Below are 55582 nucleotides of genomic sequence, written 5' to 3'. Positions count from 1 at the left end.
TCCCGCGCGTCGAGGTCGTCGTGGCCCATGCGGGTCGCGATCGTGTACGGGCCGGAGAACGCCCACTCCATCGGGACCTGCTGGTCGAGGAGCATCCCGACGAGCGCGGCGAGCGGCGACCGCCCGAGGAGCGCGTCGGCCTCCGGCTGCTGGGCGAGATGGATCTCGGGACTCATGGGACCAGCATCACGCGGGCGCGTGCGGCCCGCCCGGTGGGTTCACCCCTTCGCGAAGCGGTCGAGGGCCGCCCGGACCAGTTCCCCGGTCTCCCCGCCGCCGAGGTGTCCGGCCTGCTCCACCACGTGCAGCTCGGCGTCCGGCCAGGCGCGGGCCAGCTCCCAGGCGGTGGTCAGCGGCCCGCCCATGTCGAGCCGGCCGTGGATCAGGACCCCGGGGATGCCGGCGAGCCGGTGCGCGTCGCGGATCAGGGCGCCCTCCTCCAGGAAGGCGCCGTGCGCGAAGTAGTGCGAGCAGATCCGGACGAAGCCGAGCCGGGTGTCGTCGACGCGGTCGGTGTACGGGGTGCCCATGCCCTCCATGGACAGCACGGCGTCCTCCCAGGCGCACCAGTCCGCCGCCGCCTTCTCCCGTACGGCCCGGTCGGGATGGTCCATGAGGGCCGCGTACGCGCCGACCAGGTCCTCCGCGTGGTCCGCGCCCGCCCGGAAGCGCTCGTGGGCCTCGGGGAAGAAGCGGCCGACGCCCTCGTACAGCCAGGCGGTCTCGGAGCGGCGGGTGGTCGTGACGGCCGCGATCACGATCTCCGACACGCGTTCCGGGTGCGCCTGGGCGTAGGCCAGGATCAGGGTCGAGCCCCAGGAGCCGCCGTACAGCAGCCACTGCTCGATCCCCAGGTGCTCGCGCAGCCGCTCCATGTCGGCCACCAGGTGCGCGGTGGTGTTCACGGACATGTCGGCGGCCGGGTCGCTCGCGTGCGGGGTGGAGCGCCCGCAGCCGCGCTGGTCGAAGAGGACGATCCGGTACGCCTCGGGGTCGAACCGGCGCCGGGCGTGCGGCGAGGACCCGGAGCCCGGCCCGCCGTGCACGACGAGCGCGGGCTTGCCGTCCGGGTTCCCGGAGACCTCCCAGTGGACACGGTTTCCGTCGCCCACGTCGAGCAGGCCCTGGTCGTACGGTGCGGTCACGGGATGCATCCGGCCGACGCTACCGGCCGGGACCGTCCTGCTGCGCGCCGTTTCCCCGCACCCGTACGGTCGGGTCCTCGCACCACTCCAGGACGGAGGGCCACTCCCCGTACCCCGAGTCGGGGTTGAGGTGCTCGCCGTCCGGCACGAGGTCCAGGTCGAGGCCGAGCGGGATGCCGTAGTGCAGGTCGGCGCCCTCGGGGCAGTACGGGTCCCCCTCCCCGTACACGAGGCGCGCCTTGAGCCCGGACTCCGTGAGGTCGAGGCCCTCGGCGAAGGCGGCGATCTCGGGGATCGAGGCGGTGACCCCGGGCGAGGGCGGCGCGACCAGGAGGACCCGGTCGGCGTCGGGCCGGCGCCGCCCGGCGCGCAGCCACAGCAGCACCGACAGGCTGTGCGCGAGGACCACGAACTCGCCCTCGGCGGGGCGCTCCCCGTGCTCCTCCAGGGCGTCGAGCCACGCGTCGAGGACGGGCGCGTCCGGATCGGGCAGCTGGGGGTAGCGGACCTCGTGGCCGCGCTCGCGCAGCCGCTCGGCGAGCCAGTGCTGCCAGTGGGCGGGCGGGCGGCGGTTCTCGAAGCCGTGCAGGATCAGATACGTGGTCATGGCGAGATCCTGCGCCGCCGGAGGCCCCGGGTCCACCACCATCCGTACCGTGGTCCCCGGGGCCCGTCGGGGTCCCGCCTAGTCCCGCAGGGTCAGCAGCGCCCGGATGCCGGCCTTGAGCCGGTCCGCCGGCAGTTCCTGCTCGACCGTCAGGTGGTGCATCACGTCCGGGGAGAACGGCGCGAGCGCCAGGTGCGCGAGGAGCGTGCTGTCGCTGCCCGGCTTGAGCTGCCCGATGAGCAGGGCCATGTGCGTGTGCATGACCCGGTAGGCGCCGCTGTGGTAGCGGGCCCGCGGCGCGGCGGAGTGCGCCGCGAGCAGCAGCGCGCGCTGCGCGGCGACCCGGTCGACGAGCCCGTCGAGGAAGGCGTCGAGGCGTTCGGCGGCCGGGGCGCCGGGGCCCAGCGGGGGAGGGCCGCTCATGTACGCCTCCTGGAAGCGGCGCTCGCGGTCGTCGAGGAGCGCCCACAGGAGCTGGGAGACGTCGCCGAAGCGGCGGTAGACGGTGCCGACGCCTATGCCGCTGGCGTGCGCGACCTGGTTCATGGTGACCGCGTCGGGGCCCTGTTCGGCGACGATGCGGGCGGCGGCGTCGAGGATCCTGCGCCGGTTGCGCGCCGCGTCGGCGCGCTCGGGGGCCGGGGTGCCGAGGGTGGGGAGCAGGCTGAGTTCCTGCGCCGCCGCGCTGTCTCCGGCCCGCGGGTTCTCCGTGCTCATCTGTCGACTCCTGTTCGCTGAGCCCCGTTCCCCCGTCGGTCGCTTTCTGATGCGAGCATACCTGTTCCCCTTGCAAAGCGGATAGCAATCCGCTTAACCTCTGGGTGTGGAAGCGGAAAGTGATCCGCTTCACTCGTCCAGTCCGGCTGAGGAGAGTCCACCATGTCCGTCAAGGTCGCCGTCATCTACTACTCGGCCACGGGGTCCGTCCACCAGCTCGCCCAGGCCGTCGCCGAGGGCGCGGAGAAGGCGGGCGCCGAGGTCCGCGTGCGCCGGGTGCCCGAGCTCGCCCCGGACGCCGCGATCGACGCGAACCCGGCCTGGCGCGCCCACGTGGACGCCACCGGTGACGTGGAGGTCGCCACGCTGGAGGACCTGGAGTGGGCGGACGCGTACGCGCTCGGCTCCCCGACCCGCTTCGGCAACGTGGCCGCGCAGCTCAAGCAGTACGTGGACACGACGGGCGGGCTCTGGCAGCGCGGCGTCATGGCGGACAAGCCGGCGACCGCCTTCACCAGCGCGCACAACGTCCACGGCGGCAACGAGTCGACGCTGCTCGCGCTCTACAACACCTTCCACCACTGGGGCTCGGTCATCGTCTCGCCCGGCTTCACCGACCCGGCGGTCTACGCGGCCGGCGGCAACCCCTACGGCACGGCCCACCCGGGGGCGAACGGCGCGCCCGGCGAGGACGTCCTGGAGGCCGCCCGCTACCAGGGCCGGCGCCTGACCCGCATCGCGAAGCGCCTGAAGGGCCTCGCGGACGACTGACGGCGATACGGGAAGCACCCCCGGGGCGGCGGCCCCGGGGGTGCTTCCCGTTGTGCGGCGTGCCGCCGCTACGCCAGCGAGAGGAAGAGCTTCTCCAGCCTGGCCCGCATCTTCTCGGGGTCCTCGCCGTTCTTCCGGCCGCCCTCGATGTCGGTCAGGCACTGCTGGAGGCCGGTCGCGATGATCGCGAACCCGGCCCGGTCGAGGGCGCGGGACGCGGCGGCCAGCTGGGTCACGACCTCCTCGCAGTCACGCCCCTCCTCGATCATCCGGATCACGCCGGAGATCTGGCCCTGGGCCCGGCGCAGCCGGTTCAGGACCGACTTGAGCTCGGCGCCCGCGAGATCGAGTTCCACTGCCACTCCTCCATGGATACCCCAGGGGGTAATTTACTCCCCGGCGCGGGGTTCCGTCGAAGACCAAGGATGACACCTGTCAGGGCGTGTAGCGGCGGAGGAACATCTCCACGCCGTCGACGACGAGCCGCTCGCCCAGCTCCTCGGTGAGCTCCGTCCCGTACTGCTCGAAGACCATCTGCGGGAAGACGAGCAGCGCGTACAGCTGGAGGACCGCGACCTCCAGGTCCGGGATCGCGAGCCGGCCCCGGTCGGCGAGCGCGCGCAGGGCGTCCGCGACGGCGGGGTGGTGTCCGGCCGGGCCGTGCGCCCTCCAGGCGCGGCCGAGCTCGGGGAAGCGGTGGAGTTCGGTGGCGACGAGGGTGCGCAGGGCGCGGCCCTCCTCGTCCTCGCGCACGGCCCGCGCCCAGGCGCGCCCGGCCTCGGTGAGGGCGGCGCGCAGGTCCTCGGCGTCGGGGAGCCGGGAGAGGTCGGGGCCTTCGGCGTCCCCGTGCAACGGTTCGTCCAGGGCGCCGGCGACGACGGCGGTGAAGAGGGCTTCCTTGCTGCCGAAGTGGTTGTAGACGGTCACCTTGGAGACGCCCGCCTCGGCGGCGATGGCGTCCATGCCGACGCCGAAGCCCTCGCGGAGGAAGAGGTCGCGGGCGGCCCGCACGACGGCCTGCCGCTTGCGGGCGGCGCGGGGGCCGGTGGGGGCGGGCTTGGGGTCCATGCCGGGAGCGTACCAAGGGAACTGTACCGTTGAGTTCAACTGTACTGTGCCGTACAGTTCAGTTATGCCTGCCGACACCGCCCCCGCAGACCTCCGTCCACGCCGCTGGACGGCCCTCGCGCTGATCTGCGCGGCCCAGTTCATGCTGATCCTCGACGTCACCGTCGTGAACGTCGCCCTGCCCGCCGTCGCCGCCGACCTGGACCTCGGACGCACCGCGCTGACCTGGGTCGTCGCCGCGTACACCCTCTGCTTCGGCGGCCTGATGCTCCTCGGCGGACGCCTCGCCGACGCCGTCGGCGCCCGCCGGACCCTCCTCACCGGACTCGCCCTCTTCACCGCCGCGTCCCTGGCCTGCGGCCTCGCGCCGAACGCCGAGATCCTGCTCGCCGGCCGGGCGGCCCAGGGCATCGGCGCCGCCCTCCTCTCCCCGGCGGCCCTCGCCCTCGTCACGACCACGTTCCACGGCCCGGAACGGGCCAGGGCCCTCGGCGTCTGGGCCGCGATCGGCGGCACCGGCTCCGCCGTCGGCGTCCTCCTCGGCGGCGCCCTCACGGCCGGCCCGGGCTGGCCCTGGATCTTCCACGTGAACGTCCCGACCGGCCTGGCGCTGCTCGCCATCCTCCCGAGGCTCCTCCCCGTGGACACCCGCACCGGCCGCACCGGACACCTCGACGTCCCCGGCGCCCTCCTCGTCACCGCCGCCACCGGCGCCCTCGTCCACGGCCTCGTCCGCGCGGGCGACGACGGCTGGACCTCACCCGTGACCCTGCTGTCCCTCCTCGCCGCGATCGCGCTGTACGGGACGTTCGCGGCGACGGAACGCCGGACCCGCACCCCCCTGATGGACCTGAGGATGCTCACCCGCCGCCCGGTCGTCGCCGGCTCCCTCCTCATGCTGGTGGCGACGGCTCTCCTGATCGCGTTCTTCTTCCTGGGCTCGCTGCGGCTCCAGCGCGTCGACGGCCTGGACGCCTTCCGCACCGGGCTCCTCTTCCTCCCGGTCGCGCTCACCACGGCGATCGGCGCCCACCTCGGCTCCCGCCTGGTCACCACCGCCGGCCCGCGCGCCTGCGCCGCCGGCGGCATGGCCCTCGCGGCCGCGGGCTGCCTGCCCCTCGCCCTCCTGACGCCCACCGCCGACCCCTGGACGACCCTCCTGCCGTCCCTGGCGACGGCGGCCCTCGGCCTCGGTGCGGTCTTCGTCACGGCGACCACGACGGCCCTCGGCCTCATCCCCGCCCACGAGGCGGGCCTCGCCTCGGGCATCGTCAACACCTTCCACGAACTGGGCGGCACCCTCGGCGTGGCCCTCGCCTCCACCCTCGCCCTGGGCGCCTCCACGACGGGCTACACGACCGCCTTCACCCTCTGCGCCCTCACGGCCGCCGGCACGGCCTTGGCGGCCCCCCTCCTCACCCCCCGAGGCAGGCCCCACCACCCGAGCGGGGCCCACGGGCTGCACTGACGTGCGGGGGGCTCAGCCCGGTGTCCCGGCCGGCGTGACGGCGGCCCGCGCCCGGGGTGCCCGCCGCTGCTCGAACTGGCCCATGTGGGTGACCACGGACCCGTAGAAGCGGTCGACCGCCTCGTCGATGCTGCGAATGAAGCCCGACTCCGTGCTGCCCCGGCTGTTGCCCATGCCCTTGAAGAGCGAGAGCCGGAAACCGGTGATCACCGCACCGTCCTTGGGCAGCAGGTCGCCCGGCTCGGGACGGAGGCGCTCCAGCGTTCCCCGCGGCCCGCTCCGACCCTCGAGCAGCGTCTCCACATGGAGGTCGGCGGGAGCCTCGTCCAAGGCCCTCAGGAGGCGCTTCGCGACGGAGAGGGGGTACGCGCCGTCCGGGGAGGGCACGTCGATGGACGTGCGGATCTTTCCGGTACGCAGGTCCGCCGTGATCGACAGGATGCTCTGCGCGCCGTCGACGCGCAGCTCCGCCGCGAGCTTGCCCTCCTCGCAGAGACGGTCGGCGAGCGCCGTACGCCGGGACTTGGGGTCCGTGCCGCGGCTGGCCCGCTGCACGGGCAGGGTCTTCTGGCCGAGTTCGCCGCCCAGCCGCAGACAGACCTGGCGGATCAGGCGCTCCCAGTTCTCCACGACCTCCACCGCGCGGGGATCGCCCTGACAGAGCGTCTCCGCGTCGATTCCGTTGCGTACGGGCACCCACGACGGCCCCATGTTCTGGAAGCCGTGACAGCCGGAGTTCTCGTGCTGGAGGTAGTGGAGCAACTCCTGGAGCAGCCAGGCGTGCGCGGCGTTTCCCACGCCCTCGTGCCTGATCAGCATCTGGGCCTGGTGGGCCACCTCGGCCCACGAGAGGTGCCAGAGCGAGACCTTGTGCTTGCGCCTGCCGTCCGTCTTGACCTCGACGAGCGGACTGCCTTCGAGAGCCACGTCGTTGGACAAGGTGATGACGGCCTCGTACCCGCGTCTGGCGGCGATGTCCATGTAGTTCTGGACCTGCTCGGACTTCAGCGGATTGCCGTTGGTCTTGGTCTCCACGAGGGCCGTCCAGAGCTTCCCCGCCCGCTCCGTCCGAATCACCCCGTCCGGTCGCTTCGGGCTGTCTCCGTGGGGGAGCGAGACCTCGGTGAATGTCTGCATGCGGCCGGCGGGCGCTCCGAAGCCGGCGGTGAGGCGTCGCCCGAACTCGGGCACCTCCGCCATCACCGAGAGCAGGACGGACGTCGCACGCACCTCGCGCTCCCGGTCGCTCTTGTACGAGGGAACGGGGAAGAGACGCGCCGGCTTCCAGGTGTCGTTCTCCGCCAGGGACTTCTTCGCGGCCTTCGGGAGGGTGACCTTCTTCTTGGCCGTCCGGGCGGCCCGGCGTCGGGCCGGTTCAGGCGTCTCCTCTGTCGTGGTGGAGGCAGGAGCGGCGACGGACTGGGAGCCCGTGTGGTCCGGGCCGGGCTGCGGGGGGATCGCGGCGGTGCCGACGGCCTCAGGTGCGGAAGGCACGGGGAGGGGAATGGAGCCGGCCGCCTCGGCTTCGGCGAAGCCGGGAGAGACGCCGGTCGCGGCTTCGCCGCGCTCCGCACCGAGCTCCCGGTCGTCCGCGTCGTCGTGGACCTCCTGCTGGTCCTCGGTCTCGTCTCCCTCGTCGACGGCGATGCCAAAGTCGGTGGCGAGTCCGGCGAGTCCGGTCTCGTATCCCTGGCCGACGGCACGGAACTTCCACTCGTCGTTCCGCCGGTAGAGCTCACCGAAGATGAACGCCGTCTCGACGGTGGCGTCCTCGATGGAGAAGCCGAGCAGCGCCTCGCCCGAGCGATCGGTGACCGTCATGCGCAGGTCGTTCAGCTCGCCGAAGCAGTTGCCGCCGTACTGGCTCGCTGCCACGACGATCCTGGCGACGTCCTCGGGGATCGCCGTGAGGTCCAGACTGATCCGGTCCTCGCTGCCGTTCTCCGTCGGGACTTTGCCGAGCAGCTGCACGCTGCCGTCCTCGGCGGAGGGGTGGTTGTAGAAGTAGAAGTCGGTATCGCCGCGCACCTTGCCGCTGCCGTCGACGAGCAGCACGGAGACGTCCGCGTCACCGTCGCCCGTCGCACTGCTCCAGCTGAGACCCACGACGACCGCGCCGCTGTCTTCGCTGAGGGTGGCCAGCCCGATGTTGGCCCCCTTGGACATCTCGTGCATGCGTCCCCCCGGACCCTCGCGATGTGATGTGCGCCCCAAGGGGGAACCGTAGCGTCCGCAACGTGAGGTCGGGGAGGAAATGTGAAAGCCGGACGAACTCCAGGGGTGAAGCCCCGAACGGCTGTGTGGCCATGGTCGGGGCTTCACCGCCAGGCTTCGTGCTCGAAGTTCTGCGCCCGGGCGGAGGTCAGTCCTGGCTCGGGCCGCCCTCGTCGATCGGGCGGATGACCACCGGGTACTCCGGGGAGCCCGGGGGGACCGGGCAGCGGGCGACCTGGGCGGCGATCTCCGTGACCCGCTCCAGGGAGTCGCAGTCGAGGACCCAGAAGCCCGCGAGGACCTCCTTCGTCTCGGCGTACGGGCCGTCGGTGACGACCGGCTCGCCCTGGGCGTCCACCGTGACGAAGCGGGCCGCGGACGGGGCGGCCAGGCCCTGGGCGTCGACCATCTCGCCGCGCGCCGACACCTCCTCGTTGATCGCGTTCATGTGGTCGAACATGGCCTTGAGCTGCGTCTTGTCCCAGGCGGGGCTCTGCGCCGAGCCGCGGCCCACCATCGCCTCGTAGTCGACCTGCGTCCCCTGGACCATCACCAGGTACTTCATGACGTCCTCCTCGTTCGTTCTCGCTGTCACGTCCTCTCGCAGCACAGTCGGAGCCGGGCCGGTGTTCTCGACACCGCGCGGACAGGAACCGGGAAAACGGGAGAAACCACTCCACCGCCCCATCATTCCGGTGTGAACGCATTCACCTTCTCCGCCGCCTACATCACCTTCTTCTCCGTCGTCGGCCCCCCGAAGGTGCTCCTCGCCTTCGCCGGCCTCGCCCAGGCCCACGACGTCCGCCAGCTGCGGACCATCGCCCTGCTCTCCTCCGGCGCGGCCGTCCTCGTCGGCCTCGTCACCGGCATCACGTCCCCCTGGCTGCTCGACCTCTTCCACATCAGCACCCCCGCCCTCCAGCTCGCGGGCGGGGTCATCTTCTTCATCTACGCCGTCGGACTCGTCCTCGGCCTCCACCTGGGCTCCGACACCGCCCACGACGACGCCCCCGACCTGGTCAGCGGGGTGCGCGAGCTGCTCATGCCGTACGTCGTGAGCCCGCTCGCCATGACCGCCGTACTCATCGAGGCGTCCGAACGGGACTCCGTCAGCTGGCGCTCGACGGTGGTCGGCGCGTACGTGGCCGTCATCGCGCTCGACCTGGTCTGCGTCCTCGTCCTCGCCCCGATCCTGCGCCGCACCCACCACGCCACGATCGAGCTCCTCGGCCGCCTCCTGGGCCTGCTGCTCGCCGCCGTCGGCGTCGACCTCGTCCTCGACGGCCTCTACGACCTGGGCGTCCCGGGCCTGGAGGCCCGTCATTGACCCGCGGCGAGCTCCGGGTGCCTTGCGGCCCGTCATCGTCCCGTGGCGAGCTCCCGTGCCTGGGGGCCCGTCATCGTCCCGTGGCGAGCCCCCGTGCCTTGCGGCCCGTCATCGACCCGTGGCGAGCTCCCGTGCCTGGGGCCCCGTCATCCTCCCGCGGCGAGCTCCCGCTCCAGCGGTGTCCGGAAGCGGGGCGTCACCCGGACGTCCCCCACCCACCCCGCGAGCCGCTCCGCCTCCGCCGCGATCGCCCGCTCCGCCTCCGCGCCCACGTCGGCGAGGAGCCGGTGGGAGATCCCGCCGTCCGGGCCCTGGGCCCAGCCGCCGACGATCCGGCCGTTCCACCACACGGTCGGCCCGATGTTCCCGCTGCGGTCGAACAGCGCCGCCCGATGCTCCTGGTCCAGATACCAGTCACGGCCCTGCCACCCCATCGCCGTCGGGTCGAGCGCGGGCAGCAGCGCCGCCCACGGCTCCGGCTCCGGCACGGGCCCGAGGTCCTCCGGCAGGACGAACCCCGTCCCCGCCTCCACCGTCACCGACCGCGCCCCGACCGCCGCGAGCGCCCTCCGCACGTCCGTGACCTTCCACCCCGTCCACCACGTCAGGTCCGCCTCGGTCGCGGGACCGCACACCCCCAGCCACCGCCCGAGCAGCTCCGCCCGCGCCTCGGCCGGATCCCGTACGGGGTGGGCCTCGGCGAGCGCCCAGCGGAAGCGGCTCGACGTCCACGAGCCCTGCGGCCGACCCCGTACGATCCGGCCCTCCATGCCGAGCACCCGCAGCACCCGGCTCGCGACGGACTGCACGCCCTCCTGACGCGTGCCCGGCCCGTACACGTACTCCGACCTCAACCTCGGTACGGCCGCGCCGAGTTCCGTCCCCGTCGCCTCGCCCCGGGCGCCCAGCTCGGCGAGGACCAGTCGCTCCGTCTCCGCGAGCCAGGCCCCGTCGAAGTCGCTGCCGGCCGCCAAGTGCCTGAGGAGCACGGTGCGTTCGCGGACCGCGGCCGGCTCGGTCGTCGAGGCCTGGACGGCGGCGGCCAGCGAGGACGGGAAGACGAAGACCGTGTGCCGCATCCCGTGCATCCGGACCAGCGCCCCGTCCTCGTACAGCGCCCGCTCCACCGCCCCGACCGGCTCGACACCCCCGGCCAGCCGGGCGGCCACCGCGAGGAACACGCTCGCCGGATCCGTCGCGTGCAGCGCCACGAGCGCGCCCCCGACCTCCTCCGCCGACCCCGCACGCCGGCTCCCCGCCAGCCGGTGCCGCACCCCGAGCCGGGCCCGGCGCTCCGCCGCGTCGATCACTCTCGTCTCACCCATGGGGCCAAGCATCGCCTCAGGCGGCGGCCGGGCCGAGGAAATCCGCCACCGTCTTCACGAACTCGTCCTCCCTCTCGAAGAACATCACGTGCCCGGCGTCGATCTCCGCGTACGAGCTGCCGCCGATCGACGCGGCCAGCTCCCGGCTGTGCTCCACCGGCACGGTCGCGTCCTGCGTACCGCCCACCACCAGCGTCTCCGCCGTGATCCGGGGCAGCAGTCCGCGGATGTCGACCGTGAGGTCGAGCTCGACGTGCCGCAGGGTGCCGGGCGTGGGCGGCATGTTCGGGACGAGCGCCTCCACGCCCTCGCGGCCTATCGAGTTGAGGAAGCCCCGGCTGAACCCGGTCATCGTCACGAACCGGCCGAAGCCCGCCGGGTCGTTCTCGCCCAGCCGCTTCCACAGCGTGAACATGTTCCGCAGGTACTCGTCGCCCTCGGTGTGCGCCCACCCCGCGACCAGCACCAGCCGGTGGACCAGGTCGGGGCGCAGGGCCGCGGCGGCCGCGGACACCACCGACCCCATCGAGAAGCCGAGCAGGTCGACCGGGCCGAGGCCCGCGTCCTCGATCACCGCGACGACCTGCGCGGCGAGCGTCTCGACGGTCAGCGCGCCGCCGTCGTCGGCGGTCCGGTCCGCCCCGGACAGGTCCAGGGTGATCACCCGGCGGTCACCGGTGAAGCGGGGCGCGGTCTGCCCCCAGTTGACGGCGGCGCCGCCGGAACCGGTGCCGTGGACGAGGAGGAGGGCGGGGCCGGTGCCCGAGCCCTTGACGTCGTAGTGGACGTGGGCGGTGCCGACGGTGACGGTGGCCATGATCTGCTCCTGGGGAACGAGGGGTGAGCCCCACCGGAGTTCCCTGCGGAACCGCCCGGTGGCTGACACCGATGACCCTGCCGCCCGCCGGAAGCCCCCGGGAGAGCCCTCCTGACCCTGGGACCGGCGATCCCTGGATACGGCGCCCCGCACCCGGCACCATGATCGGCATGACGATCGACCGCCGTGAACTCGCCGACTTCCTGCGCCGCTCCCGCGAGCGGGTCCGCCCCCAGGACGCGGGCCTCCCGGCGGGGCCCCGCCGCCGCACCCCCGGACTGCGCCGCGAGGAGGTCGCCCAGCTCGCCGGCATGTCCGCCGACTACTACATCCGCCTGGAGCAGGCCCGCGGCCCGCAGCCCTCGCCGCAGATGCTCGCCGCGCTCGCCCGGGCCCTGCGCCTCGACACCGACGAGCGCGACCACCTCCACCTCCTCGCCGGCCACCGCCCGCCCGCCGGCGTCACGGCCGGCGACCACGTCGCCCCCGGCCTGCTCCACCTGCTCGACCAGCTGGACACGACCCCCGCGCAGGTCCTGAGCGACCTGGGGGACGTCCTCGCGCAGAACGCGATGGCGCAGTCCCTGCTCGGCGGGGTGTGCACGGTGTCGGAGCACGGGCGGAACGTGGCCTGGCGCTGGTTCGCGGACGCGGCGGCCCGCACGGCCTACCCGGTCGATGAGCACGCCTACTACAGCCGTCTCCACGTCGCCGACCTGCGCGCCGCCGTCGCCCGCCGCTCCGGCGACCCGGCCGCCACCCGGCTCGTGGAGCGGCTGCGCGGGGCGAGCGAGGAGTTCACGGAGCTGTGGGAGCGGCACGAGGTGGCGGTCCGCCGGCACAGCCGGATGCGGGTCGCGCACCCCGTGATCGGCCCGGTCGACCTGGACTGCCAGGTGCTGCTCGCCCCGGAGGGCGAACAGCGCCTCGTCCTCTACACCCCGCCGCCGGGCACGGACGCGGGGGAGCGGCTGGCACTGCTCCGGGTGGTGGGCACGGAGCAGTTCGCGTGACCGTCCATCGGTGACGGGGACCGGTCCCGGTGTCCGCCGGTGCTACCCCGCCGCCCGCTCGCCGAGCGGGCGGCGCCGCAGCGCCGGGTCGGTGAGGACGCGGGGCCGCCAGGCGCCGTCCGGCTGGTAGAGGTTGGTCCCGGGCGGCACGATCGCGTCGATGCGGTCGAGGACTTCGTCGGTGAGGACGACCGGAGCGCCCTTGAGGAGCCCGTCGAGCTGTTCCCTCGTGCGGGGCCCGATGATCACGGACGTGACGGCCGGGTGCGCGGCGGCGAAGGCGATCGCCAGCTCGGGCAGGGAGCACCCGATCTCCTCGGCGAGCGCGACGAACTCCTCTACGGCGTCGAGCTTGGCGGCGTTCACGGGCAGCGAGGGGTCGAAGCGGTGCGGGGTGAGCGCGGGCCGTCCGCTGGTCAGGTCGATGGCCCGGCCCTTGCGGTACTTGCCGGTGAGGAAGCCGGAGGCGAGCGGACTCCAGGTGAGCACCCCCATCCCGTACTTCTGCGCGGTGGGCAGGACGTTCGCCTCGATGCCGCGGGCGAGGAGCGAGTACGGCGGCTGCTCGGACCGGAAGCGGCGCAGCCCGCGCCGCTCGGCGACGGCGTGCGCCTCGACGATGTCCTCGGGGGGGAAGGTGGAGCAGCCGAAGGCGCGGATCTTCCCCTGGGTGACCAGGTCGCCGAGGACGTCGAGGGTCTCCTCGATGTCGGTCCGGTGATCGGGCCGGTGCACCTGGTAGAGGTCGATCCAGTCCGTCCCGAGCCGCTTGAGGCTGTTCTCGACGGCGAGCGTGATCCAACGCCGGGAGGTTCCGCCCCGGTTGGGGCCTTCGCCGCCGACGGGGAAGTACACCTTGGTGGCGAGGACGGTCGCCTCGCGGCGCCGCGGGTCGCGCAGCGCCTTGCCGACGATCTCCTCGGACTCGCCGGCCGAGTACATGTCGGCCGTGTCGACGAAGTTGATGCCCTGGTCGAGGGCGGCATGGATGATCCGTACGGACTCCTGGTGGTCGGGGTTGCCGACCGCCCCGAACATCATGGTGCCGAGGCAGTAGGTGCTGACGTCGATCCCGGTCCCGCCGAGTACCCGATAGCGCATGCGCGCACTCTAGGAAGTGGAGTGCACTCCAAGGCAAGGGCTTTGGAGCCCTTCCCGCCGGACGAAGTCGAGAATCGCCGTGCCGAGCACCTCGGGCCGCTCCAGGTGCACGTCGTGCCCGGCGCCGGGCAGGCTCAGGCCGTGCAGCGCGGGCCGCAGCCGGACCATCTCGGCGTACTCGTCCCGGCTGATGATCCCGCCCTGCCCGAGGACGACGAGCGCGGGGCAGTCGACGGCCGCCCACTCGTCCCAGAAGGCCCGCCGGGAGTTCTCGTCGAGGGAGCGCTCCATGACGTCGGGGTCGAAGCGGGGCAGGAGACCGCCGTCGCGTTCCTCCAGGCCGTCGGCCCAGCCCTCCCCGACGGCGCGCTTCCCGTCGCCCAGGTAGGCGACGGCCGCCTCCCGCGTGGGGAACGGCACCGGCCACGCCCGCAGCCAGCCCCCGATCTGCTGCGCGAGGCCGGGCTCGGCGCCACCGGGCCCGGCCTCGACGAGGACGAGCCCGCGCGGCAGCCGGGGATGGGCGGCGGCGGTGAGGAGCGCGGTGTGCCCGCCGAGCGACTGTCCGATCAACAGGGGCCGTACGAGCCCGAGTTCCCGGACCACGGCGACGACGTCGGCGACGTACGCGGCACGGGAGACGTCGGCGGGCCGCCGCTCGCTGGCGCCGTGTCCGCGCTGGTCGAGGGCGACGACCCGGTGGCCGGCGTCGCGCAGCAGCCGGGCGGTGGCGTCCCATTCGCCGGAGTGCCCGGCGAGCCCGTGCAGGAGGAGCGTGTCGGGACCGGAACCGCCCCAGTCGCGGCAGGAGAGCCGTACACCGTCACGCACGAGGGTGCGCTCGGCCCAAGGGCCGGTCGGAGAATCGGAGGTCACGGGCTCGTCCTTCCTGACGGAACTCACGGATGCAGCAGTTGGTCGGCGACGGCGGTGCGGGCGTAGAGGACGGAGCGGCCGCTGCGGTGGGCGGTGACGAGGCCGGCGTTGCGGAGGGCGACGAGGTGCTGGGAGACGCCGGCGGCGGACATGCCGCAGTGCGTGGCGAGCTGGGTGGTGGAGGCGGGGGTGTCGAGCTCGGTGAGGAGCAGGGTGCGGGAGCGGCCGAGGACGGCGGCGACGGCGTCCGTGGCGTCGGCGGTACGGGGCTCCCACACGCTCCCGAAACCGCGCGCCGGGTAGGCGAGTTGGGGCGGATCGGGGTGGACGGAGCGGGTGAGGACCTGGGGCCAGGCGAAGACGGACGGCACGAGGAGCAGCCCGGAGCCGGCCTGGTCGCGGGTGAGGGCGCAGTGCCGCCGGACCAGGCGCAGGGTGCCGTCGTCCCAGCGCACGGTCTCGTGGAGCTCGCTCAGGACCCGCGCGGAGCCGTGCTCGGCGACCTGCCGGGCCCGGTGGAAGACATCGGCCTCCAGGACCTTCTGGATGCGGGCCCAGTAGGGAGCGAGGGCGAGTTCCCAGTACGTCTCGATCTCGTCGGCGACCTTGGGGAGGACGGCCTCGGGGTCCTCGCGCAGCACCCGGAGCCGGGCCGCGTCGGCACCGTTCCCCTCCAGGGCGTCGAGATCGTCCCGTACGTCCCCGGCGGGGGCGCGGCGGATGGCGTCGAGCTCGGCTCCGAGGGAGGGGAAGGGCCCGGCGGGGGTGGGGTTGAGGAAGTCGGCGAGGTAGCCGCGGGCGGGGATCAGGGCGGCGAGCCAGCCGCGGTCGAGTCCGGCGCGGACGAGCCGGGGCCGGACCTGGGAGGCCCAGCGCCCGTGCGGGGCCGAGTCGGGGTGGTGGGCGACGACGCGGTAGCTGGTGACGACCTCCCACATGGGGGAGACGGCGAAACGGGTCTGGGCGAGATCGGCGGCGGAGAAGCTGAGACCGGCGTCCATGCGTCGCACGTCCTGGACTAGGAGGATGGATTCGGCCTGAGCTTAATCATTGGAGGGAGGCGGAGGAAGAAAAGCAAGCTCCTCCCATGCCTTCCACCACTCCTCCCTCCGCGTTCCGCGACCTCCCGTCCGTGGTCTGGACGATCTTCGCGGGAACGATCGTCAACCGTCTCGGCTACCTCGTCACCCCGTTCCTGGTCTTCTTCCTCGCCTCGCGGGGAGTGACCGGCGGGGACACCTCGTACGTGCTCGGCGCGCTCGGCGCGGGCAACCTGATCGGCCCCGCCGTCGGCGGCATCCTCGCCGACCGCATCGGCCGCCGCCCCACGATGCTGATCGGCCTGATCGGCGCGGCGGCGGCGCAGGGCGCGCTGTTCCTGGCGCCCGGGGTGTGGACGATGGCGGCGGCGGCGCTGCTGATCAGCGCGGCCGGCAGCACGGTCTCCCCGGCGGCGTACGCGCTGCTCGCCGACGCCGTCGACAGCGAACGGCGGCGCCGCGCGTACGCCCTCTTCGGCTGGGGCGTGAACATCGGCACCGCGGTCGCCGGCGTCCTCGGCGGCTACCTGGCGGCCCAGGGCTACTGGCTCCTGTTCACGGTCGACGCGGGCTCGATGCTGCTGTACGCGCTCGTGGTGACGTTCCGCCTGAAGGAACCGGAGCGCGAGACCGCCCAGCGGCAGGAGGACGACGGAATCGGCTACGGAGTGGTGCTCCGGGACCGCCTGGCCCTGCTCCTGCTCCCGCTCTTCGGCGTGCAGCTCTTCGTGTACTCGCTGACCGAGGTGGCGCTTCCGCTCGCCGTCCGCGACAGCGGCCTCTCGCCGGCGGTGTACGGGGCGATGGCGGCCGTCAACGCGGTCATGGTCGTCGCGCTGCAGCCCTTCGCGACGGCGTGGCTGGCCCGCTTCCCGCAGCTGGTGGTGCAGAGCGCGGGCAGCGCGCTGATCGCGGTGGGCGTCGCGCTGACCGGCCTCGCCGACGGCGTCGCCGGCTACACGGTGTCGGTGGTCGTCTGGTCGCTCGGCGAGGTCGTCGTCGCGGGCATCGCGGCCGGCGTCTTCGCCAACCTGGCCCCGGCCCACGCCCGGGGCCGCTACCAGGGCGCGTTCAGCTGGACCTGGGGGGTGGCCCGGTTCGGGGCGCTGACCCTGGGCGTGACCGCGTACACGACGGCGGGCCCGGGGGCCCTGTGGTGGACGGCGCTCCTCGCGGGCACGGCGACGGCGGCGACGACGCTGACGCTCCGCTCCCGCGTGGACGCCCGGACGACCCACACCCTGGCGGCGTGACCTAGTCCCGCCGGATGTGCTCGGGATCGACGTGCCGCCGCACCATGGGAAGGGAGGCGACGGCGGCGGCGAGCATGACCCCGACCGCACAGGCGAAGAGCAGGGGCAAGCCGTCCCAGTCCCAGTGCACGGCACCGCCGCCGGTGATCAGGTAACTGGACTCGGCGAGCCACCCGGCAACGATCGCCGCCCCAAGCCCCACCGCCAACGGCACCACCACCTGCACCACCTGCACCACCCGCAAGGTCCCGGCCCGAGCCCCCAACAAGACCAGCGCGGCCACCTGCCCCCGTCGCTCCATGGCCCGATCGGCCACGGACACGACAAACGCGGCAACCCCGATGACGAGCCCGAGCACCATCCCGACGACGAGCAGACTCCGAATGACGGTCAACTGAGCGAGCGAGTCGATGACGATCCCAACGGGCTCAACGGAAGCGGTGGGAGCCACCGCCCCGATCCCATCGAGTACCTCCCGCACGGTCGGGGCGTCGGAAGAACTGACGAGAACGAAGCGCGCGCCTGAGAGGTAAGTGCCTTGGGGAAGGAAGGAGGGGGGAATGAGCAGGCTGGGGCCGGCGAACTCTGAGGGCTGGTAGGCCCGAACGGTCACAGCGTCGTGAGGAACAGATGCCTTCAGCTTTCGCCCATCGCTGAGCAGGAACGTGAAGTTGCTACCGGGGAGGGCGTCCTCATCAAGCGGGAACGTGGGATCCTCAATCCTCAAGACCCTGTTGTCGATGCATCCCTGCGCTGTCTCGGTGAAGGCAGCCAACTGGGCACATGTAGCGACGATGCTTCGGATCCTGGGGAGTTCCTGCTCCATGGTGGGCACCCATGAGTCGGCGGTCAGCCCATGAGCTAGTACTCCACTCAAGCCCGCGATCTGCGAATGCTGCCGTGTACTCAGCTGTGAGGCCGACAGGCTGTACTCCTGGACTGGAGCTGTTCGTCGAGTGACCTGATCCAATTCGATGAGTACACCCTGTGTGAGAGAAGCACCGAACACCATCAGCACGAGGCCAGTGACAACCCGCAGTGCGCTACCAGGATCGACCTCCGTACGCCGCATGGCCAATGACAGAGGTAGTGATGTCGAGGATGCTGCCAGACGGCCTGAGAGCCAAGAGGTAATCGGAGCCAGGCCGAAGACAAGCCCCGCTCCAGTCATCAGTACGGCGCCAGGAACCAGTACTGCGCTACCGGAGCCGCCGGACGGATCTCGCCCCATCGCACTCAGCAAGCAGTATCCGCCGATGATCCCGAGCCCGGGTACCAGCAGCAATGTCCCGTGCTTCTTCGGAGGTCTCCGTTCCCCGGTGCGACGAACGCTGATGGGTGACTGGGCCGCCCGTCGAGCACTGAACTGCCCGACGACCCACGCGAGGGCCGGACACCCCAGCAAACATACGGCGATGGTTGCCCCCTCGGGGCGCCCGTCCGCTGGAAACCAGTGCAGGCCCGGCAGTCCGATCCGGGCCATGATCTCGTTGATCCCGAGATAGCCGATAAGCCCGATCACCGCCCCGGCACCAGAAGCGACGACGGTTTCCCCAGCATTGACCCGCAACGTGTCCTTCACGCTGAGGCCGACGAGCCGAAGCGCTGCGAGTCGGCGCGCGCGAGATTCTCCGGAGAGTCGTGCGCAGACGGAGAGGAAGATGACGAGGGGGAGCAGCACGATGCAGCCGAGAGTGAACCGCAGGATGTCCAGGGTGCTGGGGTCGATGACCTCATGCTGCGTGTACTTGGAACCGAAGCGGCCGAGTGGCGCAGGCGCACTTAGGCTCTTGGGATCGGTGCCGATGTAGGCGAAAAGGTCGTCGGGCCCGCCGAGTCCCGCTCGTCCGATGGTGCCGATCACACGACCGGGTACAAGCCCTGCGGCGCGTGGGTTGGCTGCCAAGATCTCGCCTAGTTTCGGCGAAACGACTGCTTCGCCCGCCTGCGGGATGGCTTCGACTCCTGGCGGCGGTGGGACTGGTCCGACGCCTGTGCGTCCGATGAAGACACGGCGCAGTGGTTGCGAGCCGTAGGGGTCCAGGAATTCCTGGTAGACGGCGTTCTTGCTCGCACCCGGAACGACCGCGCGACTCGTAACCCTTGCGTCATGGGCCGCGATGATCGTCGGAATGGTGAGTGCGGCAGCCAGGCAAGCAACCCCGAGTGCGGACCCGAGCGCCATCAGGAGAAGGCGGACACGTGCTCTGCGCCCGCTGCCCCCCAGCAGACGCATACCGAGGACGAACGCTTTCACACCGCCACCCGTTGGACCAGTACACCGTCCGACATCGTGTACTGGGTATCGGCCTTCGCGGCGACATCGGCATCGTGGGTCACGATGACCACGGCCGTCTTCTGCCTTCTCGCCAGCTGCAGGAACTCATCCAACACGGCAGCCGCGTTGGCACTGTCGAGCGCCCCGGTGGGTTCGTCGGCGAACACCACGTCCGGGCGGTGTACCAGGGCCCGCGCAACCGCAACGCGCTGACTCTGGCCGCCCGACAGCTTTGACGTTCTGCGCCGCAGTAGATCCCCCATCCCGAGACGCCCTAGTACCTGGGCCGCCATGACGTGGGCATGGGACTTGCTGATACCGGCGAGCCGGAGAGGCAGTGCGGCGTTCTCCTCGACGGTCAGCTCCGGCAGTAGCTCCCCGTACTGGAAGACGAAGCCCAGACGTGTGCGGCGCAGCGCGCTGAGTTCCCCGTCGGGGAGACACGAGAGCTGCACTCCGTCGAACATCACGGCCCCGTTGGAGGGCGGCAGGACGCCAGCGAGGCAGTACAGCAGGGAGGACTTGCCTGATCCGCTACTGCCCATGATGGCGGCCACTTCGCCGCGCTTGAGCGTGAAATCGGCACCGAATACCGCCTGCTGGGTGCCGTAGAAGAGATCCACGCCCTCGGCGCGGAGGATGACATCCATCGTGGTGCGTACTCCCGTGGAGCGGGAGACGCCGACGGGCGTCTCCCGCAGAGATCGACTGCCCTAGCGATTAAAGTGCTTCGTCGGCGAGCAGTTGTCCGGGTGTAGCGAGCCGCGATTCCGGCACACACGCACGTCTGCCGTGCTCGTGTACCGAGTGGCACCGTCGTGGACGAGCTTGTCGATCGAGACCGACTTCCGCTGCACGCCGTCGAAGCGGTTCCACCCATAGCCGTGGACCTTCACCTGCAGATACACGTTGTGGTTGTCGTTCAGGCCGACGTCACGCAGCTTGCCCTTGATGTGGAACGCTCCCTGCTGATGCTCTACGGGTTCCCACTTGTACCGGGCATCCGTGAATTGAGCTCCGCCGGTCCTGAAGACCGCTACTGCATGCCACGAGTCGGCCGCCGCGACCCCCATCCCGCCGAAGAACAACCCCGCAGCAATCGCTGCCGTAGCCAACTTCCTCATCGATACCCCTGGTTGAAGTGAGTGTGCCGACTGGTCATCACAGAAAGTATCGGTATCACTACAGACAGGATCGAGCAGGAACGTGCCTCCAGCCGATCTCCCCCCTATCCAGTGAACGACCCCCTCCCGGCCCCCGCTCAGTCCTGTGGGGCCACTTCGAGGAGCGAGCTTGTCGGCGCGTGTGGGGCTTGGTTCGCGAAGTCCTCGCGGAGCCTCGTCTTCTTCTCGCTGTCCAGGTTCGAGTGGATCAGCTCCGTGTGGCCTCCGGGGAACGCCTCCCGTGCGCGCTCCACCATCGCGTCCTGCGACAGCAGGAACAGCGCCGAAGCCCCCGGCGTCACCTTCGCCTTGGACGAGTCGATGAAGTCGTCGTCGATGCCGACATCGGCCATCTTCCCGCCCAGCGCCCCCGCCGCCGTCCCGACCGCTGCGTTCAGCACGAAGAGCGTGCCCCGGAACGTGCCGGACAGTGCCCCCGCGCCCGTCTGGTCGTGCAGTTGCTTCGGCTTGCCCGCCTCCGCCGGCCAGCTGGCCGGCGCCGCGTCGAGCACCTTGATGAGCTCCCGCTTCTGTAGCCGGAGCACCCTCGGGCGCCTCGGACTTCCACCCGGTGCGATCGGCAACAGGTAGGGCCCGGTCAAGTCGTTGCACCAGAAAGGTGCATCTTTGATCAAAACGGTTACCCGTCCCCGTAGGGGTGATCACCGGTGCGCCTGCGTGAAGGGGCCCCGCGGCGCCCCCGAGGATGCGCGCATGCGTCCTTCCTCTTCCTCCCTGCTGCGCCGCGCCCTCGTGCCGTTCGTGGCCACCGTCGCCCTCCTCGGCACGGCCGGCTCGTCCGTGGCCGGTGCCGCGGAGGCCTGCGGCTCCGTCATCACGGCCCCGCTCGCCCCGCCCGTATCCGCCGACGACCCCTGTCCCAGTGCCGACCCGGTCGTGTGCCGGATCCGTGTCCTGCCGATGGACGAGAAGGTGGAGGCGCAGCGGACCCGGATGCGCTACCACGGTCTCCTGGAGGACATGCACCGCACCGAGCGCGACATGCGGGAGGCCGGTGCCACGGACGAGGAGATCGCGCGCGAGCTCGTCGACATGCGGAACCAGGCCAAGGAGATCACCCGCGCCGGCATGACCCCGGAGGAGGTCCGGATCCTGGAGGAGCGGAACATCGCCAAGTACGGCAACCCCCTCGGCCCCACCGCGGACCAGCTGTACGCCAAGTACGGCAGCTGGCAGCAGGTGATCGATGCCTCGATGCGGACCAGCTACGCCGTCGACCGCGAACTGAGCCTCGAGTACCGCCCCTGCCCCGTATAGGACCCGCCCAGGACCCGCCCAGGACCCGTCCAGGCCTCGGGCGGGACCCGGGCAGGCGGCGCGGAGCGCCGGAAACGTCGAAGGGCCCCACCGCGAACGGTGGGGCCCTTCGACAACGTGCCCGGTGAGGCACTGGCGGAGGATACGAGATTCGAACTCGTGAGGGGTTGCCCCCAACACGCTTTCCAAGCGTGCGCCCTAGGCCTCTAGGCGAATCCTCCGCCGCAAACAATACAAGACGTTGAGGGGTGCTCGCGAACGTGATCCGTACGAGGTTCCCCGGGGAGGGATCCGGGAGGCGTCGCGGAGGGAAGGCGGAGGCATCGAGGAGGGGTGGCGGCGCGGGGCGCCCGGGGCCCGGGGGCACGGGGCGGTGTCGGCATCGGGTACGCTGGGCGGAGCCCCTCACGCGGTGCTATCTGACTGAACTCCCCCAGGGCCGGAAGGCAGCAAGGGTAGGTCGGCTCTGGCAGGTGCGTGGGGGGCGCTTGCGTTCCCCCGGCGGCGGTCGGTTTTCCCGGGTTGTCGGTGGGCGCCTATAACCTCGTATACGTGTCGTCTCTCGCGCTGTACCGCCGCTATCGCCCCGAGTCCTTCGCCGAGGTCATCGGGCAGGAGCATGTCACCGACCCGTTGCAGCAGGCCCTGCGGAACAACCGGGTCAATCACGCGTACCTGTTCAGCGGCCCCCGCGGCTGTGGCAAGACGACCAGTGCGCGCATCCTCGCGCGGTGTCTGAACTGTGAGCAGGGGCCGACGCCGACGCCCTGCGGCGAGTGCCAGTCCTGCCGGGACCTCGCGCGCAACGGGCCCGGGTCCATCGACGTCATCGAGATCGACGCCGCCTCGCACGGTGGTGTGGACGACGCCCGTGACCTGCGGGAGAAGGCCTTCTTCGGGCCCGCCTCCAGCCGCTACAAGATCTACATCATCGACGAGGCCCACATGGTCACCTCGGCGGGCTTCAACGCCCTCCTGAAGGTGGTCGAGGAGCCGCCGGAGCACCTCAAGTTCATCTTCGCCACGACCGAGCCCGAGAAGGTCATCGGGACGATCCGGTCGCGGACCCATCACTATCCCTTCCGGCTGGTGCCGCCGGGCACGCTCCGGGACTACCTCGGCGAGGTGTGCGGGCGCGAGGGGATCCCCGTCGAGGACGGGGTGCTGCCGCTCGTCGTCCGCGCCGGTGCCGGTTCCGTGCGTGACTCGATGTCCGTCATGGACCAGCTGCTCGCCGGTGCCGCCGAAGACGGTGTGACGTACGCCATGGCGACGTCCCTCCTCGGTTATACGGACGGGTCGCTGCTCGACTCCGTCGTGGACGCGTTCGCGGCGGGCGACGGCGCCGCCGCGTTCGAGGTCGTCGACCGGGTCATCGAGGGCGGCAACGACCCCCGGCGGTTCGTCGCCGACCTCCTGGAGCGGCTGCGGGACCTGGTGATCCTCGCGGCCGTGCCCGACGCCGCCGAGAAGGGCCTCATCGACGCCCCCGTCGACGTCATCGAGCGCATGCAGGCCCAGGCTTCGGTGTTCGGGGCCGCCGAGCTGAGCCGGGCCGCCGACCTCGTGAACACGGGTCTGACCGAGATGCGCGGCGCGACCTCGCCCCGGCTCCAGCTGGAGCTGATCTGCGCGCGCGTGCTGCTGCCCGCCGCCTTCGACGACGAGCGCTCCCTGCAGGCGCGCCTCGACCGCCTGGAGCGCGGCGCCGCCGCCGCGCCCGCCGCCGCGCCCGCCGCCGCGCCCGCCGCCGCGCCCGCCCCCGTCTTCACGCCGGGACCCCCGTCGCCCGCCCTGGGGTACGTCCCCGGGCCCGACGCCCACACGCCGATGGCCCCGCCCCCCCTCCCGCCGGCCCCGGTCCAGCAGCCCGCCCCCGCGCCCCAGCCGGCGGCCCCCGCCCCGGCCCCCGCGCAGGAGCAGCCCGCCGCGGCCCGGCCCGGCGCCTGGCCCGGTGCCGCCACTCCCGGCGGCGGAACCCCCGGCGCCTGGCCCGGCGCGTCCGCGCCCGCGGCGCCCGCCGCCCCGGCCCCCGCGCCGGTGCAGGCGCAGTCCGCGCCGCAGGCGCCCGCCCCGGCCCCGTCGGGCGGGGACACCGCCCAGGTGCGGAACCTGTGGCCGCAGATCCTCGACGCCGTGAAGAACCGCCGCCGCTTCACCTGGATCCTGCTCAGCCAGAACGCCCAGGTGGCCGGGTTCGACGGCACGACGCTCCAGCTCGGCTTCCTGAACGCGGGCGCCCGGGACAACTTCGCGAGCAGCGGCAGCGAGGACGTCCTCAAGCAGGCCCTCGCCGAGCAGTTCCAGGTGAACTGGAAGATCGAGGCGATCATCGACCCCTCGGGCGGTGCCTCGCCCCCGCCCGCCGCCACCGGCTTCGGCGGCGGAGGAGGGTCCGGTGCCGGTTTCGGTTCCGGGTCCGGCGGCGGCTTCGGTGGCGGTGGCGGCGGTGGAGGCGGCGGCCGGCCCGCCGCTCCCGCGCCCGCCTTCCAGCAGGCCCCGCCGCCCGCCCCCGTACAGGCGCAGTCCGCCCCGGCCTTCCCGCAGGCACAGGCTCCGGCACCGGCCCCCGCCCCCGCGTACACCCCGCCCGCGCCGCAGCCGGTGGCGCCCGAGGACGACGTCCCGGAGGAGGACGACCCGGACCTCGTCGAGTCGGCGCTGTCCGGTCACGACCTGATCGTGCGTGAGCTCGGCGCCACGGTTGTGGAGGAATATCCGAACCAGTGAGGGCGTCTCGCTCGGTGGCCCGCACAAGGGGCACCCCGCCCCGCGGGCTACCCTGGCAGGCGTGAAGGTCCTCGTCATCGGCGGCGGCGCCCGCGAACACGCCCTGTGCCGCTCTCTCTCCCTCGATCCCGACGTCACCGCTCTGCACTGCGCGCCCGGCAACGCCGGAATCGCGGAGGTCGCCGAGCTGCACGCCGTCGACCAGCTGGACGGCGCGGCCGTCGCCGCGCTCGCGACCGAGCTCGGCGCCGAGCTGGTCGTCGTCGGCCCGGAGGCCCCGCTCGTCGCCGGTGTCGCCGACGCCGTCCGCGCGGCCGGCATCCCCGTCTTCGGCCCGTCCAAGGAGGCGGCGCAGCTGGAGGGCTCCAAGGCGTTCGCCAAGGACGTCATGGCCGGCGCCGGGGTCCCCACCGCCCGCAGCTATGTGTGCACCACCCCGGCGGAGATCGACGAGGCGCTCGACGCCTTCGGCGCTCCGTACGTGGTCAAGGACGACGGCCTCGCCGCCGGCAAGGGCGTCGTCGTCACCGAGGACGTCGACAAGGCCCGCGCGCACGCGCTCGCCTGCGACCGGGTGGTCATCGAGGAGTACCTGGACGGCCCCGAGGTCTCGCTCTTCGCGATCACCGACGGCACGACCGTCCTCCCGCTGAAGCCCGCGCAGGACTTCAAGCGCGCGCTCGACGGCGACGAGGGTCCGAACACCGGCGGCATGGGCGCCTACTCGCCGCTGCCCTGGGCCGACCCGAAGCTGGTCGAGGAGGTCCTGGAGACCGTCCTGCAGCCGACGGTCGACGAGCTGCGCCGCCGCGGCACGCCGTTCTCCGGTCTGCTGTACGCGGGTCTGGCGATCACCAGCCGCGGCGTACGGGTCATCGAGTTCAACGCGCGCTTCGGCGACCCGGAGACCCAGGTCGTGCTGGCCCGTCTGCGGACCCCGCTCGCGGGCGTCCTGCTGAACTCGGCCAACGGCACGCTGGACGACCAGGCCCCGCTGAGCTGGAGCGACGAGGCGGCCGTCACCGTGGTCGTGGCCTCGCACAACTACCCGGAGACCCCGCGCACGGGCGACCCGATCGAGGGGCTCGGCGAGGTCGCGGAGAAGGACGCCCCGCACGCGTACGTGCTCCACGCCGGGACGAAGCGGGACGGCGACGCCGTCGTGAGCGCGGGCGGCCGGGTCCTCTCGGTCACCGCCACCGGAACGGACCTGGCGCAGGCCCGCGAGCGCGCGTACGCGGCGGTCGGCCGCATCCGCCTTGACGGTTCGCAGCACCGTACGGACATCGCGAGGAAGGCCGCCGAGGCCTGATATCGCTCGTTTTCGCCTGAATCCTCGTGATTCTCTTGTGGCCGTGTGGTGCGGAAGCCGTGAACCACACGGCCACATGTGTGCCATCACCTTTACCCAAAGCCATTCCATCGAGTGACGGCTCGGCCATACGGATGACGCCCGCCACAGCCCCAACTAGGGTGCGGCGAAGGCATTCCGGCACTTGGCCCACCGGCATTGCGATGTCAGTGGCGGGTGCCACAGTGGGGGAGTGAGCAACACCGCCACAGGCAGTCCCGTCGAGGACAGGAGGGGGTGATGAACGGCGTGTCCGGTACCGGTTCCGTTGTCGGCGAGGAGTGGGGTGCGCGCGCCGCGCACTCCCGGGCCCTCGCCGTCCTCCGCGTCCGCGGCAGGGCGCTGGGCCTCGCGGTGCTCCCCGCGGCGGTGGCCGTCGTCCTGTACGCGGGCGGGGTCACCGGCCACTTCACCGGAGCGGCCTGGGACGCGGCCCGCTGGGCCGTGACCGTCCTGGCCGTCCTCGTCCTCCTCGTCGCCACGGCCGTCGCCCTCGTCGTCGCCCGGGCCCGGCCCGCGGCCACGCCCACGGTGGAGCTCGCCGAGACCGCCGCCCCGGACCTGTACCGGCTCGTCCGCGACCTGGCCGACCGGCTCGGCGTCCCCGCGCCCGCCGCGATAGCCCTCACCCCGGACTGCGACAGCTGGCTTGAGGACCGCACGCACCGGGCCCACCGTCTCCACCGCACGACGGGCGGAGACGGCGCTCCGGTCCTGGTCATAGGCTCGCCCTTCCTGTGGTGGATGCGCGTCGGCGAGCTGCGCGCCGTCCTCGCCCCGGTCGTCGCCGGTACGGGACCGGCCGCCCAGCCCGACATAGCCGCGGCCCGCCGCTTCGTCCGCGGCCTGGACGCCGCCGTCGCCGTGCCCCGCGCCCCCGGCCTCGACCCGCTCCGCCGGTTCGGCGCCCAGGGCGTCGGGCAGGTCGCCAGGGTGCTGCTCCGCGCCTGCCGCGGTCACGCCGCCGAGATGGAGCGCGGAGTCGCCGCCGCCGGTTCGGAGCGCGCCCAGGCCGTGGACTACGGCGTACGGATCGTCGCCCAGGAGCAGGTCGGCCTGGCCTACGCGGGCTGGGACCGGCTCCTGACCCGGGTCGCGCTGCCCGCCTGGCGCATGGGCCGTTGGCCCGCCAAGCTCGACGCGGGCGTGGTCTCCGCGCTGACCGAGCTGTCCCGACGGGACCGGCTCGCGGAGGGCTTCTCCTCCCGGCTCGGCGAGCGCCCCGCCTGCGACCTCCTGGAGGAGCCCGGCGCGGTCGACGAGGCCGCCTCGCTGCTCGCCGCCCGCCTCTTCCACGGCGGCCCCGCCGAGCCCGGCCCCGACTGGGCCCCGGTGGAGTGGAGCCAGTATCCGGAGGAGGTCGTCGACCGGAAGTGGCGTACGGACGCGGCTCGTCTGCACCAGGTCCTCGACGGCCTGGGCGTGGCCGGGGCCTCCGGCGGCCGCGCCTCGGACGCGGCCGGCCCGACCCTCACCCGCGTGATGGCCCATCTGACGACGTGCGACACGGGACCGGCCCTCGACGCGAGCGACGACGAAGACGCAGAGGGCGCAGAGAGCGCGGAGGGCGCGGAGAACGTAGATGAAGAAGGAGCAGGAGAAGATCCGGGCGACGACGGGGACGGCGACGACGAGCCGGTCAACCCCGCCGCCGAGGCGCTCGCCGGAGCGCTCAGCGCGCTGCTCGCCCGGGAGGAGGCGGCCCGGGAGGCCCGGGTGGCCGCGGCGGCCGAGACCGCCCGTACCGCCGATGCGGGCCGGAAGGCCGAGCCGCACCTGGCCGTCAGCGGCCCCGACGGGCCCCTGCCTCTGTTCCCGCTCCAGCCGCCCCGCACCGGGCGCGATCTGCTGGCCGACCACGTGACCGCGATGGTCTGCTGCGCGGCCGTGGACACCGCCGAGGCCGCCCCCGGTCTCGACTGGCTCGACGGGCCCGCGCTGCTCGTCGGCGGCGAGCGGGCGGCGGATCTCGGCCCGCGCGTCCTCGCCCTCGTCGAGGACGGCGACCCGGAGCCCCTGCGGGCCTGGCTCGCGCGTACCGGGGTGCGCCCGGAGAAGCCCGTACGCCTGGTCTGAGGGACCGCCGGACCTCCCGCTACCCGGAGGTCCGGCTTCCACTCTCGTCAATTCACGACGAACGGTGACGGAGTGCGTGCGTTATGTGATGTGCTGGAGACCGCGACTGACAGAGGCAACAACCACAGGCACTGACCGGCCGACCGGGGGAGTCGAGGGAGGGGCGCACATGGGGGCGGAGCAGATCAGACGGTGGGAGTCGGGTGCGCTCGCGCACGCCGTCTCCGATCCCTTCGGCCAGGGCCCGCTGCCCTGGCTGCGCGGCTCGGAGAACTACTTCGACGACACCGGGCAGATGGTCCCCTGGTACGCGGACGAGATCCTGGCCCGGGGCGGCAGCGGCGGCCCGCGGACCGCGGACGACGTCCGGCGGCAGATCAAGGGCTTCGCGTCCGGCGGAGCCGTGGCGCCGGGCGAGTCGATCGACTTCCACATCACCGTGGACCCACCGCAGCAGTTCTCGGTCGACGTCTACCGGATCGGGCACTACGGCGGCGACGGCGCCGCGAAGATCACCACCAGCCCGCGCCTCTCCGGAATCGTCCAGCCGGCCCCGCTCACCGCCGACCGCACGGTGTCCTGTCACCACTGGTGGCAGTCCTGGCGGCTGCAGGTCCCCACGTACTGGTCGATCGGCGCGTACGTCGCCGTGCTCACGACCGCCGACGGATACCGCTCGCACATCCCCTTCACGGTCCGCGACAACCACCCGGCGGATCTGCTCCTCGTCCTCCCGGACGTGACGTGGCAGGCGTACAACCTCTATCCGGAGGACGGGCACACCGGCGCCAGTCTCTACCACGCCTGGGACGAGGAGGGCCGGCTCCTCGGCGAGGAGGAGGCCGCCGTCACGGTCTCCTTCGACCGCCCGTACGCGGGCGCGGGGCTGCCCCTGCACGTCGGCCACGCCTACGACTTCATCCGCTGGGCCGAGCGCTACGGCTACGACCTGGCCTACGCGGAGACGCGCGACCTGCACGCCGGCCGGGTCGACCCCAGCCGCTACCGGGGGCTGGTCTTCCCGGGGCACGACGAGTACTGGTCGGCGCCGATGCGCCGGACCGCCGAGCTCGCCCGCGACCAGGGCACCTCGCTCGTCTTCCTCTCCGCGAACACCATGTACTGGCAGGTGGAGCTGGCCCCTTCGCCGTCCGGGGTGCCGGACCGCCTGCTCACCTGCCGCAAGCGCCGGGGCCCCGGCCGCCCCGCGCTCTGGCGCGAGGTGGACCGGCCGGAGCAGCAGCTGCTCGGCATCCAGTACGCGGGCCGGGTGCCCGAACCGCACCCGCTGGTCGTGCGGAACGCGGAGCACTGGCTCTGGGAGGCGACGGGCGCGGGGGACGGCGACGAGCTCCCGGGCCTGGTGGCGGGCGAGGCCGACCGGTACTTCCCGCGGACGGCGCTGCCGGAGCACCAGGGCCGCATCCTGCTCTCCCACTCGCCGTACCAGGACAGCGAGGGCGCCCTGCGCCACCAGGAGACCAGTCTCTACCGGGCCCCGTCCGGCGCCTGGGTCTTCGCGTCCGGCACCTTCGCCTGGTCGCCGGCGCTCGACCGGCCGGGGCATGTCGACGCGCGGGTCCAGCGCGCCACGGCGAACCTCCTCGACCGCATCTGCAAGAGGGACTGATCCCCCCCGGAGAACGGCCCCGGAGAACGGCCCCTGAGAACGACCCCCCGGAGAACGGCCCCTGAGAACGGCCCCCCGGAGAACGGCGGACTGAGCGGGGGGTCACAGGGCCGGGCGGCATGATCCGCCCGGATGTGCGAGAGAATCGGACACGCTCCTGGATCAACCTACGCGGAGGAACCGTGTCCGGATTCGTAGAAAAGCCCGAGCCCGTCCAGGTCCCGGGCCTGACCCATCTCCACACGGGCAAGGTCCGCGACCTGTACCGGAACGAGGCGGGCGACCTCGTGATGGTGGCGAGCGACCGCATGTCGGCCTACGACTGGGTCCTGCCCACCGAGATCCCCGACAAGGGCCGGGTCCTCACCCAGCTCTCCCTGTGGTGGTTCGACAAGCTCGCCGACCTGGTGCCCCACCACGTCCTGTCGACCGAGGTGCCGGCCGGCGCCCCCGCCGACTGGGCGGGTCGCACGCTGATCTGCAAGTCCCTGGACATGGTCCCGGTCGAGTGCGTCGCCCGTGGCTACCTCACCGGCTCCGGCCTGGTGGAGTACGACGAGTCCCGCACGGTCTGCGGCCTCGCGCTGCCCGAGGGGCTGACCGACGGCTCCGAGCTGCCCGCCCCGATCTTCACCCCGGCCACCAAGGCCGCGGTCGGCGACCACGACGAGAACGTCTCGTACGAGGAGGTCGCCCGCCAGGTCGGCGCCGAGACGGCCGCGCTGCTGCGCCAGACGACCCTCGCCGTCTACTCCCGCGCCCGGGACATCGCGCGTGACCGGGGCATCATCCTGGCCGACACCAAGTTCGAGTTCGGCTTCGAGGGCGGGTCGCTCGTCCTCGCCGACGAGGTCCTCACCCCGGACTCCTCGCGCTTCTGGCCGGCCGCCGAGTGGGAGCCGGGCCGTGCCCAGCCCTCGTACGACAAGCAGATCGTGCGGAACTGGCTGACCTCCCCGGCCTCCGGCTGGGACCGCAAGAGCGAGCAGCCGCCGCCGGCGCTGCCGCGTGAGGTCGTGGAGAAGACCCGCGCCAAGTACATCGAGGCGTACGAGCTGCTGACCGGGAGCGCCTGGTCCTAGGGCAGTGAACGAGAAAGCCCCCGGTCGATTCGACCGGGGGCTTTCTTCGTGGAGCGGACGACGAGATTCGAACTCGCGACCCTCACCTTGGCAAGGTGATGCTCTACCAACTGAGCCACGTCCGCATGCGCCGTAGCGCGCTGCTAACTATACCCAAGGCCGGAGGTGCTCGTGACACACCACCATGTGGGGCCGTTCACACGCTCCGAGGGAACGACGAAGGCCCCGGTTCCTGAGAACCGAGGCCTTCGTACTCCCTGAGCGGACGACGAGATTCGAACTCGCGACCCTCACCTTGGCAAGGTGATGCTCTACCAACTGAGCCACGTCCGCATTGCTACCGGTCAGCTTGCGCTGCTCGGTGCGAGCACCACTCTACCTGATCCACCGGAGTGGTCGGTAACGCGTTTCTCGCAGAGCGGGTGACAGGGATCGCACACTGCGCCTTCCCCCTGGAAGGGGGCTGTTCTGCTACTGAACTACACCCGCACGCTGCTGGGGACTCGGCTTTTCGGCCTCGCCCCTCGGCGTGATTCAGACTCTAGCGGATCATGGGGGGTGCAATGCAAATCGGCTCCGGCCCGGCGCCGGGAGCCGCCCCCGTCACCGCCGCCCCCGTCACCGCCGGCCCCCTCGCCGTCAGCCCCGTCAGCGGCTCCCCCGTCACCCGGCTCCCCCGTCACCCGCTCCCGCGTCGCTCAGCTCGCCGCGCGGAAGGCCTCGTAGACGCGCTTGGGGATCCGGCCGCGGGCGGGGACGTCCATCTTGTTGGACTGCGCCCAGGCGCGGACCGCCGCCGGGTCGGGGGCGAGGGCGGTGTGCGTGTACGCGTCGACCGGCAGGCTCCGGCCGGCCGCGGTCCGCGCCGGCAGCTTGCGGCCCGCGGCGAGGTAGGGCGCGAGGGCCTTGCGGAGTTTCTTTGCATTGGCAGCATTCAGGTCGATCTCGTACATCTTCCCGTCGAGGCCGAACGCGACCGTTTCAGCCGCTTCTCCGCCGTCGATGTCGTCGGAGAGAGTGACCACCACACGCTGAGCCACGGATATCGGTCCTTTCCTGCGGCCGCCGGGGTCGACGGAGCGCTTGTGGCGCCCCTGACGTGCGACGATGCCGACCGTACGGCTGTGCCGGGACAATGCTGCTTTCTTCTGGATTCCTTTGTACAGCGGTGGGCGTCGCATTGTGAAGCCCTGTCAATTGTTTCAGCGTGTCCCGGTGCAATGCGCTCCGCAATATTTCACTCGAATTTTGCGGGGAGTGTGTGCCGCGCGCGGGGATGGTGTTCGTGTGGTGCACGCCGCCCTGAACCGGGCTTTTGTAGGATCCTTCAGATCTCTACCCGCGTAGAATTTGGAGGCAGGTACGCTGAGGGAACCGCCCACGCAACACACCACCGGGAGTGCCAGTGGCACGCGTCGTAGTCGACGTCATGCTCAAGCCGGAGATCCTCGACCCTCAGGGGCAGGCGGTGCAGCGTGCACTGCCTCGCCTGGGATTCGCCGGAATCGCCGACGTCCGTCAGGGGAAGCGCTTCGAGCTGGAGGTGGAGGGACCGGTCGACGACGCCGCCCTCGCCCGCATCCATGAGATGGCCGAAACCTTCCTTGCCAACACCGTGATCGAAGACTTCGTCGTGAAGGTGGAGTCGTGACCGCACGCATCGGCGTCGTCACGTTCCCCGGAACGCTCGACGACCAGGACGCGCTGCGCGCCGCCCGCCTGGCGGGCGCCGAGCCCGTCTCGCTCTGGCACCGCGACAAGGACCTCAAGCAGGTCGACGCCGTGGTCCTGGCCGGCGGCTTCTCCTACGGCGACTACCTGCGGGCCGGAGCCATCTCCCGCTTCTCGCCGGTGATGGAGACCATCATCGAGCAGGCGAAGGCGGGCATGCCCGTCCTCGGCATCTGCAACGGCTTCCAGATCCTCACCGAGGCCCATCTGCTGCCGGGCGCGATGCTGCGCAACAACCACCTCCACTTCATCTGCCGCGACCAGAAGCTGCGGGTGGAGAACGCGGAGACCGCCTGGACCTCGGACTACTCCGCGGGCCAGGAGATCGAGGTCCCGCTCAAGAACATGGACGGCCGGTACGTCGCCGACGAGCGCACGCTCGACGAGCTGGAGGCCGAGGGGCGGGTCGCCTTCCGCTACCTGGACGTCAACCCCAACGGCTCGCTGCGCGACATCGCGGGCATCACCAACGCCGCGGGCAACGTGGTCGGCCTCATGCCGCACCCGGAGCACGCCGTCGAGCCGCTGATCGGCACCGGCAAGACGGACGGCCTCGGTTTCTTCACCTCGATCCTCAAGAAGCTGGTCAACGCCTGATGAGCCTCGACACCGTCAAGCACGCGAGCGAGACGCCGGACAGCGAGCAGCCCTGGAAGGAGCTCGGCCTCAAGGAGGACGAGTACGCGCGCATCCGCGAGATCCTCGGCCGCCGTCCCACCGGCGCCGAGCTCGCCATGTACTCCGTCATGTGGTCCGAGCACTGCTCCTACAAGAGCAGCAAGGTCCACCTGAAGCAGTTCGGCGAGAAGACCCCCGAGAACGACGCCATGCTCGTCGGCATCGGTGAGAACGCGGGCGTCGTCGACGTCGGCCAGGGGTACGCGGTCACCTTCAAGGTGGAGTCGCACAACCACCCCTCGTACATCGAGCCCTACCAGGGCGCGGCCACCGGCGTCGGCGGCATCGTCCGCGACATCCTCGCCATGGGCGCCCGCCCGGTCGCGGTCGTCGACCCGCTGCGCTTCGGCGCGGCCGACCACCCCGACACCAAGCGCGTGCTGCCCGGTGTCGTCGCCGGCATCGGCGGCTACGGCAACTGCCTGGGCCTGCCGAACATCGGCGGCGAGGTCGTCTTCGACTCCTGCTACCAGGGCAACCCGCTGGTCAACGCCGGCTGCATCGGCGTGATGAAGCACGAGGACATCCACCTCGCCAAGGCCTCGGGCCCCGGCAACAAGGTCATCCTGTACGGCGCCCGCACGGGTGGCGACGGCATCGGCGGCGTCTCGGTCCTCGCGTCCGAGACCTTCGACGACACCAAGCCCACCAAGCGCCCCGCCGTCCAGGTCGGCGACCCCTTCCAGGAGAAGCTCCTCATCGAGTGCACCCTGGAGATCTTCAAGGAGAAGCTGGTCGCGGGCATCCAGGACCTCGGCGGCGCCGGGCTCTCCTGCGCGACGAGCGAGCTCGCGAGCGCCGGTTCCGGCGGCATGCGGGTGGATCTCGACCTGGTGCACCTGCGCGACGCCACGCTCTCGCCCGAGGAGATCCTCATGAGCGAGTCGCAGGAGCGCATGTGCGCGATCGTCGAGCCCCAGCACGTCGACCGCTTCCTGGAGATCTGCGAGAAGTGGGACGTCATCGCGGTCGTCATCGGTGAGGTGACCGAGGGCGAGCGCCTGGAGATCTTCTGGCACGGCGAGCAGATCGTCGACGTGCCGCCGCGTTCCGTCGCCCACGAGGGCCCGACCTACCACCGGCCGTTCGCGCGCCCGGACTGGCAGGACGCGCTCCAGGCCGACGACGCCGGCAAGCTGCCCCGGCCGCAGGACGGCGCCGCGCTGAAGGACCAGGTCCTGAAGCTGGTCTCCTCGCCGAACCAGGCCTCGAAGTCGTGGATCACGGACCAGTACGACCGGTTCGTGCAGGGCAACACGGTCCTGGCGCAGCCCGAGGACGCGGGCATGGTCCGGATCGACGAGGAGACCAACCTCGGCGTGGCCATGGCGACCGACGGCAACGGCCGGTACGCGAAGCTCGACCCGTACACGGGCGCGCAGCTGGCGCTGGCGGAGGCGTACCGCAACGTCGCCGCCTCCGGTGCCAAGCCGCTGGCGATCTCGGACTGCCTGAACTTCGGTTCGCCCGAGGACCCGGCCGTGATGTGGCAGTTCGCCGAGGCCACCCGTGGTCTCGCGGACGGCTGCCTCCAGCTGGGCACCCCGGTCACCGGCGGCAACGTGTCGCTGTACAACCAGACCGGTGAGGTCGCGATCCACCCGACGCCGGTCGTGGCCGTCCTCGGTGTGATCGACGACGTGAACCGCCGCACCCCGATCGCCTTCGCGGAAGAGGGCCAGCTCCTCTACCTGCTGGGCGACACCAAGGAGGAGTTCGGCGGTTCGGCCTGGTCCGAGGTGATCCACCAGCACCTCGGCGGCATGCCGCCGGCCGTGGACCTGGACCGGGAGAAGCTGCTCGGCGAGATCCTGATCTCGGCCTCGCGCGACGGCATGATCGACGCGGCGCACGACCTGTCCGACGGCGGTCTCGTGCAGGCGGTCGTCGAGTCCTGCCTGCGCGGCGGGAACGGCGCGCGCCTGGTCGTCCCGGAGGGCCTGGACGCGTTCACGTTCCTCTTCAGCGAGTCGGCCGGCCGTGCGGTCGTCGCCGTCCCGCGCAGCGAGGAGCTCCGCTTCACCGACATGTGCGGTGCGCGGGGTCTGCCGGCGACGCGGATCGGTGTCGTCGACGGTGATTCCGTGGACGTGCAGGGCGAGTTCGCGCTCTCCCTCGCGGAGCTGCGCGAGGCGCACGAGGCGACGATCCCGGGCCTGCTGGCCTGATCGAGAGCACGGGGGGAGCCCCTGTCCGGACCTTCGGGTCCGGGCGGGGGCTTCTTCGCGTTCCCTTGCACAGGGATCACGTAATTACGTAATCTCCATGCCATGGAGCTGGAAGAGCGGGTCGCCGAGCTGGAGCGGCGCATGGCGGCCCTGGAGGCCACGGATCCCCCGGCGCCCGGGATCGAGGCGACGCTCTGGGCCCTCGAAGGACTCAAGGCGGAACTCGCCACGGCGGGCGAGGCGGGCGAGGACGGCGCCGTGCTGTTCACGGGGTCGGTCCGGCTGCCGACCCACGAGCGGTACGAGTGGCAGTTCGGCGCCTTCACGGAGCGGCTGCTCGACGAGGACTGGTCCGGGACGGCCGACTCGTTCGCCGCGCTCGGCCATCCGGTACGGCTCCGGCTGCTGCGGGAGATCCTCGGCGGCCGTCGCACCGCCGCCGAGCTGGCGGACCTCGACGGGATCGGCACGACCGGCCAGATCTACCACCACCTGCGCCAGCTGACCGGGGCCGGCTGGCTGCAGACCTCCGGGCGCGGGCGCCACGAGGTGCCGCCGGCCCGTGTCGTCCCGCTCCTGGTGGCGCTCACCGCCGCCCGCCCGTGACCGCGACCTCCGGGGGGAAGCGCATGTCCGCACGCAAGGCCGCGGGGCTCGTCCACCGCGCGCTGTGGCTGCTGTTCGTCGTGCAGGCCGTCGCCTCGGTCTTCGTCGACCCGCCCTATCCGTACGCGGTCGGCTGGCTCCCGGCGGTCGCCGGCGCGGCCCTCGGCCTCACGCTCTCCCGTACCGCCCGGAAGCGCTTCGAGGCCGTTGCTCCCGGCGAGCCGGTCGAGGTGGAACCGCCGGTCACCGGCCGCTGGTCGGCGCTGAACAGTCCGGCCGACCGGACGCCCAGCCACGGCACGCACCAGCTCGGTCAGACGTACGCCATCGACATCGTGCGGGAGGACGAGGACCGTCCCCGCCCGTCGTTCGCCTGGCTGTGGCCGGTGTTCCGCCGGAGCGAGGAGTTCCCCGCCTTCGGCGCGCCCGTCCTCGCGGTCGCCGGCGGGACCGTCGTGCACGCGGAGGACGGGCAGCGCGACCACCTCAGCCGGGGCTCGCTCCCCGCCCTCGCCCTCATGCTGCTGGCCGAGTCGTCGGTCCGCGCGCTCGCCGGGGCGCGCCGTGTCACCGGCAACCACCTCGTCCTCGACCTCGGCGACGGTACGTACGCGATGTACGCGCATCTGCGGCGCGGCTCGCTCGCCGTCCGGCCCGGCGACCGGGTCCTCGCCGGCCGGGAGCTGGCCCGGTGCGGGAACTCGGGCAACTCCACCGAACCCCACGTGCACTTCCAGCTGATGGACGGCCCCGACCCGGAGACGGCCCTGGGCGTCCCGTTCACCTGGCGCGGGGTGGGGGTGCCGGGGAACGGGGCGACGTTCGACGTGCCGGCGGAGGCCTATCCGGCGGCCTCCTGACCCCAGAAGGAGTCCGCCTCCACGATGTCGGCGATGCACTCGTCGATGTCGGAGATCTTGTCGCCGACGAGCGTGAAGAACAGGCCGCCGTCCATCTCGATGCCGCGGTCGCCGCGCTCGGCGAAGAACCGGTGCGTGGTGATGACATGGCCGCGGCCGTCCACGTAGACGCCCTTGAGCTCGACGCGCATGGTGCCGCCGCTCAGCTCGCCGAGCATCCGGTAGTAGTCCCCGAGGACGCTGTCCCGTCCCTTGTAGTGCCCGGAAATCCGGCTCTCGCCGGGCACGTGCTGGGTGCAGTCGCCGGTCATCATCCCGGCCAGCGTCTCCATGTCCCCCTTGCCGAACGCTTCGTAGCCCCGGCGCACCAGGGCGGCGTGGGGGTGCTCGTGATGGGTCATGGTCCCGTCGCCTGCTCTCGCTCGCGATTGGCTCCCTGCCCTTCCAGTCTCAGCGCTAGCCTCGGGCCATGCCACCCGCCAAGAAGCGCCCCCGCAGCTACGACTCCGCCAGGACCCGGGCCGCGGTCCTCGCCCAGTTCGGCCACGTCGCCGAGGCCGTGCGCGGTCTCACCCCCGACGAGCTGTCCCGTCCGACGCACCTGGGGGAGTGGACGGTCGCCGATCTCGCCGGGCACGTCGCGTGGATCGCCGACTCGCTGGCCCGGGGGCTCGACCGGCCGCCCGCGGCCGAGGGGCGGCTCCTTCCGCACGACTGGCCGTTCACCACGGTCGCGTTGGCCGGGAAGATCGCCGACGCGGCGCGGGAGACGCTCGGCGGGGCGCCCCTCGCGGAGCTGTACGAGCGCGCCGGCGCCCGGTTGTCCGAGGCGCTGGCGGCGCACGACGACGACCGGGTGATGGACCTGTGGATCGGCCCGATGCGCCTCGGGGACTTCCTCGTCACCCGCACCGTCGAACTCGTGGTCCACACCGACGACCTGAACCGGGCGGCCGGCCGGGAGATCCCCTTCGACCGCCAGGCGCTCGCCGCCTGCACCCGTCTGCTCGCCGACGCCCTCGCGGTGAAGGCACCGGGAGGGGCGGTCGAGGTGCGGATCCCGCCGTTCGCGGTGGTGCAGTGCGTGCAGGGCCCCCGGCACACCCGGGGCACCCCGCCGAACGTGGTGGAGACGGACCCGCTGACCTGGATCAGGCTCGCGACGGGCCGTACGGAGTGGGCGGTGGAGCGGGACGGGGCGCGCGTGAGCGCGAGCGGGGAGCGCGCGGACCTGAGCGGCCTGCTCCCTCTGATGGCCTGAGCCCGGAACCGTACGACCCGCCGGTCCGTCCCACCTCCATGCCGAAGCCACGCGCACTCGTCGTCCTGGTCCCGCTCCTTCTGCTGACCGCCTGCGGTACGGAGTCAGGCGCCGGTTCCGGGGGAGCGGACACCGTCTCCCCCGACCTGCCGGTCGCCGGCACGCACTGGACGGTCGGCGCCGTCACGGTCGACGGCCGCAGGTCCGCCGCCCCCGACGGCGCCCGCGTCGACTTCGAGGACGGCCGGGCCCGGGGGAACACCGGCTGCAACACCTTCGGCGCCACCGTGGTGCTGAAGGGCGACACCCTCTCGGTCTCCCCGGAGGAGGTGACGGAGATCGGCTGCCCCGGTGACCGGCAGCGCTTCGAGAAGGAGATGCTCAAGGCCTTCTCCGGCCGGCTCAAGGGCACGTTGAAGGGCGACGAGCTGCGGCTGTCCTCGGCCGACGGGCGCGCCGGCCTGGAGCTGACCGCCGAGCCGGCCGTCCCGCTGCGCGGCACCACGTGGAAGGTCGACGGCCTGGTCTCGGGCGGGACGGTGGCCTCGCCGCCCGCCGGGAGCGGCGACAAGGCGCGGTTCGTCCTCGGGGCGGACGGCCGGGTCACGGGCAATCTCGGCTGCAACAACTTCTCGGCGACCGCACGCCTCGACGAGAAGGCCCACGCACTCACCGTCGAGGGCCCGGCGGCGACGACCCGGATGATGTGCACGGGCCCGCAGATGCAGCTGGAGACGGAGCTGTACGAGCTCCTCGACGGCCCGCTCACCTATCGGTTGAACCACCGAACGCTGACCCTCACGGATGCCTCCGGCGAGGGCCTCACGGCGACCGCGTCGGCCCGCTGAGCGGACGCGGACTGCGGCGTCCGTCACATCGCGGGACCGGCCCGGGCCTGGTACGAGCGTCCGCTCGTACGGGCCTGGTGGCCGGAAACCCTTACCCCGCCTGCTTTGTGGGCCCCTCCAAGCCGCAATCGATCAATTGGTGCGATCGCACGAGTGCGGGCACCCCCGGTTTTCCTCAATTCGGACCAGTGGTCGAGCCCGTCTACACTCGGAAACGTGCCACGCGGAGACGGTCGACTCAATCACGATCTGCTCCCCGGTGAGAAAGGCCCCCAGGACGCTTGTGGCGTCTTCGGTGTCTGGGCTCCGGGTGAAGAGGTCGCAAAGCTCACGTACTTCGGGCTCTACGCCCTCCAGCATCGGGGTCAGGAATCCGCGGGAATCGCGGTCAGCAATGGCTCCCAGATCCTCGTCTTCAAGGACATGGGACTCGTCTCCCAGGTCTTCGACGAGACTTCTCTCGGTTCACTCCAAGGTCATATCGCGGTCGGTCACGCCCGCTACTCGACCACCGGGGCCTCCGTGTGGGAGAACGCGCAGCCGACGTTCCGGGCGACCGCCCACGGCTCGATCGCGCTCGGCCACAACGGCAACCTGGTGAACACGGCGCAGCTCGCCGAGATGGTCGCCGACCTGCCCAAGCGGGAAGGCCGCACCACTCGTGTGGCGGCCACCAACGACACGGACCTCCTCACGGCGCTCCTCGCCGCCCAGGTGGACGAGGACGGCGAGCCGCTCACCATCGAGCAGGCCGCCGCGAAGGTCCTCCCCGACGTCCGGGGCGCCTTCTCCCTCGTCTTCATGGACGAGCACACGCTCTACGCGGCCCGTGACCCGCAGGGCATCCGCCCGCTGGTCCTCGGCCGTCTGGAGCGCGGCTGGGTGGTCGCGTCCGAGTCCGCCGCCCTCGACATCTGCGGCGCCAGCTACGTCCGCGAGGTCGAGCCGGGCGAGATGATCGCGATCGACGAGAACGGCATCCGTACCTCTCGATTCGCGGAAGCGAAGCCCAAGGGCTGTGTCTTCGAGTACGTGTACCTGGCCCGTCCGGACACCGACATCGCCGGCCGGAACGTGTACCTCTCCCGCGTGGAGATGGGCCGCCGCCTCGCGAAGGAGGCGCCGGTCGAGGCCGACCTGGTGATAGCGACGCCGGAGTCCGGCACCCCGGCAGCCATCGGCTACGCCGAGGCCTCGGGCATCCCCTTCGGCGCCGGCCTGGTGAAGAACGCCTACGTCGGGCGCACCTTCATCCAGCCCTCCCAGACCATCCGCCAGCTGGGCATCCGGCTGAAGCTGAACCCCCTCAAGGAAGTCATCAAGGGGAAGAAGCTCGTGGTCGTCGACGACTCGATCGTCCGCGGCAACACCCAGCGCGCCCTGGTCCGGATGCTCCGCGAGGCCGGTGCGGCCGAGGTCCACATCAGGATCTCCTCGCCGCCGGTCAAGTGGCCCTGCTTCTTCGGCATCGACTTCGCCACCCGCGCGGAGCTGATCGCCAACGGGATGTCGGTCGACGAGATCGGCAAGTCGCTGGGCGCGGACTCGCTCTCGTACATCTCCCTGGAGGGGATGATCGAGGCGACCACGATCCAGAAGCCGAACCTCTGCCGTGCCTGCTTCGACGGCGAGTACCCGATGGAGCTGCCGGACCCCGAGCTGCTCGGCAAGCAGCTCCTGGAGACCGAGCTGGCCGCCGGCCCGGCCGCCACCGCGGCCTCCGACGCCCTCCGTCGCCCGTAAGACCCCGCTGCACACCCGCAGTACGACACGAAAGCTCTGAACCCATGTCTCAGACCACCGGTGCCAGCTACGCGAGTGCGGGCGTCGACATCGAAGCGGGCGACCGCGCCGTCGAGCTCATGAAGGAGTGGGTGAAGAAGACGCAGCGCCCCGAGGTCCTCGGCGGCCTCGGCGGTTTCGCCGGCCTCTTCGACGCCTCCGCCCTCAAGCGCTACGAGCGTCCGCTGCTCGCCTCCGCGACCGACGGCGTCGGCACGAAGGTCGACATCGCCCGCCAGATGGGCGTGTACGACACGATCGGCCACGACCTGGTCGCGATGGTCATGGACGACATCGTCGTCTGCGGTGCCGAGCCGCTCTTCATGACCGACTACATCTGTGTCGGCAAGGTCCACCCCGAGCGGGTCGCCGCCATCGTCAAGGGCATCGCCGAGGGCTGTGTCCTCGCCGGCTGCGCCCTGGTCGGCGGCGAGACGGCGGAGCACCCGGGCCTCCTCGGCCCGGACGACTTCGACGTGGCCGGCGCGGGCACGGGTGTCGTGGAGCACGACCGGCTGCTGGGCGCGGACCGCATCCGTACGGGGGACGCGGTCATCGCGATGGCGTCCTCGGGCCTTCACTCCAACGGGTACTCGCTCGTCCGGCACGTGGTCTTCGACCGCGCGGGCATGACCCTCGACCAGCAGGTCGAGGAGCTCGGCCGGACGCTCGGCGAGGAGCTCCTGGAGCCCACGAAGATCTACTCGCTGGACTGCCTGGCCCTCACCCGGACCACGGACGTCCACGCCTTCAGCCACATCACGGGCGGTGGCCTCGCGGCCAACCTGGCGCGGGTGATCCCGGACGGGCTGCACGCCACGGTCGACCGTTCGACCTGGGCGCCGGGCGCGATCTTCGACCTGGTCGGCAAGGCCGGTCAGGTGGAGCGCCTGGAGCTGGAGAAGACGCTGAACATGGGCGTCGGCATGATGGCCGTCGTGCCGGCCGAGTCCGTGGACGTGGCCCTGGCGACCCTGGAGGACCGCGGGGTCGAGGCCTGGGTCGCGGGCGAGATCACCGAGCGCGGGGCGCACACGACCGGCGCGGAGCTGGTCGGGGACTACGCGAAGTAGTCGGAGACGTACGAGGCGGGGCGCTCCTGAGGGGGCGCCCCGTCGGCGTCTCCGCCTCCGGTGCGAGCCGTGTGCCGACAGCGTGCGGACAGCACAGAAACCCGGCCGGGTGACCCCGGTCCGGGTTTCGGTGATTCAGAAGGTCAAGCGCGACGCGGGGACGTGCCCGGACCGGACTCGTCGTCCTCGTCCTCGTCGTCCGTGTTGTAGAGATCCGCGTACTGGGCGTACGGGTCGTCTTCCTCGTCGTCGTCCTCGAACGGCTCGCCATTCGGCGGCTGGCTCGAAGTCGAAGCGCCCAGCTCATTGGCCAGACGCGTCAGGTCTGTCCCGCCGCTGCTGTACTTCAGCTGGCGGGCGACCTTGGTCTGCTTGGCCTTTGCCCGGCCGCGCCCCATGGCTCGACCCCCTCGGTGACGGGGCTCGTCGGCCCCAGAGTCTTGACACGCGTTCATGATTCGGAACGGACTCTCGACAGAGAGACCGGTCCGTAGGGCTTCAACGGTACCTGTTTCCGTGGGTCTACGGTACGCCGCGCGCATCACATACCCCGGTACAGAACCATCGAGGTGCCCCTTCCTCGCTGGTCAATCGCGATTTTAACCTCTTCTTGAGGGCCGACCCGCCGAAGGGCGTGAGCGAAGTCTCTCCGGCGGCGGGCCGGCTCCCGTGTCGAGGGGGTCGCGGTTCAGCGCCGGCGGGCGTCCGCCATGCGCTGCTCGGCGATGCGGTCGGCCGCGGCGGCCGGCGGAATGCCATCGGCATTCGCACGTGCGAAGATCTCCAGGGTGGTGTCGAAGATCTTCGTCGCCTTCGCCTTGCAGCGGTCGAAGTCGAAGCCGTGCAGCTCGTCGGCGACCTGGATCACGCCACCGGCGTTGACCACGTAGTCGGGCGCGTAGAGGATCCCGCGGTCCGCGAGGTCCTTCTCGACGCCGGGGTGGGCGAGCTGGTTGTTGGCCGCGCCGCAGACGATCTTCGCGGTGAGCACCGGGACGGTGTCGTCGTTCAGGGCGCCGCCCAGCGCGCAGGGGGCGTAGATGTCGAGGCCCTCCACGCGGATCAGGGCGTCGGTGTCGGCGACGACGGTGACCTGCGGGTGCTTGTCGGTGATCCGGCGCACCGACTCCTCGCGCACATCGGTGATCACGACCTCGGCGCCGTCCTCCAGGAGGTGCTCGACGAGGTAGTGGCCGACCTTGCCGACGCCCGCGACGCCGACCTTGCGGCCGCGCAGGGTCGGGTCGCCCCAGAGGGTCTGCGCGGAGGCGCGCATGCCCTGGAAGACGCCGAAGGCGGTGAGGACGGAGGAGTCACCGGCGCCGCCGTTCTCGGGGGAGCGGCCGGTGGTCCAGCGGTTCTCGCGGGCGACGACGTCCATGTCGGCGACGTAGGTGCCGACGTCGCAGGCGGTGACGTACCGGCCGCCGAGGGAGGCGACGAAGCGGCCGTAGGCGAGGAGCAGTTCCTCGGTCTTGATCTGCTCGGGGTCGCCGATGATGACGGCCTTGCCGCCGCCGTGGTCGAGGCCGGCCATGGCGTTCTTGTACGACATCCCGCGGGCCAGGTTGAGCGCGTCGGCGATCGCCTCGGCCTCGGTGGCGTACGGGTAGAAACGGGTGCCGCCGAGGGCGGGGCCCAGGGCGGTGGAGTGGAGGGCGATGACGGCCTTGAGGCCGGTGGCGCGGTCCTGGCAGAGCACGACTTGCTCGTGGCCACCCTGCTCCGAGTGGAACAAGGTGTGCAGTACGTCAGCAGGAACGCCGGTCACATCGGTCACGGTGGTGACTCCCAAGTACGAAGCGGCGGTTTCGGCCCTCCCTGCGGGTGGGGGAGGACCAGTTCGGCACGAGGGTAAGTCCTACCCCGGCGTAGATCGGCCGCAGTGCCGAGGATCACCCCCTCCCGGGGGACCTCCGTGGAAGGATTCGCGACATGTCGGTCGCCTCCACGGTCCCCGTTCCCTACGCGTCCTATCTGCGGGTGTACGAGCCGCTGGCCGCGTTCCCCGAGCCGGAGAGGTCCCACTGGGACCGGTACGCGCGCCGGCCGAGCGTCCCGGGGGCGCAGGAGGAGCTGCGCCGCTCGCTCGCGGACCTGCTGCCGACGCCCCCGGTGCCGGTGCCGGTCCACGAGAGCGGGGAGGCCTTCGTCGCGCGGCTGGACGGGGTGGTGGTGATCTGCCCGTGGCGGACCCGGCTGCGGGGCTGGCTGGCCCTGGAGGAGCTGGTGGCCGGGCCGTATCCGGCGTCGGTGCTCGACGCGATGCTGCCGCCGGTGGTCCGGGTGCAGGTGGCGAGCGACTACGAGCGGTGGCTGAGCCGGAACCCGGACGCGCGGCCGTGGATCCGTACGGGGGTCTGGCACGTGCCGCTGCGCTGGTTCGCGCTCTTCGGGGACGAGGAGCGGGAGTACGAGCCGGGGGACGCGGAGGAGGGCCGGGCGCCGGTGCTGCGCTACCGGACGACGATGGCCCAGGCGCGGCGGCGGCTCGCGCGGGCGCTGCGGGCGCTGCGGGAGTCGATCGACGACGGTCCGATGACGCAGGGTCTGGTCGAGGTGGGGCGCTGGCTGGAGGAGTTCCATCCGCGGGCGCTCGTGGAGCTGGACTTCGGCGGTCTGGTGCACGCGGTGCCGGCCGGGTGGCTGGCGGAGGACCGGTCGGCCGCGCAGCTGGCGGAGGGGATCGCCGCGCTGCGGGCCGGGGACGGCGAGGCGGCGAGCGAGGTGTACGGGCGGCTGGCGGAGCGCTGGCGGACGGTCAGGGACCTGCGTTTCGCGAACTGACATCAGCCGGACAAGTTCGTCAGGTCGGTATCGACAAGACATGTCCGACGGGTGTAAATGATCTTGGAGGTTCGGTGGCCGATTCACGATCGGTCGGGTGGCTCAGGTCTTTCGCACCGTGGGGGCGGGGACGTTGGTCCTGATCCGGGCCTTTGGCTCAAGCGTGACGGACAGCACGTAACGCACCCTTGCGCCCATCACCCACCCTCGTGCCAAAATAGGACAAGGAGTCCGGGGAGGGTTCCTTCCGCCCAAGTTCGGGCGGAACGCTCAGCATTGCACTCTATGGGGGGTCTGAGGACTCCTGATCGCTCTGTGACTGATCGTCACAGTGGCGTGACTGTCCGTTATGGCATGGTCCATCGACTTCCGCCGCTGATGAACACCTGCGAGGGCAATTCCATCGGTTTGGCCGACGTGGCTGGACGGATGGTGTAGTTGTAGTGCCGAGGACAAGCCGTTCGTCCTATAACCGACTCGGCCCGCTTCTGCCATTTCGGGCAACGCGGGTCAAGGTGCAGAATTTAGAGGAAAGAACCGAGATTGGTTCGGTTCTCCCGAGGAGGCCGCTCATGACCGCTCGCACCCCTGATGCCGAGCCGCTGCTGACCCCTGCCGAGGTTGCCACGATGTTCCGCGTGGACCCGAAGACGGTGACCCGTTGGGCGAAGGCCGGGAAGCTCACGTCCATCCGCACGCTGGGTGGGCACCGCCGGTACCGCGAGGCCGAGGTTCGCGCGCTGCTGGCGGGCATTCCGCAGCAGCGCAGCGAGGCCTGAGGTCGCGCAGAACCCTGCAGAACCCCGCAACACCCCGTAACACCGGGCCCGTCCGGATCCCCCAATCCGGTCGCCCACCCCTAGTACTGCCGACGGGCTCCTGCCCCAACAGGACTTCGTCAACGATCGCGCTGGACTCCGCCGGGTCCAGCGCGATCTTTTTTGTGCCCTGCGCCACACCCTCTCCCGGGTGGTGCAATTGCACATATTAAATCGGGCCGGTGTAGGGAGGGTGTAAGTGCGGAGGTTTCCGAAACGGTTTCAGTGACTCCCGTCACACCGGAGAAGTCTTGCCAAGGAACAGCCTGCCACCTCCGGGATCGCCCCCAACCCGCCGTTGGTCATGGGTCGGTGGGACTTTCGTCCTCCGTGCGCTCCCCGGCCCGCTCCGCCGGCTCGACCGCCTCCTCCGCCTCGGGAAGCTCCATGGCGAGCCGCAGGAGGCGATGGCAGACCACGCAGTGGCGGGTGAGGTGTCCGTACCGCGACGCGGCCGCCAGATGGGCGCGCAGCAGCGCGCGGGTGTCGTGCCGTGCTGCGGACGCCGCGGCCATGCGCGACCACCTCCGGTGTGGGCCCCCGAATCCCTGAAGTCCGGGGTACCGGTGGGCGCGCGGCCCCGTCAAGACACGGGAACGCAACGAAGGCCCGCATCTCGCGATGCGGGCCTTCGTGAAGGCGACTCTGACGGGACTTGAACCCGCGACCTCCACCTTGACAGGGTGGCGAGCTAACCAACTGCTCCACAGAGCCTTGCTCGCAGCCCCTCGTAAGCGGCTGCGAGCAAGACTGTACAGCAGGTCAGGGGGTCTGGTCGAACTCGCCGGCGGCGAGGTCCCGCGCACCGGTCCCTACGGGGCCGCCGCGTCGATCGCCTTCACGATCCGCTTGTCCGAGATCGGGTACGCGGTGCCCAGGGCGTGCGCGAAGTAGCTCACCCGCAGCTCCTCGACCATCCACCGGATGTCGGTGACCTCGGACGGCACCGGGCGGCCCTTCGGAAGCTGTTCGAGCAGCCAGGCGTACTCGTCCAGCATCTCCCGGACCTTCTCCATCCGGGTGGTGTCCCGCTGGACCCCGGTCGGCATCTGCTGGAGCCGCCGGTCCACCGCCACCAGGTAGCGCATCAGGTCCGGGAGCCGCTTCAGGCCCGTACGGGTGACGAAGCCGGCCGGCATCAGCCAGGCGAGCTGCGCCCTCACGTCGGTCAGGTTGTCGATCAGGGCCAGGCTGTTCGTCGACTTCAGCCGGCGCTCGCAGGCCTGCCAGGCCGCCAGGATCTGCTGGACCTGCCCCACCGTCCGCACCGTCGTGTCCACGAGGTCCGCGCGGACCTTGTCGTACAGCTTGCGGAAGGACTCCTCGTCCCAGGCCGGGCCGCCGTGGTCCGCGATCAGCTTGTCGGCCGCCGCGGTCGCGCAGTCGTCGAACAGGGCCTGTATCGAGCCGTGCGGATTCGACGACAGGGCCAGCTTCTGCTGGTTGGTCAGCTTGTCCGAGGCGAACTTCGCCGGGTTCACCGGAATGTTCAGCATGATCAGCTTCCGGGTGCCCCGCCACATCGCGAGCGCCTGCTCGGCCTCCGAGTCGAAGAGCCGCACGGCCACGGAGTCGCCCTCGTCGACCAGCGCCGGGTACGCCTTCACCGGCTGCCCGCCGCGCTTGGTCTCGAAGACCCTCGTGAGCGTCCCGATCGTCCAGTCCTTGAGGCCCGTGCGCTCCAGGGAGGGCCCGGAGCCGTCCGGGCCGCCCGTGACCGCCGCGGCGGCCTTGGAGAGCGCCTGACGGGCCTTGGGGCGCAGCTTCAGCCGCAGCGTCTCCAGGTCCTTGTCCTCGGCCAGCTTCCGGCGCCGCTCGTCGACGATCCGGAAGGTCACCTTGAGGTGCTCGGGGACCTTCGCCCAGTCGAAGTCCTCGGCCGTGACCGGGACGCCCACCATCCGCTGGAGTTCACGGGCGAGCGCGCCCGTCAGCGGCTCCTGGACGGGCACGACCGCGTCCAGGAAGCGGCTCGCGAAGTTCGGCGCGGGCACGTAGTGGCGGCGGATCGGCTTCGGCAGGGAGCGGATCAGCTCCGTGACGACCTCCGCGCGCAGACCCGGGATCTGCCACTCGAAGCCCTCGTCCGTCACCTGGTTGAGCACCTGGAGCGGCACGTGGACGGTGACGCCGTCCGCGTCGGCGCCCGGCTCGAACTGGTACGTCACCCGGAACTTCAGGGCGCCCTGGCGCCAGGAGTCCGGATAGTCGTCCTTGGTGACCGCCCCGGCCTTCTCGTTGATGAGCATCTCGCGCTCGAAGTCGAGGAACTCGGGCTCCTCGTGGCGCTTGTGCTTCCACCAGGAGTCGAAGTGGGCTCCGGACACGACGTGTTCGGGGACGCGCTTGTCGTAGAAGTCGAAGAGCGTCTCGTCGTCGACGAGGATGTCCCGGCGCCTGGCCCGGTGCTCCAGCTCCTCGACCTCGGTGAGCAGCTTGCGGTTGTCCGCGAAGAACTTGTGGTGGGTGCGCCAGTCGCCCTCGACGAGCGCGTTCCGGATGAACAGGTCGCGGGAGACCTCCGGGTCGATCCGCCCGTAGTTCACCTTGCGGTCGGCGACGATCGGGACGCCGTACAGCGTCACCTTCTCGAAGGCCATCACGGCCGCCTGGTCCTTCTCCCAGTGCGGCTCGCTGTACGTCTTCTTCACCAGGTGCTGGGCGAGCGGCTCGATCCACTCGGGCTCGATCCGGGCGTTGACCCGGGCCCAGAGCCGTGAGGTCTCCACCAGCTCGGCGGACATCACGAAGCGCGGGGGCTTCTTGAAGAGCGCGGAGCCGGGGAAGATCGCGAACTTGGCGCTGCGCGCGCCCAGGTACTCGCCCCGGCCGCCCTCGCGGCGCGCGCCGTCCTTCGCGCCGTCCTTGGACTCCTTCACGTCCTTCAGGCCGATGTGGCTCAGGAGGCCGGAGAGCAGGGAGACGTGGACGGACTGCTCGGGCGCGTCCTCCTCGTTCAGATGGATGCCCATCTGCTTGGCGACCGTGCGCAGCTGGCTGTAGATGTCCTGCCACTCGCGGATGCGCAGGAAGTTCAGGTACTCCTGCTTGCACATCCGGCGGAAGGAGCTGGACCCGCGCTCCTTCTGCTGCTCGCGGACGTACCGCCACAGGTTGAGGAAGGCGAGGAAGTCGCTCGTCTCGTCCTTGAAGCGGGCGTGCTGCTGGTCGGCCTGCGCCTGCTTCTCGGACGGCCGCTCGCGCGGGTCCTGGATCGAGAGGGCCGCCGCGATCACCATGACCTCGCGGACACAGCCGTTCTTGTCGGCCTCCAGGACCATCCGGGCGAGCCGCGGGTCCACGGGCAGCTGGGAGAGCTTCCGGCCCTGCTGGGTGAGCCGCTTCTTCGGGTCCTTCTCCGCCGGGTCGATCGCGCCGAGCTCCTGGAGGAGCTGGACGCCGTCCCGGATGTTCCGGTGGTCCGGCGGGTCGATGAAGGGGAACTTCTCGATGTCGCCGAGGCCGGCCGCGGTCATCTGCAGGATGACGGAGGCCAGGTTCGTCCGGAGGATCTCCGCGTCCGTGAACTCCGGTCGGACCAGGAAGTCGTCCTCGGAGTACAGGCGGATGCAGATGCCGTCGCTGGTACGGCCGCAGCGGCCCTTGCGCTGGTTGGCGCTGGCCTGGCTGACCGGCTCGATCGGGAGGCGCTGCACCTTCGTGCGGTGCGAGTAGCGCGAGATGCGGGCGGTGCCCGGATCGATCACGTACTTGATGCCGGGGACGGTCAGGGAGGTCTCGGCGACGTTCGTCGCGAGGACGATCCGGCGGCCCGAGTGCGCCTGGAAGACCCGGTGCTGCTCGGCGTGCGAGAGCCGGGCGTACAGCGGCAGGATCTCCGTGCCGAAGAGCTTCTTCTTGGTCAGCGCGTCCGCCGTGTCGCGGATCTCCCGCTCGCCGGAGAGGAAGACCAGGATGTCGCCCGGCCCCTCCTTCTGCAGCTCGTCGACGGCGTCGCAGATCGCGGTGATCTGGTCCCGGTCGGACTCCTCGGAGTCCTCCTCCAGGAGCGGCCGGTAACGGACCTCGACCGGATACGTACGCCCGCTGACCTCGACGATCGGGGCGTCGCCGAAGTGGCGGGAGAAGCGCTCCGGGTCGATCGTCGCGGAGGTGATGACGACCTTGAGGTCGGGGCGCTTCGGGAGGAGCTGGGCCAGATAGCCGAGCAGGAAGTCGATGTTGAGGGACCGCTCGTGGGCCTCGTCGATGATGATCGTGTCGTACGCGCGCAGCTCGCGGTCCGTCTGGATCTCGGCGAGCAGGATGCCGTCGGTCATCAGCTTCACGAAGGTCGCGTCGGGGTTCACCTGGTCGGTGAACCGGACCTTCCAGCCGACGGCATCGCCGAGCGGGGTCCGCAGCTCCTCGGCGACGCGCTCGGCGACCGTGCGGGCGGCGATCCGGCGGGGCTGGGTGTGCCCGATCATGCCCCGGACGCCCCGGCCCAGCTCCAGGCAGATCTTCGGGATCTGGGTGGTCTTTCCGGAGCCCGTCTCACCGGCGACGATCACGACCTGGTGGTCGCGTATCGCCTCCAGGATCTCGTCCTTCTTCTGCGAGACGGGCAGCTGCTCGGGGTACGTGACCGGGGGCACGCGGGAGGCGCGCCCGTCGACGCGCTCCTTGGCCTTGGCCGCCTCGGCGGCGATCTCGTCCAGGACGGCCGCGCGGGCCTCGGGCTTGCGGATGCGGCGGGCGCCTTCGAGACGGCGGCCGAGCCGGTGGGAGTCCCGCAGCGAGACCTCGGCCAGGACGGACTGGAGGGCGGCGAAGGAAGTAGACATACGGGATCCAGGATCGCACCTGCGGACGAGAAGCGGCGAACCGATTTACGAAGGGGGCGGGGCTCCGGTGCGTAGTATTCCGGGCATCTGGCCCGGCCTGAGAGGTTTCGCATGTTCCGCACCACCCGCGCGACGGCGGCGTTCGCCGCGCTGCTGGGTCTGGTGCTGGGCCTCCTGGTCTGCGGCGCCGCCGTGGGCCCGCCGCCCGGGGCCGCCCCGGTCGTCCTGGGCGCCGCCGTGCCCGGCTGCGACCCCGGTCCCGCCGACGAAGGGGCCTCGGGTCCCGTCGTACCGCCGCGCGCGCACGGCTTCGCCGAACTGCTGCCCGCCCTGGCCGCCGACCGGGTTGCCCCCGGGACCCGGCAGCAGGACCCGGGCGCTCCGGCCGTGCCGCCGGGCCGGGAGCCACCCGCGCGCGTGCCTCCGTCTCCGGTGGAGCTGTCGGTCCTGAGGGTGTAGGCGGAACGGTTCGCCCTCCGCCGTCCTTCCCCTCTCACCACTCCTCCAGGAGCGCTTCCGCATGTCCAGGACCAAGCCCGTCGCCCTCGTCTCCGGGGTGGCGGTCGCCGCCGTGCTGCTCGGCGTCGTCTCGTACACCGCCACCAAGCCCGCCTCCCCCGGCGCCTCCGGCTCCTCCTCCGTCGCCGAGGTGTCCGCCGACCCGTCCGCCGGCGTCTACGCCGAACTGGAGGCGTACGCCCGCCGCGACGCCTCCGACAAGCTCGCCCTCGGCCGCGCCGACGCGCCCGTGGTGCTCATCGAGTACGCCGACTTCAAGTGCGGCTACTGCGGGAAGTTCGCCCGCGACACCGAGCCCGCCCTGGTGAGGAAGTACGTCCAGAACGGCACCCTCCGCATCGAGTGGCGGAACTTCCCGATCTTCGGCGAGGAGTCGGAGACCGCCGCCCGCGCCTCCTGGGCCGCCGGGCAGCAGGGCCGCTTCTGGGAGTTCCACCGGGCCGCGTACGCCGAGGGAGCCAAGGAGAAGGGCTTCGGCAAGGACCGGCTCGCCGCCCTCGCGAAGGAGGCCGGCGTCCCCGACGCGGCCCGCTTCGCCCGGGACACCGACGGCGCGGCGGCCCGCGCGGCGGTCCGCGCGGACCAGGAGCAGGGCTACTCGCTCGGCGCCACCTCCACCCCGTCCTTCCTGGTCAACGGCCGCCCGATCGCGGGCGCCCAGCCCCTGGAGACGTTCACGGAGGCCATCGAGGCGGCGGCGAAGACCGCCAAGGCCCGCCCGTGACCTCCGGCATCGGCTACTTCGCCGCCTTCCTCGGCGGCCTCCTCGCCCTGCTCAGCCCGTGCAGCGCGCTGCTCCTGCCCGCCTTCTTCGCGTACTCGATCGACACCCGCGCGAAGCTGGTGGCCAGGACCGGCATCCTCTACGCGGGTCTGGCGACCACCCTCGTCCCGCTCGGCGCGGCCGGCTCCCTCGCGGGCCGGTTCTTCTACGGCCACCGGGACCTGCTCGTCACCGTCGGCGGCTGGCTGATCATCGGTCTCGGCGTCCTCCAGATGCTCGGCCTGGGCTTCACCTCCCGCCGGATCGCCGAGGCGAGCGGCCGCATCCGCCCCACGTCGGCGCTCTCCGTCTACGCCCTCGGCCTGGTCTACGGCCTGGCCGGCTTCTGCGCGGGCCCGATCCTCGGCAGCGTCCTGACGGTGGCGGCGCTGAGCGGCAGCCCGGCGTACGGCGGGCTGCTCCTGGCCGTGTACGCGCTCGGCATGGCCGTCCCGCTGTTCGTCCTCGCACTGCTCTGGGACCGGTACGAGCTGGGCCGGCGGCGCTGGCTGCGGGGCCGTCCGCTCCGGCTCGGGCGCTTCGAGGTCCACTCGACCTCGCTGCTCTCCGGCCTCTTCTTCCTCGCCCTCGGCGCGCTCTTCCTGGTCTTCGACGGGACGACCGGGCTGCCGGGCCTGCTCTCGGTGGACGCGTCCTTCGCCGTGGAGGAGCGGGTCGCCGCACTGGGCCGGTCGGTGCCGGACTGGGCGCTGCTCGTCGCGGTCGTGGCGGCGGTGGCGGTGGGACTCGCGCTGCGGGGCCGCAGGGCGCGGCGGAGCGAGGAGGCCTGAGCCGTACGGGGGAGGGGCGCGGGCCCCTTCCCCGTACGACCGCACGTCTCGGGGAACGAAGAAGGCCCCGTTCTTTCGAACGGGGCCTTCTCTTTGTGGCTGGGGCCGGGGTCGAACCGGCGACCTATCGCTTTTCAGGCGATCGCTCGTACCAACTGAGCTACCCAGCCACGAAGCTGTTTCCAGCTTCAGCGACTCTGACGGGACTTGAACCCGCGACCTCCACCTTGACAGGGTGGCGAGCTAACCAACTGCTCCACAGAGCCAAGCTTGTGCGCGATCACTAGTCTCGCACACGATCATGCGTGCCCCCAACGGGATTCGAACCCGTGCTACCGCCTTGAAAGGGCGGCGTCCTGGGCCACTAGACGATGAGGGCTAGAGGCTCACCTGCGCACTTCTCAGTGCGTCGGGGACGTGAGAAGCATATGGGATGCCGGGCGCTATCGCCAAAACGGTTCCCGGCCGCACGTGGGAGGTGCCCCCGGACGGGGGGAGAATGGGCCCGTGCTGGAGATGACGCGCGAGGAGTTCGAGGAGCTTGTCGCCGAGGCCCTGGACCGGATCCCGCCGGAGCTGACACGGCTGATGGACAACGTCGCCGTGTTCGTGGAGGACGAGCCCGCCCCGGACGATCCCGAGCTGCTCGGGCTCTACGAGGGGACGCCGCTGACCGAGCGGGGCGAGTGGTACGCCGGCGTGCTCCCCGACCGGATCACGATCTACCGGGGGCCGACGCTGCGGATGTGCGAGTCGCGCGAGGACGTGGTCGCGGAGACCGAGATCACCGTCGTGCACGAGATCGCCCACCACTTCGGCATCGACGACGAACGGCTGCACGCCCTCGGGTACGGCTGAGGCTCGGGCCTCCCGGCGCGTGTCCCTTGTGGTGCCCGGGGAGTTGGGCAGTGCGACGCGTTCCGTTCCTGCCTGTTGTGTCCTGGAGGTGCCCCCGTGCGCCATTTGCCCACCCCGGTGAGATGGGCCGCCACCGCGCTGGCCGTCGCGGCCTGTGCCGGTCTGAGCGGCTGTATGAGTGTGAGCGACGAGGGGGCGAAGCCGGCGCCCGGCGCGTCCGGGGGGAAGCACGGCGTGGCGGCCGAGGGCGACGGGGGCGGGGGAGACCGGGGCGGCGACGGCGGCTCGTGGAGCGGCCGGCAGGACAGGGGCGGCGGGCCCGCGCCGGCCGGTGCCGGCGAGGAGTCCCCGGTCCCGAGCGGCTCGCCGTCCGGCACGGCGACGCCCTCCCCGGGCGCTGTGCTGCCGGGGCAGGGTCCCGGCGGGCCCGGAGGGCCGTCGAAGACACAGCCGGCCGGTGGCGGGCACGAGGTCCCGGGCGGCGGAGGGAACGGCAGCGGCGGCGGGGGGAGCGGCGGCAGCGGGGGAGGCGCCGGGGGTGCGGACGGGGGCGGGGCCACGCCCACGCCGGAGCCGACCGTGCCGAGCCCCGAGCCGACGCCGGAGCCGACCGCCAACCCGACGCCCGAGCCGACGCCGGAGCCGACCTCGAACCCCACCGATCCACCGCCCTCCGGCACCGACACCCAGATGGGCGCGATGCGGGCGGCGGACGGGCCGGGAGCGTCCCCGGAGCCGATGGCGTCCCCGCAGGTCGGACCGGTGTGACGGAGTCCGATTTGCTATAGGTGGGGGAGAGTCCGTATGGTGGTAGATCGCTTGATCCTATTGCCCGGCGCCGACACAGAAGAGCGCCGCGTGGCGCGTACTCTCCCTAGCCGTGGCTGACCGCATTGAGGCGGTCGTTTGCGAAATCACGGAGTTGACGGGCGCGTGCCGAGACTCCGGAAGGTTTCGCATTTCGCATGTCCATTTTCAGTTCTGACCACGCCGTCATGCCCGAGAACGACGAGATCGTCGAGGCCGTCGAGGCCACCGAGACCGTCGTGACCGAGGCGGACGACACCGCCGAGGCGGTCGTCGAGGAGACCGTCTCCGACGAGCCCACCATCACCTTCGGCGACCTCGGTCTCCCCGAGGGCGTCGTGCGCAAGCTCGCGCAGAACGGCGTCACCACCCCCTTCCCGATCCAGGCGGCGACCATCCCGGACGCCCTGGCCGGCAAGGACATCCTCGGCCGCGGCCGCACCGGCTCCGGCAAGACCCTCTCCTTCGGTCTGCCGCTGCTCGCCACCCTCGCGGACGGCCACACCGAGAAGAAGAAGCCCCGCGGCGTCATCCTCACCCCGACCCGTGAGCTCGCGATGCAGGTCGCGGACGCCCTCCAGCCCTACGGCGACGTGCTCGGCCTCAAGATGAAGGTCGTCTGCGGCGGTACGTCCATGGGCAACCAGATCTACGCCCTGGAGCGCGGCGTCGACATCCTCGTCGCCACCCCGGGCCGTCTCCGCGACATCATCAACCGCGGCGCCTGCTCCCTGGAGCAGGTCCAGATCGCCGTCCTCGACGAGGCCGACCAGATGGCCGACCTGGGCTTCCTGCCCGAGGTCACCGAGCTGCTCGACCAGGTCCCCGAGGGCGGCCAGCGTCTCCTCTTCTCCGCCACCCTGGAGAACGAGATCGACACCCTCGTCAAGCGCTACCTGGTCAACCCGATCACGCACGAGGTCGACCCGTCCGCCGGTGCCGTCACCACGATGACCCACCACGTCCTCGTCGTGAAGCCGAAGGACAAGGCCCCGGTCACCGCCGCCATCGCCGCCCGCAAGGGCCGCACGATCATCTTCGTCCGCACCCAGCTGGGCGCCGACCGCATCGCCGAGCAGCTCCGCGACTCCGGTGTGAAGGCCGACGCCCTGCACGGCGGCATGACCCAGGGCGCCCGTACGCGCACCCTCGCCGACTTCAAGGACGGCTACGTCAACGCGCTCGTCGCGACCGACGTCGCCGCCCGCGGCATCCACGTCGACGGCATCGACCTGGTCCTCAACGTGGACCCGGCCGGCGACCACAAGGACTACCTGCACCGCTCGGGCCGTACCGCCCGCGCCGGCCGCTCCGGCGTCGTGGTCTCCCTGGCCCTGCCGCACCAGCGCCGTCAGATCTTCCGCCTGATGGAGGACGCGGGCGTCGACGCCTCGCGCCACATCGTCGGCGGCGCCGGCGCCTTCGACCCGGAGGTCGCCGAGATCACCGGCGCCCGTTCGCTGACCGAGGTCCAGGCCGACTCCGCGAACAACTCGGCCAAGCAGGCCGAGCGCGAGGTCGTCGACCTGACCAAGCAGCTGGAGCGCCTGCAGCGCCGTGCCGTCGAGCTCCGCGAGGAGGCCGACCGCCTGGTGGCCCGCGCCGCCCGTGAGCGCGGCGAGGACCCGGAGGCCGCCGTGGCCGAGGTGACCGAGGCCGCCGAGGCCGAGGTCGCCGCCGCCGCCGTCGAGGCCGAGCGCGCCGCGAAGGCCGAGGAGCGCCGCGAGGAGCGTTCGACGTTCCGCGACGAGCGGGGCAACTTCGAGCGCCGTGACCGCGGTGACCGCGGTGGCTTCAACCGTGACGACCGCGGTGACCGCGGTGGCTTCCGCCGTGACAACGACCGTGGCGGCTTCCGTCGTGACGACCGTCCCTCGGGTGGTTTCCGTCGCGATGACCGTCCGTCGGGTGGCTTCAACCGTGATGACCGTGGCGGCCGTTCCTTCGAGCGTCGTGACGAGCGTCCCTCCGGTGGCTTCCGTCGTGACGACCGCCCGTCGGGTGGCTTCCGTCGTGACGACCGTCCGTCGGGTGGCTTCAACCGTGATGACCGTGGCGGCCGTTCCTTCGAGCGTCGTGACGAGCGTCCCTCCGGTGGCTTCCGTCGTGACGACC

The 55582-nt window shown here is 71.7% G+C and carries 51 protein-coding genes, 8 tRNA genes and 1 other RNA gene (1 of these 60 only partly in view); 29 read left to right on the top strand and 31 right to left on the bottom strand.

Features of this window, described 5'->3' with window-relative positions; genetic code table 11:
• From ABTY59_RS07620 to ABTY59_RS07605, 4 genes are all read right to left on the bottom strand, one after another.
• A protein-coding gene (locus ABTY59_RS07620; protein WP_352017986.1) for an HhH-GPD-type base excision DNA repair protein crosses the window boundary here: on the bottom strand, positions 1-176 show its start. The gene continues 445 nt to the left of window position 1, outside the view; the window shows 176 of its 621 coding nt (coding positions 1-176); the start codon lies at positions 174-176; its stop codon lies off the left edge, out of view.
• A gap of 42 nt (positions 177-218) precedes the next feature.
• Complete coding sequence (gene pip / locus ABTY59_RS07615; protein WP_352017985.1) at positions 219-1154, bottom strand: prolyl aminopeptidase; 936 nt, start codon at positions 1152-1154, stop codon at positions 219-221.
• A 10-nt stretch (positions 1155-1164) separates the two neighbouring features.
• Positions 1165-1752, bottom strand: a complete 588-nt coding sequence (locus ABTY59_RS07610; RefSeq protein ID WP_352017984.1) for an RBBP9/YdeN family alpha/beta hydrolase — start codon at positions 1750-1752, stop codon at positions 1165-1167.
• Positions 1753-1830: 78 nt separating this feature from the next.
• Positions 1831-2469: a TetR/AcrR family transcriptional regulator gene (locus ABTY59_RS07605; RefSeq protein ID WP_352017983.1), complete on the bottom strand. Its 639-nt coding sequence runs from the start codon at positions 2467-2469 to the stop codon at positions 1831-1833.
• Positions 2470-2631: 162 nt separating this feature from the next.
• Between ABTY59_RS07605 and wrbA the strand changes: the two genes are divergently transcribed.
• Complete coding sequence (wrbA, locus tag ABTY59_RS07600) at positions 2632-3240, top strand: NAD(P)H:quinone oxidoreductase (RefSeq protein ID WP_352017982.1); 609 nt, start codon at positions 2632-2634, stop codon at positions 3238-3240.
• Positions 3241-3308: 68 nt separating this feature from the next.
• Here the strand turns inward: wrbA and ABTY59_RS07595 are convergent, their stop codons facing one another.
• Entirely contained in the window at positions 3309-3596 is a 288-nt protein-coding gene (locus ABTY59_RS07595; protein ID WP_352017981.1) for a metal-sensitive transcriptional regulator, read from the bottom strand.
• Between the two features lie 79 nt (positions 3597-3675).
• Positions 3676-4308 carry a TetR/AcrR family transcriptional regulator gene (locus tag ABTY59_RS07590; protein ID WP_352017980.1) on the bottom strand — a complete coding sequence of 211 codons (633 nt, stop codon included), beginning with the start codon at positions 4306-4308 and terminating at the stop codon, positions 3676-3678.
• Positions 4309-4372: 64 nt separating this feature from the next.
• On the opposite strand from ABTY59_RS07590, the gene ABTY59_RS07585 reads away from it, so the two are divergent.
• Positions 4373-5776, top strand: a complete 1404-nt coding sequence (locus ABTY59_RS07585; protein ID WP_352017979.1) for an MFS transporter — start codon at positions 4373-4375, stop codon at positions 5774-5776.
• Positions 5777-5788: 12 nt separating this feature from the next.
• Here ABTY59_RS07585 and ABTY59_RS07580 read toward each other — a convergent pair whose 3' ends face one another.
• Both ABTY59_RS07580 and ABTY59_RS07575 read right to left on the bottom strand, forming a co-directional pair.
• The gene (locus tag ABTY59_RS07580; RefSeq protein WP_502995341.1) at positions 5789-7951 is read right to left on the bottom strand and encodes a TerD family protein; all 2163 of its coding nucleotides are present in this window, start codon (positions 7949-7951) and stop codon (positions 5789-5791) included.
• Between the two features lie 187 nt (positions 7952-8138).
• Entirely contained in the window at positions 8139-8555 is a 417-nt protein-coding gene (locus ABTY59_RS07575) for a YciI family protein (protein ID WP_352017978.1), read from the bottom strand.
• Between the two features lie 132 nt (positions 8556-8687).
• Between ABTY59_RS07575 and ABTY59_RS07570 the strand changes: the two genes are divergently transcribed.
• Complete coding sequence (locus ABTY59_RS07570; RefSeq protein ID WP_352017977.1) at positions 8688-9317, top strand: MarC family protein; 630 nt, start codon at positions 8688-8690, stop codon at positions 9315-9317.
• 146 nt (positions 9318-9463) lie between these two features.
• On the opposite strand, the gene ABTY59_RS07565 is transcribed toward ABTY59_RS07570, so the two are convergent.
• On the bottom strand, positions 9464-10654 hold the full coding sequence (locus tag ABTY59_RS07565; RefSeq protein ID WP_502995340.1) for a winged helix DNA-binding domain-containing protein: 1191 nt from the start codon (positions 10652-10654) through the stop codon (positions 9464-9466).
• 4 nt (positions 10655-10658) lie between these two features.
• A complete protein-coding gene (locus ABTY59_RS07560; protein ID WP_352017975.1) occupies positions 10659-11459 on the bottom strand; it encodes an alpha/beta fold hydrolase in 801 nt (266 codons plus the stop codon).
• Positions 11460-11620: 161 nt separating this feature from the next.
• Between ABTY59_RS07560 and ABTY59_RS07555 the strand changes: the two genes are divergently transcribed.
• Complete coding sequence (locus ABTY59_RS07555; protein ID WP_352017974.1) at positions 11621-12472, top strand: helix-turn-helix transcriptional regulator; 852 nt, start codon at positions 11621-11623, stop codon at positions 12470-12472.
• 42 nt (positions 12473-12514) lie between these two features.
• Here the strand turns inward: ABTY59_RS07555 and ABTY59_RS07550 are convergent, their stop codons facing one another.
• From ABTY59_RS07550 to ABTY59_RS07540, 3 genes are read right to left on the bottom strand one after another with little or no spacing between them, the layout of a single operon-like run.
• Positions 12515-13573, bottom strand: coding sequence for an aldo/keto reductase (locus ABTY59_RS07550; protein ID WP_352017973.1), 1059 nt, complete (start codon positions 13571-13573; stop codon positions 12515-12517).
• A gap of 9 nt (positions 13574-13582) precedes the next feature.
• Entirely contained in the window at positions 13583-14449 is an 867-nt protein-coding gene (locus ABTY59_RS07545; RefSeq protein WP_352017972.1) for an alpha/beta fold hydrolase, read from the bottom strand.
• A gap of 23 nt (positions 14450-14472) precedes the next feature.
• Positions 14473-15450 (bottom strand): DUF5937 family protein, encoded by a 978-nt coding sequence (locus ABTY59_RS07540; protein ID WP_352017971.1) that lies wholly within the window; start codon positions 15448-15450, stop codon positions 14473-14475.
• Between the two features lie 86 nt (positions 15451-15536).
• Here ABTY59_RS07540 and ABTY59_RS07535 point away from each other — a divergent pair, with 86 nt between their 5' ends.
• The gene (locus ABTY59_RS07535; protein ID WP_352017970.1) at positions 15537-16742 is read left to right on the top strand and encodes an MFS transporter; all 1206 of its coding nucleotides are present in this window, start codon (positions 15537-15539) and stop codon (positions 16740-16742) included.
• A gap of 1 nt (position 16743) precedes the next feature.
• On the opposite strand, the gene ABTY59_RS07530 is transcribed toward ABTY59_RS07535, so the two are convergent.
• From ABTY59_RS07530 to ABTY59_RS07515, 4 genes are all read right to left on the bottom strand, one after another.
• Complete coding sequence (locus ABTY59_RS07530; RefSeq protein ID WP_352017969.1) at positions 16744-18927, bottom strand: FtsX-like permease family protein; 2184 nt, start codon at positions 18925-18927, stop codon at positions 16744-16746.
• 68 nt (positions 18928-18995) lie between these two features.
• Complete coding sequence (locus ABTY59_RS07525) at positions 18996-19670, bottom strand: ABC transporter ATP-binding protein (RefSeq protein ID WP_352017968.1); 675 nt, start codon at positions 19668-19670, stop codon at positions 18996-18998.
• 63 nt (positions 19671-19733) lie between these two features.
• Positions 19734-20144 (bottom strand): hypothetical protein, encoded by a 411-nt coding sequence (locus ABTY59_RS07520; protein ID WP_352017967.1) that lies wholly within the window; start codon positions 20142-20144, stop codon positions 19734-19736.
• A gap of 137 nt (positions 20145-20281) precedes the next feature.
• Complete coding sequence (locus ABTY59_RS07515; RefSeq protein ID WP_352017966.1) at positions 20282-20728, bottom strand: DUF1269 domain-containing protein; 447 nt, start codon at positions 20726-20728, stop codon at positions 20282-20284.
• Between the two features lie 169 nt (positions 20729-20897).
• On the opposite strand from ABTY59_RS07515, the gene ABTY59_RS07510 reads away from it, so the two are divergent.
• Positions 20898-21461: a hypothetical protein gene (locus ABTY59_RS07510; protein WP_352017965.1), complete on the top strand. Its 564-nt coding sequence runs from the start codon at positions 20898-20900 to the stop codon at positions 21459-21461.
• A gap of 133 nt (positions 21462-21594) precedes the next feature.
• On the opposite strand, the gene ABTY59_RS07505 is transcribed toward ABTY59_RS07510, so the two are convergent.
• Positions 21595-21682: transfer RNA gene (locus ABTY59_RS07505), tRNA-Ser, on the bottom strand.
• Between the two features lie 175 nt (positions 21683-21857).
• Here ABTY59_RS07505 and ffs point away from each other — a divergent pair.
• The 6 genes from ffs to ABTY59_RS07475 all read left to right on the top strand — a co-directional run bounded on the left by ffs (position 21858) and on the right by ABTY59_RS07475 (position 30330).
• An RNA gene (gene ffs, locus ABTY59_RS07500) (signal recognition particle sRNA small type) lies at positions 21858-21956 on the top strand.
• 57 nt (positions 21957-22013) lie between these two features.
• A complete protein-coding gene (locus tag ABTY59_RS07495) occupies positions 22014-24191 on the top strand; it encodes a DNA polymerase III subunit gamma and tau (protein ID WP_352017964.1) in 2178 nt (725 codons plus the stop codon).
• 61 nt (positions 24192-24252) lie between these two features.
• On the top strand, positions 24253-25503 hold the full coding sequence (gene purD, locus ABTY59_RS07490; protein WP_352017963.1) for a phosphoribosylamine--glycine ligase: 1251 nt from the start codon (positions 24253-24255) through the stop codon (positions 25501-25503).
• A gap of 279 nt (positions 25504-25782) precedes the next feature.
• Complete coding sequence (locus ABTY59_RS07485; RefSeq protein ID WP_352017962.1) at positions 25783-27618, top strand: M48 family metalloprotease; 1836 nt, start codon at positions 25783-25785, stop codon at positions 27616-27618.
• A gap of 169 nt (positions 27619-27787) precedes the next feature.
• Positions 27788-29248, top strand: coding sequence for a N,N-dimethylformamidase beta subunit family domain-containing protein (locus ABTY59_RS07480; protein ID WP_352017961.1), 1461 nt, complete (start codon positions 27788-27790; stop codon positions 29246-29248).
• Between the two features lie 182 nt (positions 29249-29430).
• Positions 29431-30330 carry a phosphoribosylaminoimidazolesuccinocarboxamide synthase gene (locus tag ABTY59_RS07475; RefSeq protein ID WP_352017960.1) on the top strand — a complete coding sequence of 300 codons (900 nt, stop codon included), beginning with the start codon at positions 29431-29433 and terminating at the stop codon, positions 30328-30330.
• 49 nt (positions 30331-30379) lie between these two features.
• Here the strand turns inward: ABTY59_RS07475 and ABTY59_RS07470 are convergent.
• From ABTY59_RS07470 to ABTY59_RS07455, 4 genes are all read right to left on the bottom strand, one after another.
• Positions 30380-30455 (bottom strand) — tRNA-Gly (locus ABTY59_RS07470).
• Between the two features lie 135 nt (positions 30456-30590).
• Positions 30591-30663 (bottom strand) — tRNA-Gly (locus tag ABTY59_RS07465).
• A gap of 84 nt (positions 30664-30747) precedes the next feature.
• A tRNA-Gly gene (locus ABTY59_RS07460) sits at positions 30748-30819 on the bottom strand.
• Positions 30820-31028: 209 nt separating this feature from the next.
• The gene (locus ABTY59_RS07455) at positions 31029-31370 is read right to left on the bottom strand and encodes a histone-like nucleoid-structuring protein Lsr2 (protein ID WP_352017959.1); all 342 of its coding nucleotides are present in this window, start codon (positions 31368-31370) and stop codon (positions 31029-31031) included.
• A 365-nt stretch (positions 31371-31735) separates the two neighbouring features.
• On the opposite strand from ABTY59_RS07455, the gene purS reads away from it, so the two are divergent.
• From purS to ABTY59_RS07430, 5 genes are all read left to right on the top strand, one after another.
• Complete coding sequence (purS, locus tag ABTY59_RS07450; RefSeq protein ID WP_015035032.1) at positions 31736-31981, top strand: phosphoribosylformylglycinamidine synthase subunit PurS; 246 nt, start codon at positions 31736-31738, stop codon at positions 31979-31981.
• Positions 31978-32658 (top strand): phosphoribosylformylglycinamidine synthase subunit PurQ, encoded by a 681-nt coding sequence (purQ, locus tag ABTY59_RS07445; protein ID WP_043224763.1) that lies wholly within the window; start codon positions 31978-31980, stop codon positions 32656-32658. The genes purS and purQ overlap by 4 nt, the downstream gene beginning before the upstream one ends.
• Entirely contained in the window at positions 32658-34907 is a 2250-nt protein-coding gene (purL, locus tag ABTY59_RS07440) for a phosphoribosylformylglycinamidine synthase subunit PurL (protein ID WP_352017958.1), read from the top strand. The genes purQ and purL overlap by 1 nt, the downstream gene beginning before the upstream one ends.
• Before the next feature lie 102 nt (positions 34908-35009).
• A complete protein-coding gene (locus ABTY59_RS07435) occupies positions 35010-35513 on the top strand; it encodes an ArsR/SmtB family transcription factor (protein ID WP_352017957.1) in 504 nt (167 codons plus the stop codon).
• A 23-nt stretch (positions 35514-35536) separates the two neighbouring features.
• Positions 35537-36373 carry a M23 family metallopeptidase gene (locus ABTY59_RS07430; protein WP_352017956.1) on the top strand — a complete coding sequence of 279 codons (837 nt, stop codon included), beginning with the start codon at positions 35537-35539 and terminating at the stop codon, positions 36371-36373.
• Here ABTY59_RS07430 and ABTY59_RS07425 read toward each other — a convergent pair.
• The gene (locus tag ABTY59_RS07425; RefSeq protein ID WP_352017955.1) at positions 36355-36774 is read right to left on the bottom strand and encodes a nuclear transport factor 2 family protein; all 420 of its coding nucleotides are present in this window, start codon (positions 36772-36774) and stop codon (positions 36355-36357) included. The genes ABTY59_RS07430 and ABTY59_RS07425 overlap by 19 nt on opposite strands.
• Before the next feature lie 68 nt (positions 36775-36842).
• On the opposite strand from ABTY59_RS07425, the gene ABTY59_RS07420 reads away from it, so the two are divergent.
• The 4 genes from ABTY59_RS07420 to purM all read left to right on the top strand — a co-directional run bounded on the left by ABTY59_RS07420 (position 36843) and on the right by purM (position 41337).
• Positions 36843-37634: a maleylpyruvate isomerase family mycothiol-dependent enzyme gene (locus ABTY59_RS07420; protein WP_352017954.1), complete on the top strand. Its 792-nt coding sequence runs from the start codon at positions 36843-36845 to the stop codon at positions 37632-37634.
• 38 nt (positions 37635-37672) lie between these two features.
• Complete coding sequence (locus tag ABTY59_RS07415; RefSeq protein ID WP_352017953.1) at positions 37673-38482, top strand: META domain-containing protein; 810 nt, start codon at positions 37673-37675, stop codon at positions 38480-38482.
• Positions 38483-38698: 216 nt separating this feature from the next.
• Entirely contained in the window at positions 38699-40225 is a 1527-nt protein-coding gene (gene purF, locus ABTY59_RS07410; RefSeq protein ID WP_352017952.1) for an amidophosphoribosyltransferase, read from the top strand.
• 44 nt (positions 40226-40269) lie between these two features.
• On the top strand, positions 40270-41337 hold the full coding sequence (purM, locus tag ABTY59_RS07405) for a phosphoribosylformylglycinamidine cyclo-ligase (protein WP_352017951.1): 1068 nt from the start codon (positions 40270-40272) through the stop codon (positions 41335-41337).
• 143 nt (positions 41338-41480) lie between these two features.
• Here purM and ABTY59_RS07400 read toward each other — a convergent pair whose 3' ends face one another.
• Both ABTY59_RS07400 and ABTY59_RS07395 read right to left on the bottom strand, forming a co-directional pair.
• A complete protein-coding gene (locus ABTY59_RS07400; RefSeq protein WP_352017950.1) occupies positions 41481-41735 on the bottom strand; it encodes a DUF3073 domain-containing protein in 255 nt (84 codons plus the stop codon).
• A 290-nt stretch (positions 41736-42025) separates the two neighbouring features.
• Complete coding sequence (locus ABTY59_RS07395; RefSeq protein WP_352017949.1) at positions 42026-43117, bottom strand: Leu/Phe/Val dehydrogenase; 1092 nt, start codon at positions 43115-43117, stop codon at positions 42026-42028.
• A gap of 155 nt (positions 43118-43272) precedes the next feature.
• On the opposite strand from ABTY59_RS07395, the gene ABTY59_RS07390 reads away from it, so the two are divergent.
• Together ABTY59_RS07390 and bldC are read left to right on the top strand one after the other, a co-directional pair.
• Positions 43273-44124, top strand: coding sequence for a DUF8083 family protein (locus ABTY59_RS07390; protein WP_352017948.1), 852 nt, complete (start codon positions 43273-43275; stop codon positions 44122-44124).
• 572 nt (positions 44125-44696) lie between these two features.
• Positions 44697-44903 carry a developmental transcriptional regulator BldC gene (gene bldC, locus ABTY59_RS07385; protein ID WP_003949541.1) on the top strand — a complete coding sequence of 69 codons (207 nt, stop codon included), beginning with the start codon at positions 44697-44699 and terminating at the stop codon, positions 44901-44903.
• Between the two features lie 341 nt (positions 44904-45244).
• On the opposite strand, the gene ABTY59_RS07380 is transcribed toward bldC, so the two are convergent.
• The 3 genes from ABTY59_RS07380 to hrpA form a co-directional block, all read right to left on the bottom strand.
• Positions 45245-45457 carry a DUF6274 family protein gene (locus ABTY59_RS07380; RefSeq protein ID WP_352017947.1) on the bottom strand — a complete coding sequence of 71 codons (213 nt, stop codon included), beginning with the start codon at positions 45455-45457 and terminating at the stop codon, positions 45245-45247.
• Between the two features lie 125 nt (positions 45458-45582).
• Positions 45583-45656 (bottom strand) — tRNA-Asp (locus ABTY59_RS07375).
• 98 nt (positions 45657-45754) lie between these two features.
• Positions 45755-49729 (bottom strand): ATP-dependent RNA helicase HrpA, encoded by a 3975-nt coding sequence (gene hrpA / locus ABTY59_RS07370; protein WP_352017946.1) that lies wholly within the window; start codon positions 49727-49729, stop codon positions 45755-45757.
• A gap of 111 nt (positions 49730-49840) precedes the next feature.
• Between hrpA and ABTY59_RS07365 the strand changes: the two genes are divergently transcribed.
• The 3 genes from ABTY59_RS07365 to ABTY59_RS07355 all read left to right on the top strand — a co-directional run bounded on the left by ABTY59_RS07365 (position 49841) and on the right by ABTY59_RS07355 (position 51802).
• Positions 49841-50188: a hypothetical protein gene (locus tag ABTY59_RS07365; RefSeq protein WP_352017945.1), complete on the top strand. Its 348-nt coding sequence runs from the start codon at positions 49841-49843 to the stop codon at positions 50186-50188.
• 61 nt (positions 50189-50249) lie between these two features.
• Entirely contained in the window at positions 50250-50972 is a 723-nt protein-coding gene (locus ABTY59_RS07360; RefSeq protein WP_352017944.1) for a DsbA family protein, read from the top strand.
• Entirely contained in the window at positions 50969-51802 is an 834-nt protein-coding gene (locus ABTY59_RS07355; RefSeq protein WP_352017943.1) for a cytochrome c biogenesis CcdA family protein, read from the top strand. Before ABTY59_RS07360 ends, ABTY59_RS07355 begins: the two co-directional genes overlap by 4 nt.
• A 96-nt stretch (positions 51803-51898) precedes the next feature.
• Here ABTY59_RS07355 and ABTY59_RS07350 read toward each other — a convergent pair.
• From ABTY59_RS07350 to ABTY59_RS07340, 3 genes are all read right to left on the bottom strand, one after another.
• A tRNA-Phe gene (locus ABTY59_RS07350) sits at positions 51899-51972 on the bottom strand.
• 22 nt (positions 51973-51994) lie between these two features.
• Positions 51995-52068: transfer RNA gene (locus ABTY59_RS07345), tRNA-Asp, on the bottom strand.
• Positions 52069-52108: 40 nt separating this feature from the next.
• Positions 52109-52181, bottom strand: a tRNA-Glu gene (locus ABTY59_RS07340).
• Between the two features lie 128 nt (positions 52182-52309).
• On the opposite strand from ABTY59_RS07340, the gene ABTY59_RS07335 reads away from it, so the two are divergent.
• The 3 genes from ABTY59_RS07335 to ABTY59_RS07325 all read left to right on the top strand — a co-directional run.
• A complete protein-coding gene (locus tag ABTY59_RS07335; protein WP_033208941.1) occupies positions 52310-52660 on the top strand; it encodes a metallopeptidase family protein in 351 nt (116 codons plus the stop codon).
• A 96-nt stretch (positions 52661-52756) separates the two neighbouring features.
• The gene (locus ABTY59_RS07330) at positions 52757-53428 is read left to right on the top strand and encodes a hypothetical protein (protein ID WP_352017942.1); all 672 of its coding nucleotides are present in this window, start codon (positions 52757-52759) and stop codon (positions 53426-53428) included.
• A gap of 197 nt (positions 53429-53625) precedes the next feature.
• Positions 53626-55582 (top strand): DEAD/DEAH box helicase (locus ABTY59_RS07325; RefSeq protein WP_352017941.1); only part of this gene is annotated, 1957 nt, incomplete at its 3' end.

Source organism: Streptomyces sp. NPDC096079 (assembly GCF_040303145.1).
In the GTDB taxonomy this organism is placed as follows: Bacteria; Actinomycetota; Actinomycetes; order Streptomycetales; family Streptomycetaceae; genus Streptomyces.
Note: the sequence above shows the minus strand (reverse complement) of the source record. Positions and strands in the feature narration are given on the sequence as shown.

Excerpts from the sequence above, each read along its gene's own strand:
- pip (WP_352017985.1), bottom strand. The coding sequence starts at position 1,154 with ATGCATCCCGTGACCGCACCGTACGACCAGGGCCTGCTCGACGTGGGC.
- ABTY59_RS07610 (WP_352017984.1), bottom strand. The coding sequence starts at position 1,752 with ATGACCACGTATCTGATCCTGCACGGCTTCGAGAACCGCCGCCCGCCC.
- ABTY59_RS07605 (WP_352017983.1), bottom strand. The coding sequence starts at position 2,469 with ATGAGCACGGAGAACCCGCGGGCCGGAGACAGCGCGGCGGCGCAGGAA.
- wrbA (WP_352017982.1), top strand. The coding sequence starts at position 2,632 with ATGTCCGTCAAGGTCGCCGTCATCTACTACTCGGCCACGGGGTCCGTC.
- ABTY59_RS07590 (WP_352017980.1), bottom strand. The coding sequence starts at position 4,308 with ATGGACCCCAAGCCCGCCCCCACCGGCCCCCGCGCCGCCCGCAAGCGG.
- ABTY59_RS07585 (WP_352017979.1), top strand. The coding sequence starts at position 4,373 with ATGCCTGCCGACACCGCCCCCGCAGACCTCCGTCCACGCCGCTGGACG.
- ABTY59_RS07580 (WP_502995341.1), bottom strand. The coding sequence starts at position 7,951 with ATGCACGAGATGTCCAAGGGGGCCAACATCGGGCTGGCCACCCTCAGC.
- ABTY59_RS07575 (WP_352017978.1), bottom strand. The coding sequence starts at position 8,555 with ATGAAGTACCTGGTGATGGTCCAGGGGACGCAGGTCGACTACGAGGCG.
- ABTY59_RS07565 (WP_502995340.1), bottom strand. The coding sequence starts at position 10,654 with ATGCTTGGCCCCATGGGTGAGACGAGAGTGATCGACGCGGCGGAGCGC.
- ABTY59_RS07560 (WP_352017975.1), bottom strand. The coding sequence starts at position 11,459 with ATGGCCACCGTCACCGTCGGCACCGCCCACGTCCACTACGACGTCAAG.
- ABTY59_RS07555 (WP_352017974.1), top strand. The coding sequence starts at position 11,621 with ATGATCGGCATGACGATCGACCGCCGTGAACTCGCCGACTTCCTGCGC.
- ABTY59_RS07550 (WP_352017973.1), bottom strand. The coding sequence starts at position 13,573 with ATGCGCTATCGGGTACTCGGCGGGACCGGGATCGACGTCAGCACCTAC.
- ABTY59_RS07540 (WP_352017971.1), bottom strand. The coding sequence starts at position 15,450 with ATGGACGCCGGTCTCAGCTTCTCCGCCGCCGATCTCGCCCAGACCCGT.
- ABTY59_RS07535 (WP_352017970.1), top strand. The coding sequence starts at position 15,537 with ATGCCTTCCACCACTCCTCCCTCCGCGTTCCGCGACCTCCCGTCCGTG.
- ABTY59_RS07530 (WP_352017969.1), bottom strand. The coding sequence starts at position 18,927 with ATGGCGCTCGGGTCCGCACTCGGGGTTGCTTGCCTGGCTGCCGCACTC.
- ABTY59_RS07525 (WP_352017968.1), bottom strand. The coding sequence starts at position 19,670 with ATGGATGTCATCCTCCGCGCCGAGGGCGTGGATCTCTTCTACGGCACC.
- ABTY59_RS07520 (WP_352017967.1), bottom strand. The coding sequence starts at position 20,144 with ATGAGGAAGTTGGCTACGGCAGCGATTGCTGCGGGGTTGTTCTTCGGC.
- ABTY59_RS07510 (WP_352017965.1), top strand. The coding sequence starts at position 20,898 with ATGCGTCCTTCCTCTTCCTCCCTGCTGCGCCGCGCCCTCGTGCCGTTC.
- ABTY59_RS07485 (WP_352017962.1), top strand. The coding sequence starts at position 25,783 with ATGAACGGCGTGTCCGGTACCGGTTCCGTTGTCGGCGAGGAGTGGGGT.
- ABTY59_RS07480 (WP_352017961.1), top strand. The coding sequence starts at position 27,788 with ATGGGGGCGGAGCAGATCAGACGGTGGGAGTCGGGTGCGCTCGCGCAC.
- purL (WP_352017958.1), top strand. The coding sequence starts at position 32,658 with ATGAGCCTCGACACCGTCAAGCACGCGAGCGAGACGCCGGACAGCGAG.
- ABTY59_RS07435 (WP_352017957.1), top strand. The coding sequence starts at position 35,010 with ATGGAGCTGGAAGAGCGGGTCGCCGAGCTGGAGCGGCGCATGGCGGCC.
- ABTY59_RS07430 (WP_352017956.1), top strand. The coding sequence starts at position 35,537 with ATGTCCGCACGCAAGGCCGCGGGGCTCGTCCACCGCGCGCTGTGGCTG.
- ABTY59_RS07425 (WP_352017955.1), bottom strand. The coding sequence starts at position 36,774 with ATGACCCATCACGAGCACCCCCACGCCGCCCTGGTGCGCCGGGGCTAC.
- ABTY59_RS07420 (WP_352017954.1), top strand. The coding sequence starts at position 36,843 with ATGCCACCCGCCAAGAAGCGCCCCCGCAGCTACGACTCCGCCAGGACC.
- ABTY59_RS07415 (WP_352017953.1), top strand. The coding sequence starts at position 37,673 with ATGCCGAAGCCACGCGCACTCGTCGTCCTGGTCCCGCTCCTTCTGCTG.
- purM (WP_352017951.1), top strand. The coding sequence starts at position 40,270 with ATGTCTCAGACCACCGGTGCCAGCTACGCGAGTGCGGGCGTCGACATC.
- ABTY59_RS07400 (WP_352017950.1), bottom strand. The coding sequence starts at position 41,735 with ATGGGGCGCGGCCGGGCAAAGGCCAAGCAGACCAAGGTCGCCCGCCAG.
- ABTY59_RS07390 (WP_352017948.1), top strand. The coding sequence starts at position 43,273 with ATGTCGGTCGCCTCCACGGTCCCCGTTCCCTACGCGTCCTATCTGCGG.
- bldC (WP_003949541.1), top strand. The coding sequence starts at position 44,697 with ATGACCGCTCGCACCCCTGATGCCGAGCCGCTGCTGACCCCTGCCGAG.
- ABTY59_RS07380 (WP_352017947.1), bottom strand. The coding sequence starts at position 45,457 with ATGGCCGCGGCGTCCGCAGCACGGCACGACACCCGCGCGCTGCTGCGC.
- hrpA (WP_352017946.1), bottom strand. The coding sequence starts at position 49,729 with ATGTCTACTTCCTTCGCCGCCCTCCAGTCCGTCCTGGCCGAGGTCTCG.
- ABTY59_RS07365 (WP_352017945.1), top strand. The coding sequence starts at position 49,841 with ATGTTCCGCACCACCCGCGCGACGGCGGCGTTCGCCGCGCTGCTGGGT.
- ABTY59_RS07360 (WP_352017944.1), top strand. The coding sequence starts at position 50,250 with ATGTCCAGGACCAAGCCCGTCGCCCTCGTCTCCGGGGTGGCGGTCGCC.